Here is a 57,461-nt window from a genome sequence, read left to right as displayed (position 1 = left end):
AGTAGCTGACAGGAATCACCACGCCGAGCTCTTTAGCCAACGCACTCATCTCTTTAATAAGACGACAATTCTCCGTTTCTTCTGCAAGCTCGAAATACTTCGCTTCTTGTTTTTTGCAGAAGTAAGGTGCGGCGAACAGCTCTTGCGGAAGAATCACGTTCGCACCGTTTTGTGCTGCTTCACGAATCGCCTTTTTTGCTTTGGCTAGGTTATCTTCCAGATCCCAGCTTTTCGTCAGTTGAAGGGCTGCAAATTTCACCACTTTGCTCATTGGATATTCCTTATCTCTTAAATCGCCAGTTTGTCACGTAGGTTGTAGTAAGCCGCGCCCATTGCCGTAAACGGAATTTGGAAGTGGCGGCCACCCGGGAAGGAGTAATGTTTCAGTGCAGCAAACGCGTCGAAACGTTCAGCGTGTCCGGTCAGAGCTTCGGCCAGCAACTTACCTGCTAGGTGAGTACACGTTACACCGTGACCGCTGTAGCCTTGTAGGTAGTAAATGTTGTCTGCAAACGAGCCAAATTGCGGCATGCGTGAGTAAGTCAGCAAGAAGTTACCTGTCCAGGTGTAATCAATCTTGATGCCTTTCAATTGTGGGAAGACTTTCTCCATCTTCGGACGAATCAATGCTTCAATGTTTTCTGGGTCACGTGCGCCGTAAACCACGCCACCTCCGAACAACAAACGCTTGTCGGCGGTTAAGCGGAAGTAGTCAAGCAAGTAGTTACAGTCCTCAACGCAGTAGTCACTGGTCAGCACTTGTTTTAGCTGCTCATCACTCAAAGGCTGAGTCGCCACCACTTGTGTGCCACACGGAATCGCTTTGTTGCTGATGTTTGGTGCCAAACCACCAAGGTAGGCGTTACCTGCCAGTACCACGTACTTGCTCTTCACGCTGCCTTTCGCCGTTTTCACTACTGGGTTAATCCCTTTGTCAATCGACACGACCGCCGACTGCTCAAAGATTTGACCACCTAGAGACGTAAACGCAGCAGCTTCACCCAATGCCAGTTTAAGCGGGTGAATGTGACCACCGCGCATATCCAGTAAGCCGCCAGTGTATACTTTAGTGCCTACCGCTTGTTCTACCTCTCCTGCGTCAAGCAGAGTCAGTTGGTCGTTGCCGTAACGCTCCCAGTTCTTCTTATGTTCTTCTAGCCCTTTGAGTTGTTTACTGTTCAGTGCCGTGAACAAGCCGCCTTGCTTGTAATCACAGTTGATGTCGTATTTGTCGATCAGGCCACGGATGATATCGCCGCCTTCAAAAATCATATCGCACAGAGCTTTAGCTTGGTTTTGGTCGTAACGGCTTTCAATCACGTCAACATCTCGGCTGTAGCTGTTAACGATTTGGCCACCGTTACGACCAGTTGCTCCAAAGCCCACTTTTGCGCTTTCTAGCACAACGACTTTAAAACCTTTTTCTGCAAGGTGTAGTGCAGAAGAAAGACCAGAAAATCCCGCACCGACTACACACACATCGCACTCGATGTCGTTTTGCAACTGTGGGTATTCCGGCATGTTTGGCACAGAGTGCGCGTAGAACGAATCCGTATGCTTGTTCATAGAACTATTCCTTTATTTATCGTAATCGTCAGCAGGCTTAAGGATGGAGGCGAATCCAAGTGGTTTTGGTTTCGGTGAATTTTTCAATCGCGTGGAGAGACTTGTCTCGACCGTTTCCGCTCATTTTGAATCCACCAAATGGAACCGTCATGTCACCTTCGTTGTAGTTGTTAACCCAAACCGAGCCGGCTTGCAGTCGTTTTGCTACGCGATGAACGCGGTTGATATTGCTACTCCAGAGTGCCGCGCCTAAGCCGTACTTCGAATCGTTAGCGATCTCAATTGCTTGCGCTTCGTCTTTGAATGGAATGACACACAGCACCGGACCAAAAATTTCCTCCTGAGCGACACGCATCTTGTTGTCGACGTTGTCTAAAATGGTTGGGGAAACAAATGCACCTTGCCCATCGACATCGCCGCCACAACGTACGTTTGCACCTTCTGATTCACCTAACGAGATGTATTCCAACACTTTTGATTTATGATCTTGATCGATAAGCGCTCCCATGGATGAACTTGGGTCCATTGGGTCTTTTGGCGTGAACGCTTTCGACGCTTGAATAACTTTTTCTAAGAACTGATCTTTGATGCTTTCGTGAACAAGCAGGCGGGTTGCCGCGACGCACACCTCACCTTGGTTGTAGAAACACCCTGCAGCGGTTTCTGCTGCTGCGCGGTCTAAATCATCACAATCTTCAAACACGATGTTCGCGTTCTTGCCGCCCGCTTCTGCAAACACGCGCTTTAGGTTGCTCTCACCCGATCTGACCATCAGTTGGCCTGCAATGCGCGTCGAGCCTGTGAAGGCGATGCAGTCTACGTCTTGGTGTTTCGCCAGCGCGTCGCCAGCTTCATAACCAAAACCCGTAATGACTTGGAAAACGCCTGTTGGTAAGCCCGCTTGAGAAGCAAGTTGACCTAGAAATATCGCGGTGAGAGAAGATTTTTCTGACGGTTTTAGAATCACGCTGTTACCAGCGGCTAAAGCAGGACCAAGCTTCCAGCACGCAAGCCAAAGGGGGAAGTTCCACGGTACAACCGCAGCAACCACACCAATTGGTTGATGAGAAATAAAAGCGTGTACATCTTTTTCGGTTGGGGCAACTTCGCCGTATACTTTGTCGATTGCTTCTGCGTACCAGCGTAATGCACTCGCCGCACCAGGAATATCGGTAGAGAAGCTGTGAGAGATAGGCTTACCGGTATCAAGCGTTTCTAGCAGAGCCAATTCTTCTTGGTTTTGATCAATCAAGTCAGCAAACTGTTTAAGCACTGCTTTGCGATGAGCTGGGCTACTCTCGCTCCACTGACCGGATTGAAATGCTTGGCGAGCGTATGAAACCGCGAGATCAACATCTTCATTTTGGCAACGGGCGATTTCGGTGAATATCTCATCTGTTGCTGGGTTAACTACCGGGATGGTTTGCCCTGTTAAAGCGGCACTGTATTCACCGTTAATGTACGCCCTGTTTTCGATGTTTAGATTGTTTTTTAGTTCAATCCATTGCTCTTGGGTTTTCATACGCTCTCCTTGTGGTCACACAAGGCAAGCCCCCACTAAAATGTGGTTGGCGTATGCGCACTTATCATTCGACAAGCCTTGTCTGTGTGATTTGTAAATCGATGGGGCTTCGTCGTATCAATAATGTACGACTCGCCCGCTGTTATGACATGAGATTGCCCTTTATATTCCAGAGTGATTTCACCCTCTAATACGGTGCCAATCTCTTCGCCTTCGTGTTTGATTTCTGCCGCACCAGTGGTTCCATAAGGTGCGTATTCCTCGATCAAGAATCCGATGACTTGATCTTTGTCGCCATTCGTTACCAGTTTCATGGACACCGTCTCGCTCCCGATTTCCACAAGATCTGACGGTTTGATGACTACTTTCACTTCATCGTTCGAAGGTTGTTCAAAAGTGAAAAACTCTGATAACGATAAAGAAAATACATTAACGATTTTTTGTAGTGAGCTGACCGACGGGCTCACTTTGCCATTTTCAATGGATGAGATTGCACTGTGGGTAATACCAGCGCGCTCGGCTAGTTCCCTTTGTGACAATCCATGTTTTTTTCGTAACTGAACAATATTTTTACCAATCTCTTGATTGTCCATTCATACAGCTCCAAACGTTTAACGAGAGGTAGCCATCATAAATTCATTGAACAAAATTTGAGAGAAATGATTGGTTTTTGCTTCCCATTCTGGGTGCCACTGCACGCCAACGAAAAATTTTTGATTAGGAAGACTAAATGCTTCTACCAAGCCATCCGGGGCTTTAGCTTCTACTTGTAATAGAGGAGCAAGCTGATCGACGCCTTGGTTGTGTAGTGTGTTCACTTCAAAGAAGGTGGTGTTTTCCCAATGATTTTGCACCAGCCATTGTTCAAATAAGCTCTGCTTTTGAACTAGCACAGCGTGTGCTGGCGCGTATTTTTGTTCGAAATCTTCAACAGGCGCTTCACGATGGTCATTGAAGCCGGAGTCATGAACGGCTGGGTTTAACGAGCCACCGAGTGCGACATTCATCTCTTGAAAGCCGCGGCAAATACCAAGGCACGGAATGTTTTGGTCAACCGCATGACGAATTAACGTGAATGAGAGCTCATCACGAGCTTCATCTTTGTAGCTCTCTTCGTGCGTTGCATTGTATCGATGTGGCGCAACGTTAGAGTGGCTGCCAGGAAAAAGAAAACCATCACATATGTCTAGGATGGTGGTTACGTCATCGCCCGACATGTCGGGAGCCAACATAATCGGTAGTCCTCCAAAATCCTTTATGGCGCGAAGGTAAAAGTCGTTGACCGCTTGTATCTGATAGCCACCCAACTCTTTAGCGCAGCTAACCACACCAATGATGGGTTTGTGTGTATCTGCCATGATATGTCCGTGTTCAATTTATTTAACACAAACCCTACAAACCATGTACAAAATTATCAACACAGATGACCATTATTATCGTCACAACGTGATCTAAAGCACTTTTTAGGCTTCAAAACTGAATATTTATGCTCATTATATTGAACAAAACAAAATCAACTGTTACAAAATAGTTAACAGAAAGACATAAAAACCAGCCGTTAAACATCAAAAACACAGTGTAAGTACATGTTTAAATTAAAAATAACCTAAAAAACAAACAACTCGCTCAGAGTGCTGTAATTTATTTGTTAATTTGGTTATTTCTAATTTCTACTCGTCAGGCTATTTGGAGAAGAAAATGGAATCGTATCTACAGGAAGTACAAAATTTTAAACAAAAATGGCCCGATATTGAATTTATCGATCTCATCTTTACCGATATAAATGCCACCCCAAGAGGAAAACGCATCCCGATAGATGCTCTAGAAAAACTGAATAAAGGTGTTGCCCTCCCCCTTTCGACCATCACCCTAGATACCAAAGGTAACGTCGTTGAAACGGCCGGGTTGGGAGAAGATCTCGGAGAGCCAGATAATCTCTGCTATCCAATCAGCGGCACCTTAATGCCGACGGCAAAAGAACAAGTTGGTCAGCTACTGCTTAGTATGATGGATGAAACCGGGCAGCACCCTAACCCACTGTTCATCCGAAACATTCTCGCTTCTATATTGCAAACACTGCATGCTAAAGACCAATATCCTTGTGTCGCGCTCGAGCTGGAGTTCTATTTAATAGACAAAACCCGCGGCGAAAATGGCGAACCATTAACGGCAATTAACCCCACGAAAAAAACTCGAGAAAAAGATACCGAGGTTTACGACCTTGATGGACTAGATGACTACGCTGATTTCTTGGCCGACCTTAATCGAATTGCATTAGAACAAGGTTTAAACACTTCCGGAGCCCTATCTGAATCGGCACCAGGGCAGTTCGAAATCAACTTCAACCATTCTAAAGATGTACTTCGAGCATGTGATGAAATCATCATCGCAAAACGCTTGATTCGCCAAGTCGCTCATCAGCACGGATTTGACGCCACATTTATGGCGAAACCTTTTAGTGAGCAAGCGGGTAATGGCATGCACATTCACCTCAGCTTGGTTGATACAGATGGTAACAACCACTTTAGCCAGCCAGACGGTCAAGCGAGCGCTTTCTTCTATCAAACCATGGCAGCGATGCTGTCACAAACATCCGATGCCATGGCCCTAATCTGTCCTAACGTTAACTCTTACCGTCGCTTTGTTCCTGGCGCTTACGTCCCAACCAAAGCCGATTGGGGAGAAAACCACCGCGGTGTTGCGTTGCGTGTGCCTATCAGCGATAGCAAAAATCGCCGTATAGAGCATCGTATAGCAGGCGCTGACGTTAACCCATACATTCTCGCTGCAGTAGTACTTTCCGCAGTATTAGCGAGTGAAAGCTACACCAAAGATCAATGTCCACCGACTCTCAGTGATGATGCAATTGAGTTACCTCTGCGTATGTCAGAAGCTCTAGAGCGACTGGAGCACAGTGAGCTGGCTCAATACATCTCAAGAGACTTTATCGATTTGTATCTAGCTTGCAAACAGAGTGAACTCGCAGAATTTGAGCGAGCGATTACTCCATTGGAAATCGACTGGATGTTGCACTCGGCATAAACAAAGGAAATGAACTTTATGACTACGCAGACCAAGGCGCTGGATGCGCCTCTTAAAATCAACTCTCAACACATTATTGTTTCTTTAATCTCGGTTGCGACGTTTGTCTTTTTTACCACAATCGGTTTGAACCATGAGGAAGGCGAAGCCTACGGATGGATGAGCCTTTTACCAACGGCGTTGGTATTGGTCTTTGCGCTGACAACACACCGAACTGTGGAAGCCCTCTTTAGCGGCGCTATTGCCGGTGTTCTTCTGCTTAACCCAACTGAAGCGGTAGAACAGATTGTTGATATTTCCATGAGTGTAATGATGGATGAAACTATTGCCTGGATCATCCTCGTTTGTGGTTTGATGGGCGGCCTAATTGCTATTTTGGAGAAAGGCGGCAGTATCTTAAGCTTCTCCGACATGTTGGTCACGAAAGTAAAAAGCCGTAAGCAATCGATGCTGATGACCTTTGCGTTAGGTATTCTGATCTTTATCGACGATTATTTGAATGCGATTGCAATTTCTTCCTCAATGAAAAAAGTTACGGACGGCTACCAAATCTCGCGTGAAAAGCTCTCATATCTTGTGGATTCAACCGCCGCGCCTATCTGTATCCTCGTACCGATTTCCACTTGGGCAATTTTCTTCAGTTCGTTGCTAGAAGCAAACGGAGTAGCAGAAGCGGGAGATGGTATCAAAGCATACATTGAAGCTATTCCATACATGGCTTACGGCTGGGTAACGCTGGTGATTGTTTTGCTGGTTGCAATGGAAAAGATCCCAGATCTAGGTGCGATGAAAAAGGCAGAAAAGCGTGCGAAGAATGGTCAAGTTCGTCCAGACGGTGCAACAGATGTCGACTTTGGTCCCGATGTATCTGCACATACCAACCCAACCATGGGCCTTGTCAACTTCTTGTTGCCGATGATCGTACTCGTTGCCGCAAGTTGGTACTTTGGTATCGATCTACTTGCTGGTGTTTTCGTCGCGCTAATCTTTACTATTAGCTTTTACGGCGCACAAAAACTGATCTCGATGAACGACATGTTCGAAGCTGTTTATGATGGCATTAAGGTTATGCTACTGCCGCTTGCGACCGTTATTGGTGGTTTCATGTTGAAATCGGTCAACGACTCATTGGGCGTCACGCAGTATGTCATTGAGACCGTCAGCCCTTACCTGTCAGCGTCTTACTTCCCGGCGATTATCTTTATGATTACGGGCGCGTTGGTATTTGCAACGGCATCGTCTTGGGGAACGTTTGCAGTAGCGATGCCAATTGTTCTACCTTTGGGCGAACAGCTTGGTGTGCCTCTACACTTAACCGTTGCAGCGCTGCTTTCAGCATCAGCGGCAGGGAGCCACTCTTGTTTCTTTAGTGACTCAACCGTGTTATCTGCACAAGGTTCGGGCTGTACAGCAATGCAACACGCAACCACACAGTTTCCTTATGCGTTGATTGGTATTGTTGCAACCGCGATTTTCTTCTTCATCATCGGTTAGCCCCTTTATCTAATTGCAAAACCCTGCTCAAAAATAGCGGGGTTTTGTTCTATCAAGTCAAATGATCCTCTTAAAACTACTTTACGCCCGTTCAGTATAAAAATACTCAAAGATATACAGCTGCACTCAATAAGGGTTTGGTAAACCTAATATTTTTGGTTTACGCTTAGCGAAGCGTTTATTGTGCAACAAGGCAGCTTTTGAGTAACTTAAATGCCGCCTTAATACAGTGTTAACGGTTGGAGAGACATGAAAAAGTTAGCCCATGAGATATGGATATTTGACGGAGATCCCGTCCAATTCTTAGGACTCCCATACACCACTCGTATGACTATTGTTAGGCTTTCTGATGGTGGCCTTTGGATTCATAGTCCAATTAAGTTATCAAATTCGATTAGAGAGCAAATCAACAATCTAGGCCAAGTGAAATACTTAATCGCTCCTAATCATTTACACCACTTGTTCTTATCTGAATGGGTATCTGCCTATCCTAGCGCAGAAGTTTATGGCACAGATGAAGTCATTAAGAAGTGCCGTGATATACACTTTCACGCTTCACTTAACCAAGGCGGTAATGCTTGGAACTCTGAGATTGAACAAGAACTATTTTCTGGCTCTCCATTAATGGAAGAGTGTGTGTTTTATCATCGACTTTCAAAGACCTTAATTGTTACTGACCTCGTCGAGAATTTTTCTGGCCAGGACTTTAACTACTGGCAGCGGTTTGTGGCTAAAGGGGCCGGTATTCTTGCTCCGAATGGAAAAATGCCTTTGGATTGGCGCCTAAGTTTTATGTTTAGCAAACAAGAGGCTCGAAAACACTTAAATAAATTGCTGTCTTGGAAACCTAATATATTGGTTATGGCTCACGGCGAAATCGTCCTTGATAATGCAGACGAGTTCTTACAGCGCTCTTTTAAGTGGCTAGTATGAGACAGCATTGAAAACTCACACAACAGAATAGACAAGAAGCTATTTTAAAACATTAGGCCCTTTTAGCTTAGTCTTAGGGACGAATTTACAGCACTACACGTTATGTTTAACGATAAGATCCCCTGTTCCTCTTAATTGAGCATTATGCAGCAATTTAAAATTCCGTTAGAATTGCACTTCAAAAACTTCAATGCGAAGAATTCTGGACATTGATACGGACATAAGTTCAAGAGTTAACATAACGCTATAGCAATCTCTTACTAATAATTTGCTTCGAGACATTGGCATACTCCCGAAACAAACCCTTCTACTCTAAAGGTTTTGTTAATAACAGTTGCCATGCTTGTTAGTTATTCTCGTTGAACTCAGTATCTTGAAGTTGTTTGAATATATAAATTTAAAAAAAGAGACATAAGATGCACAAAAAACTCATCGTTCTAAGCTTGCCTATTCTATTAGCCGCATGTGCGGCACCAAAGTATACGGTAGAAACAATCTCGAAAGAAAATCAGAGCAAGGAAATCACCATCGTAAAAGACAACGCCACGCGAGATGTTTTCTTAGATTCGATGCAAGACTGGTGTTTGGATACCGCCCATAAATGCACAGTCGTAAGCGATGGCACTCCTCCTGTTAGCTCTGAGCTGACACTTACTTACGTATCACGCTGGAGCTGGGATTTTATAACATTTATCGCTGATGCTCAGATCAAAGCCTACAAAAATAACGAAAAAGTAGGACAAGTTGAATTTAAAGCACCAAACAGCGCGAATCCAGATAAATGGGGTAAAGACAACAAACGAATCATTTCGATGATGGATTTGTTATTCGGTAAACAAACCGTGAGTGAGGCTCAATCCAAGATTAAGCTGGGCGAAATGTAATGAGTCGAACAATTGCCCATTTAACAAGCATCATATATTTGTAGAGAAAGATAGGAATGTTTAAGTGACTGAAGTCAAAACCATTGGGCTTTTCTTTATAACCGCCATTGCAGAAATATTAGGCTGCTACTTACCTTATCTCTGGTTAAAGGAAGATAAGTCAGTTTGGCTTTTGGTACCAGCAGCGCTATGCCTTGCTATGTTTGCTTGGCTTCTATCTTTACATCCTACCGCAACTGGCAGAGTTTATGCCGCTTACGGTGGTGTCTATATTTTTGTCGCAATTCTATGGTTGTGGTGTATCGACGGCGTTCGACCAACGCTCTGGGACATAGTGGGGGTTTCTGTCGCTATGCTTGGCATGTCAATCATCATGTTTTCACCCAGAGCATCCTAAACGTAACCGAGGGAAACCCTTACGCTTAGTATTTTGGCTATGTGCTAGATTTATTGATTAATAACATTATGACGTAATTGCTACATAGCCAAAGTATGCTTGGGCTTCACCCCAAAACAGCGCTATTTATAGGAGATACCAATGAACCATGCAGTGAAGGCAAGATTTGATGAGTATCCAAAACATGTGCGTATTCGGATAGAAGAGCTACGAAATATAGTCTTAACTATCGCTTCTGAATTAAAACTGGGGGAAGTTGAAGAATCTCTAAAATGGGGAGAGCCAAGCTACAGTGTGAAAACAGGTAGCCCGGTAAGGATGGATTGGAAACAGAAAACGCCTAGTCGTTATTATCTGTTCTTTAATTGCCAAACTAAGCTCGTCGACACATTCCACGAACTGTATAGTGACTCACTTGAGTTTCAGGGTAATCGAGCAATAATTCTATCTTTATCCGATCCTTTGCCAGAAGCTTCAATCAAGACCTGTTTAGAATTAGCATTAACCTATCAAAAGCGAAAGAACTTACCTCTTTTAGGTATGTAAGATCGCTTAATAAAACTATTTACGGCCGATTAACCATATTCAACTACTCTACCTTTGTATCCTTTTTAATGCTTACGCAGTAAAGTTTTAGATTAAGTGGTCACGTTAATAGCGCCGTAACCAAACTAGTAATATCGAAATAAAGAAGAGTTTATGAAATCAAAAATCTTGTTCTTACTTATGCTTGGAGCTCATTTCAATACTTTTTCAGCGACGAACTATCAAGTAAATGTGGTAGTAACAGAGCCTCAATCAACATTCATTTTTCCGACTTTTGAAATATCCTCTAAAGGAAAAAGCAAAACCAGTTTTGTCGACGGCTGCACGTACTTAGGAACCCTTTCAGAACCGAGCAAAAATAGCATACAGCTTGAAGCTACCATGTCATGCAACCGAGACGGCGCTACGTCAAGGATGGAAATGCCGGTATTTGTACTCAACTCCGAGGGTCAAAGCGCGAGTTATGATCTTGTAGAAAATGGGATCGTGATGTGGAAATATTCTGTAGAAGTTAAGCCGTCACTTAAAAAGTGATATATCAGAAATACTAAAGTAACAATCAGCACTATTAACCGCCGTTTAAGTGTAATAGGTATATTCTTTACGACTTAATGACGTTACTTGTTGCCGCAAGTCTCCAACTCATGTACAAAACAGCCCTAATTTTAATAGGAGCTAAGTGGCATGAATTTAATTGTACGTCAGGTAACTTTAGGTGATGCTGAAGGCATTACAAACGTCCTCAATCCCATCATTATTGAAGGTTTATACACTGTATTAGATACGCCTTTCACACCTGAAGAAGAAAAAGAGTTCATTACTCATTTCCCAGAACGGGGCGTGTTTACAGTGGCTTTATCCGAAAATAGCTCACAAGTCATTGGTTTCCAAAATATCGAGCCCTTTGCACAATATACAAAAGCTTTTGACCATGTTGGCATAATTGGTACGTTTGTTAGTGACGGTGCTCGTGGCCAAGGTGTGTCTAAACAGCTTTTCAAATCGACATTCGAAGTAGCCAAACAAAAGGGTTACGAAAAACTATTTGCGTACGTTCGCAGCGATAATGAGCGAGCGTTATCAGCCTATCTCAAACAAGGCTTCGAAATCGTAGGGACCGCGAAGAAGCATGCAAAAGTTCGTGGGAAATACGTAGACGAAGTCCTCATTGAGAAGTTTTTGTAGGTGTTAAGTCGCTAAACACTAAGCACGCATATAAGAACATTTGAACCAAGACTCAATTTCCGTCGTAGAAATCTCTTTTCTAAAATAGGTTATTTGAAATGAAACTGACCTCGGAAACTGAGTCAAGAATAATAGAAATGGCATGGGAAGACCGCACCCCATTTGAGGCTATCGAATTCCAATTTGGTTTGAATGAATCCGACGTGATTCAGTTTATGCGTAGCCGGCTCAAATCAAGTAGCTTTAAATTGTGGCGTAAAAGGGTTTCGGGGCGCAATACGAAACACAACAAGCTACGAAACTCAGACATCATTAGAGGTTATTGCCCAACTCAATATAAGCCGCGATAGCGAACTGCACTTGGCATAAATTTTTATTACGAATCGCAACATTTATCGCCCTACCTTTGAATCAACTCCATGATTGGAGGGGAATAGTCACCACTTAATTCAACCTAGGTGTTTCAGGGCGATAATAAATTCAATGGGAGTCATCTTAACATCCTCAGACGCCATCAAACTAATGATTCCACAGAAAAGATTGACACAAAACGCCCACTAAAAATAACTCAGATTACGGCGTCATTTAACCCGTGTATCAATCTTCTTTGACCTTCTGTTTAGGCACTAGAATCACTAACCTTCTATTTTATCTTTGAAGGCACAGACAAAAAGCTGCATGATTAAAAAGGAAAAATAGCTGATAACGGTTTAACAAGCACTCGGAGCTTGGAGGCAATTTTGAACAAATTACTTATGATATTTGCGTTGGTTTCTTTACCTTGCTTGGCCTCTGATGATGTTGAAGATCCCTGCAAAGTAAAAGGCGGTGGCGTTATGGCTGGTTATCAGTGTGTAGAAAAGAAAATGGAATCTGCAGATAAAGAGCTTAACGAAAGTTACAAGGAAGCAATCGCTAGAATAGGTGAGGAAGAAAAAGCACTAAGGGAAACATGGTCTCAGACCGAACTGGTAGAGCCATTTCGAAAGGCCCAAAGAGCTTGGCTAAAATACAGAGACGCCGAATGTGAGTTTACGGGCCTGTCTTCTACGCCCTCACCCTGGCAAGGTGTCCAGATTGAAGAATGTAAGTTAAGAATGACGTTAGAACGCGTCGAGTACTTCAATGGTGTATACGTAGGCTAAACGGATTACATCTAACAAAGCACTTCAATAAGATTCGCAACTCTTGGCAATTTCAGTTTAAATGTACTCTGTGTTTAAGATGCAAGCGTTCAGGTTATGCGTAAAGCTTATATGGGTGTGAAATAAGTATGGAAAAAGACGATTTAGTTGGGCTAGTAGTTAAGTATTTCGAGAAAATAGATGCCGGTGATCCTAGCTATCTGGATCTATTCTCAGAGGATGTTGATTTTTTCTTTCCTAAATTTGGGCAAGCGAAAGGAAAGAGTGCCTTAGTGGAGTTTGGCAATAGGATTGGTAGCTCGTTGATTAGTATCTGGCACGACATAGACGGCTTTCAAATAACGACTGCTGGAAACAAGGTGATTGTTGAAGGACAGGAAGGCGGCGTAATGAGTGATGGTACCTCTTGGCCGGACAACAAAGTTTCCACAGGGCGTTTTTGTAGTGTATTTGAGTTTGAAGGAAAAATGATAAGTCGTATGTTTGTGTACGTAGATCCTGACTTCCCGAGTCGAGATTTTGAGAGAATTTCCGTGCTGTCAGGCGAGAGCAACGTGCGACAAACTGTTCAAGCCTGAATACTACCGCTACCGCATAGCATCTTTGTTATGCGGTAGTATTCGTAGTTAAGGTGTGTTGAGGGCTTTGATATCACTTTGCTCACACCTTATCAGTGCGTTAGCCACATTCCCTTACTGATAGAAATGCTACTTTCTTCAATCGTCCTGTATTATGATAATGAAAAAGATTGCATTAATTTTAAGATTAAAATGAACCAAAAATTTTTTCTAAAACTACTCCCTGTCCCTTTTCTTCTAACCGCTTGCCAGTCTACGCAAAGCCAGCTACAGCCTATACCTGAAAACGTATTATCAAACCTATCGAGAGGCCATTAACTATTCTTTTTCTACTTGGCTAGTCGATCAGTCCGATATCGATCAGTCTGTAAATGAAGCTCGTGTAGCGTTATCAGAATATCAGTCTCAGAATGATGGTTTAGGAACAACATGTAAGGATTGGCACCTACCCCTAGAATCTGGATTGCGAGAAGTTAACAATCATAAGAATCAAGTGGCGATAGACCAGCAGCGAGCACATGAAATACATAAAGCAAACGCTTCTAAACCTGTAACGTATTCAACACCAGCATCTACTTCGACTAGTAATGTTGTTCACTGTTACAAATTGGAAGACGTTAGCTTGGATAAGAACATTCAAACCTTTAATGGAATGATATGCCCTATAGGCTGGCTTAAATATTATGGCTATTAATGTATTTGATTAATACAGTACTTAAGAATGAACTCTAAGTTTAATTTTTAGTTCAAGATTGGGTTTCTTGTTTACAATGTTATGTTTCCAGTTGGATTACCGTATTCGAATAGATTGACGAAGTTAATCAATATATGTGTATTGATGCTTACTTTTTATCGAGTTATCTTTGTTTGATAGCCATTAAAACGAGTAAGGAAACAAAGTGACTGTGTTAACAAAAGGCATACACCACGTAGGTTTAACCGTATCTAACCTAGAAGCAAGCGCGAAGTTTTTCACTGAACAATTAGGTTGGAGTGAAGTAAAAAGAAATCCAGGCTACCCGGCAATATTTGTGAGTGATGGGCATATCATGCTTACACTATGGGCGGCTAAGGCTGATGCCGCCACTCCATTTGACAGAAAAACGAATATTGGTTTGCATCACTTAGCTTTACTCGTAGAGACTGAGAAGCAACTCTATGAGTTGCGTGATCAATTTATGGCGTCGGGAATCGAAATTGAGTTTGGTCCCGAGCTTGTTAAAACAGGACCCGCAAAACATTTAATGTGTTACGACCCAAGTGGTATTAGGGTTGAGTTTTTCTGGGCGGGCTCATAAAACAAACATAACAAAGTTTTATAATAGGGATTTGGTACACATGGCATTGTTAGTTTGCACCGCCTTTGGTGTTTAAGGTGCTCAGCAGAAGCTTGTGTATTGAATGCCCCTCCCCTCCTACTACACATTTTGCGACTTACGAGTAAGTCCAAAAGGATAAATGTTATGTATAAAATCGGCGTTGTTTTATTTGATGATTTCACGGATGTCGATTTCTTTCTTATGTATGACTTGCTAGGGCGCACAACCGACAGTTGGACAGTAAGTATACTTGGAACTAAATCTGAACATCATTCCCACCTCGGTATGAAAGTTAAAACAGACGGACACCTTTCTGAGGTGACGAATCAAGATGTCGTTCTTATTACAAGCGGCAAACGGGGTATTCCAGCCGCTTTAAAAGATGCTGAATTTATGTCAGCGTTGAATCTTGATCCAAATAGGCAGCTAATAGGTTCGATTTGTGCGGGATCATTCATCCTCCATGAACTCGGTTTACTAGAAGGCAAGCGATTAACAACAAACCCAGATGCAAAGGCTGTTCTACAAAGTATGGGAGGAGATGTTCAGGATCTGCCTCTCGTGATAGACGGTAATGTAGCGACGGCCGGTGGCTGCCTTTCACTGATGTATCTAATTGGTTGGTTAACAGAGCGGCTATTTGACTCAAACAAACGAAAAGCTATACAAAATCAATTGATACCTGCTGGGCAATTAGAGCTGTTTGAAGAGCTTATTGCCACAACTATTCAATCAGCAGAGTTAGCAAGCTCGGATAACAAGGCGTTAAATAATCATTCATAACATGTGGTGTTTTACATTACGTTAGTTTTAGTGTTTAGGGTAAGTCACACACCAGTCTTGTGTGACTTACCCTTGAACATAACGCCACTTGGGGAAATTAACTTACAGGGAGTAAATCAATTGGTAAAAATGTACGGTTCTGAAGAGACAAGAGCGTTTTGCTGTAATTGTAAAGAAGTAACGCTACATCGGTACGAAAGCTTCTCTAAAGCACAGGAAAAGACCGAGAAAAAAGCTAAAGGTTTCTTCTCTGGTCTATTTGCAGCAATAATTGGCTCATTAATGGAAGGCGAAGCGACTGGTGACTACAAATGTACAATATGCGGCACTAATCTTCACACGCCAGATAATTTAGATTAGTAGTCAGTGTCTCTAGTGCCACAGCAAGTGGCACGCAACACAATTTATAGACGGCTCTAGTGGGTTTGAAGCGTATGCACCTTATGCATTGGCATTTAGGGTTTTGAGGTTGTGTTGCGGATCAGGTAGTGCGCTTTTATCTTTAACAAGGGGCTAACGCAGAGCAAAAACAAGGACAAGAAAAGAAGTAGTTTTATTTGAGTATTAATGAATTACAGACACAAAAAAGCCCACCAAAAGGTGGGCTTTTCTAAAATTTGGTGGGTCCGGGCGAACTCGAATCGCCGACCCCTACCATGTCAAGGTAGTACTCTAACCAACTGAGCTACGGACCCAAATTTTTATGTTCCTAACCATTCAATTCAGAATGGTGCGTCCGAGTGGACTCGAACCACCGACCCCCGCCATGTCAAGGCGATACTCTAACCAGCTGAGCTACGGACGCATTTCTCTGGAACGACGAGGATATTAGCTATAAGCGAACGACGGTGCAAGCACAAATTTACCAACTTTGAACCGTTTGGCGAAAATGTAAACTCAACACGCGTTTTCAGATGATTTTATCGACAAGGACTGAGCCTGCAGGGTTTAAAAGTGTGATCTATATAACTTTTATTATCTCACTTAATTGTCGTAAGGCACTTCACTGAGCATCCAAATCTGTAAGGTTTGCGATACCTTAGGGCAAGTGCCGAACAAAATCTGATATTTAGGTTTAAATGGTTCGCCGATATAGGTTGTACGGATCAACTCTCCTGTTTTGACGTCTACTTGAGTGCTCACCCTGCCTTTGAAGTTTTGAAATATGACAAACTGCTCACTGTGGTAAACCATTTGCTCTCGGTAAAACAAGAAATGATCTTGGGGTGTCTCTGTCAATTCACACTCCAGTGGTTTCAAATTAGGTATCGCACTAACATTCGATGCGATGAACAACGCCGATAAAATCCATCCGTATCGCATATGGCTGCCCTATTCTGCCCTCTTTTTCAAAGTATAGGCCCTGCCTTGATGACTGATACAAAAAAGGCTTTGATCATCTCTAATCAAAGCCCCTTGTTTCTGCTGGTTAATTGTCGTGTTTAGTCGTCCGCCTCAAACACAACGTTATAATTTTCGGTGTATGTACAATTCGGCTGACGGCTACAAGTAAAGAAACGTCTCCCTTTGAACTCACCTTGGCTTGCGGTTTTAATGATCATCGGACTGCCGCATTTTTTACAAAAACGCACTTCTTTATCGGGCTCAATCAAATCAATGTGTGCCGCAAGCAAACGACGTAATCGCCCAACTTGATAACTGTGCTTTATCGAAGCGCCAATTAAAGGCAGGTTGGCCGTCTTACAAACATGAATCAATAACTTTTGTCTTTCTATCTTACCCTTGTTTAGCTCCTGCCCATTATCCAATTCAACGATAACGCGCGGCTCTAGTGTCCTTGGGTCACAAATAACGTAATCAAAATAGCTTCGAGATATACGGTTGTTCGCGACAAAAAACTGCTTCTTATTTTTGATTTCTTTTGGCGTAACCAAACTGGACATGTTTACTTTCGCGAATACTACGGCATGCTCCCCTACCGCCGCTCTTAACGCATTATAGAACGCACCCTCTTGACCTCTGAGCAGAGGGCCTTTCGAGCGATAAGGATAATCACGCGTGTCATCGTGCTTAATCACGTACTTTTGAATAACAAAGAAGAATAAAACCAGAAGAACAACAATGATAAAAATGTTGGTCATAAATAAAGTGCATCCAAAACAACTCGTTGCTCAAAGCGTAAATGGAAATGTTATGCAGAGCAACAAAACCTCGCAATTTTGAGGCGCCACGACGATAGCGAGAAACAGAAAATTTTGCTCACCAATAAAAACGAGCCAATCACACACTTGGATTGGCTCGTTTAAATTTTGTTAATACATTATGTATGCTAAGAATCAACTATTAGCGTCTGGCTGATTCTCTGGCATCGCATCAATAAAAGCTGGCAGTTGATTGCATGACTGCACAACAGCGTTAATGGTTGGATAAAGAGAGGTATCTACACCAAAGCGTTGTGCGTTATAAAATTGTGGTACCAGACAAATATCGACAATAGATGGCGAGCTTGTCAGGCTAAACTTGCAATCACCATTTAGTTTACGATGCTTCTGAAGTTTCTCTTCTAATGCTGTAAAACCTTTGTGGATCCAGTGATGAATCCAAGCGACTTTGCGCTCTGGTTCGCAAGCTAGCTCCCCCTCTAAATACTGTAGAACTCTTAAGTTATTCAGGGGATGAATCTCCATTGCAATATCCTGAGCCAAAGCTAGCGCTTGGTATCGAAGCGGCGTTTGCTCGGGGATCACAGTGACATCCGGGTAGTGTTCTTCTAAGTATTGAATGATCGCCAGTGACTGGGTTAACTGAACCTCCCCATCCACCAGCAAAGGAACCAGTTCAGAAGCGTTTAACTCATGGTACTCGTCACTGTGTTGTTCGCCACCATTGCGCACCAAGTGTACCGATTTTGAATCATACGATAACTCTTTAAGATTCAAGCAAATACGCACACGATACGCCGCCGATGATCGCCAGTATCCGTATAAAATCATGCTATCGCTCATATCGTCTCCCAACCAGCATTGTTAGTGCTTGAGATATTGGCTAACTTGTTGGTCAATCGAGCCGAATATGTTGTTGCCATCCGCATCGAACATTTCCAATCTGATTGAATCTCCAAACGACATGAAGTTAGTCGACGGCTTACCATCACGAATGGTTTCAATCATGCGAACTTCCGCGATACATGAATAGCCAACGCCACCTTCTTCAATAGAAGTGCCATGTTCCGTTCCCTGCTTGTTGGATACCGTACCTGAGCCTATAATCGCCCCAGCAGATAGCGGGCGCGTTTTAGTCGCGTGAATAATTAAGTCTGCGAAATCAAACGTCATATCGATACCTGCATTCGGGCGACCAAACGGCTTGTGGTTGTAGGTCGAGACCAATGGTAAATGCACTTTGTTTTCGTACCACGCATCGCCTAGTTCGTCTGGTGTTACTGCCACAGGAGAAAACGCAGAAGAAGGTTTAGATTGGAAAAAACCAAACCCTTTAGCTAATTCTGCGGGAATTAGCCCACGCAGTGAGACATCATTCACCAGCATGATCAAACGAATCGACTCCTGAGCCTCTGCAACACTCGCGCCCATTGGTACGTCACCAGTTACCACAGCCACTTCACCTTCGAAATCAATACCCCATTCATCACTCGCAAACTCGATGTTGTCACAAGGTCCAATAAAGGCATCAGAGCCTCCTTGGTACATCAACGGATCGGTCCAAAAACTCTCTGGCATTTCAGCGCCGCGAGCTTTTCGAACCAACTCAACGTGGTTTACGTAAGCACTGCCATCAGCCCACTGATAAGCGCGAGGAAGCGGCGACTCACAGTAGTGCGCTTCAAACTCTTCATACCCTGCAACCGTGCCATTGTTCAGTGCAACGTATAGCTCTTCCAGTTGTGGTGCTAGCGTATCCCAGTTATCAAGCGCCACCTGCATCGTCGGTGCTAAGTTCATAGGGTGGAAAATTTCTGTCGCAGGTACGCAGCGCGTTAAGTCTTTGCTCACGACCATCAACAAACCGTCACGAGTGCCATTTTTCTTGGTTGCTAATTTCATCCTTGCCTCTTACTTCTCTTGCCAGCTATAGACGTATTCTTTGTTTTCTACTTTTTCCAGCTCATCCGAAAACTGAAGTGCGTGACGCGTATCAATCATGACCGCGACTTCGTCGGCAAAAGTCTTCTTATGCTCTCGCCCTGCCTTGAAAGCTTTCGGGTGAGGGCCATGTGTAAAACCTGCTGGATGGAATGTCACCATACCCGCTTCAATGTTGTCACGACTAAAGAAGTCACCTGCATGGTAGAACAAGACTTCGTCATAATCGTCATTGTTGTGGTAGAACGGTACTTTGAGCGCTCCAGGATCACTTTCAATTGGACGAGGAACGAAGGTGCACACCACAAATCCTGATCCTACAAATGTAGTATGTGCAGAAGGCGGTAAATGGTAACGATGTGACATAAGTGGACGAATATCACGCCAGTTCACTTTTACTACCGCCAAATCACCATGCCACCCAATCGCATCCAGCGGGTTGAATGGGTAAGTGATAACACTGACTTTATCGTGGCGTTTCACCTGAACCTGTGTTTGATTCTCAGAATATTGAGCACGGAACTGATCGTTGATCGACGGCGTTTCTAAAACCGCTGGATCAAACACCGCGTGGTTTCCAACCATGCCTTTTTCGGGCAATGTATAGGCCGCATCGGTGTTTTCAATCATCAGAATGAACATCGGCTCGCTTGGTTCTAAACGCCAGCTCGTTGAGCGCGGGATCATGACATAATCCCCTTCACTCACTTTCAAATGACCATAATCACAGTAGAGATCTGCCGTACCTTGGTGGATGAATAGCAGTTCGTCGCCATCCGCGTTTCTCACCAAGAAGTCCATTTTTTCATCCATACGCCAAACACGAACTTTACAATTCGCGTTGTGTAATAGATGCGGGACTGCCCAAGGGGTAATATGGCTGGCTTTCTCGACTAGATTAAAATCAAATGCTCGTGGACGTAGCTCGCCTTCCCACTCAGACCACCCCGTTGGGGCATGTTGATGATGAAAATGTGTTGCGGGGCCGAAGAAGCCACTTCGACCTGCCTCACGTTCATAAATTGCCTCTTCCGGGAAGTCAGCATGCGCTTGTTTAGAGCACACTCCCTCCCGGTGAGGGAATGTGATCCATTTATGCATCGCTCAATACTCCTCGTCGAATTTGGTCTTCTTCTATCGATTCAAACAACGCTTTAAAGTTACCCTCGCCAAAGCCTTCATTGCCTTTACGTTGGATGATTTCGAAGAACACAGGGCCGATAACGGTTTGAGTAAAGATTTGTAGCAAGATGCCATCTTTCGTTGGCGCACCATCAATAAGAATCTGCAAATCACGAAGCTTGCTTACATCTTCACCATGGCCTTCAACACGCTGATCGACTTTCTCGTAGTAAGTATCTGGCGTTGGCATAAAGTCCATGCCGCGCTCACGCAATGTTTTGACCGTTTCGTAGATGTCGTCTGTGGTCAATGCGATGTGTTGAATACCTTCGCCATTGTATTCACGGATAAACTCTTCAATCTGCGATTTATCATCTGACGACTCATTGATAGGAATTCGGATTTTGCCGCAAGGTGCGGTCATCGCACGGCTGACAAGACCAGTCAGCTTACCTTCGATATCGAAATAACGAATTTCGCGGAAGTTACCAATGCGCTCATAGAAACCTGACCAGACATCCATGTTGCCCTGCTTAACGTTGTGCGTTAAGTGGTCGATTTCGTAAAGACCAACATTCGCTTTTGATAAACGCTCATCAGCATCATCATAAAAACGAAAATCGACATCATAAATACTCTGCTTTCCATAACGGTCGACAAAATAAAGCAAGCTTTCACCGATGCCATAAATAGCAGGAATGCTAAGCTCCATCGGCCCAATTTCCGTTTTATATTCTTTACCGCCATTCTCTAACGCATGCGCCAGAGCAACGGTGGCGTCTTTCACACGAAATGCCATGCCACAAACTGACGGACCGTGAACTTTGGCGAATCCCTCAGCTTGGCTATGCGGCTGCGCATTCACAATAAAGCTAATGTCACCTTGTCGATATAACCACGCTTCTTTTGAGCGATGCTTTGCAATTTCCGCAAAACCTAACGATATAAACAGATCTTTAAGCTGTTGAATGCCTTTGTTGTCAGCAGCGGTATATTCAACAAACTCAAATCCGTCTGTTCCTAGTGGGTTATATGCATCAACCATGACTTTCTCCTTGTCTCAGTAGCTTTTGTTTGGACTTATTTTTCTAACTTGGCGCAGGTCTTGAGAAATTGGAATACGTGGGGAGAAATCTTTATCTTGGCGATTTTTACGCATAATTGTAAAATATATGTTACACACAGGAGGCGCGTCGAACCCACTTTCGTAAACATCAAACAAACTGCTTATTTTCAATATATTAGATTGATATTTTCGGCTTTACGCCAACACACAAAATGTAAACAAGTTGTTACCTTGGCATTTTATCTTGGCATTTTATCTTGGCAACGTAACTCAAAAAGTAAAAGGGTATGGAAAATCTATTGCACCCTATCTCTATCCGATTTATTCATTTGCTCCTGCAAAACATCAAAAGTAATGTTTCGTGACGCTTCATACAGTTCGAAAGGCTCATCGGTCAGAATCGTGTCATGGATACCCCTTTATTGATTCACCTCAGTTTTATTTAAAAGTAACTGTGCCATAAGTGGTGCTCTGTTCCCTATCGAGCCGAGCCACAAGGCTTCACGCTCGATCAGAAAAAGAGACTTCTAATGACACACATCAATCAAGAACGCTTAGTTGAACATTTTTGCCAACTGGTACGTATCGATAGCGAATCAACAAACGAAAAACAAATTGCAGAAACACTGGCAGAGCAGCTAGGCGACCTAGGCTTTACCGTGCACAAGCTTCCAGTACCTAAGCACATTTCTAACGGCTTTAACGTGTACGCCCGTTTAGACGGCAAAAAAGACGGCTCTATCCTAATGAGCTGTCATATGGATACAGTCACACCGGGCATTGGCATTGAGCCAATCATCGAAGACGGCGTTATCCGTTCAAAAGGCAATACGATTCTTGGTGGCGATGATAAATCTGGTATTGCTGCCATCATGGAAGCCGTTCGTTGTATTCAAGCGGAAAACCTTGAGCACAAAACGTTAGAACTTGCTTTCACCGTGTATGAAGAAGGCGGTTTATTCGGTTCACAATACTTCGATATGTCACACGTCACTTCAACGGAAGCAATCGTGTTAGATACGGGTGGCCCTATTGGCACTATTGTGACCGCAGCCCCAGGCCAGCAAAAAATCGTGGCAACAATCAAAGGTCGACCAGCACATGCAGGGCTTGCGCCAGAAGAAGGCATCAGTGCGATCATGGTGGCGGCAGATGCCATCAACCAAATGAAGCTGCTTCGCATCGACGAAGAAACGACAGCCAACATCGGTATAGTGAATGGCGGTCAGGCCACAAACATTGTTATGCCTGAATTAAAAATCGTGGCAGAAGCACGCTCCCTGAATGGCGATAAACTAGATGCTCAGGTCAATCATATGATCTCAACATTAGAGTCTGTCTGTGAAAAACACGGTGCAGAAGTCGACATTGAATCTAGCCGAGCCTACGACGCTTTTGTTATTGAAGAAAACCACCCGCACGTAAACGCTATAAAAGCAGCGTTTTCAGAGTTGGGAATTGACGCCTTCACAAAAGGCACTGGCGGCGGTAGCGATGCCAACAACTTTAACAAGAAAGGTCTCACAACGGTCAATCTTTCAACTGGCATGGCAAAAGTACACACGACAGAAGAGTTTATCGCGGTAAGTGATATGGTCAAAATCACTGAGTTCGTGAAACATTTCCTAGTCAGTTAACGTCGTGCCTTTTGAAGAGCAGACTGACTATCTTCCCCTTCTAGCCTGTGCTTGAAGGGGATTTTAATTTGTATCGAAGCAAAATTACTTCCCGTCATGCCAACTTGATATCAGATCTTCAAAGAAATTCCCCTAGCTCACTTTTTGAGACCAGACAGCTCAATACCTGACACCCTGTTACAGTAATGTTAAAACTCGATTGTGTAGACAATTTATACAATATACATTTTTGGCATCTTTCAGGATGAAAAGAGTGAGACAAGGATGAAATTACCTAAGTTGCTTTTATTAGCGTCGATGATGAGTCCAATACTGGCAACATCAAGCTATGCCGCGCCGTATCCCGTAAGTGTGACCCTCGATGAGATACAAGAAATTACGCTAAACAATGGGGCTGAAGTTACTTCTATTGACCCAGCCAAGCAAGCCGCAGAGCCCGCTTTCAATCTCGGTCGAGACCTGTTTGAAGGTCTGGTCATTCAAGATAAGCAAGGTAAAACCATTCCTGGTGTTGCTGAGTCTTGGTCAGTCAATGACAACAATACGGTTTATACCTTCCACTTACGTGATGCAAAATGGTCAAATGGCGAAACGGTCACTGCACAAGATTTTGTCTACAGCTGGCAACGCTTACTGAATCCAAGCACTGCTTCACCCTACGCTTGGTTTGCGGCCATTCCAAATATCGAAAACTCGCAAGCCATTATGAAAGGCGACGCCGCACCCGAGTCCTTGGGCGTGAAGGCGCTGGATGAAAAAACGTTCCAGGTAACACTCGAAGAGCCTATTCCCTTCTTTACGAAACTATTAAGTCATCCAGTGCTTGCCCCCGTTCATAAAGCGACCATTGAAAAACATGGCAACCGTTGGACCCAGCCTGAGCATATCGTTACAAATGGTGCGTTTACTGTCTCTGAATGGAAAGTTAACGAAAAACTGGTGATGGTTAAAAATCCACATTATTGGGACGCAAGCAATGTAGTGCTGGAAAAAGTCACCTGGCTACCAATTGGTGATGCAAACGTAGTGCTAAACCGCTACCTAGCTGGTGAGATAGACCAAGCGGTTTCCATTCCTGCCGCTCAGAAGAAAAAGTTAATTCAACAACGCCCACAAGAAGTGGCAAGCACCAGTGCGTCTCTTGGCTCCACATTCTATTACCTCAACACTCAACAAGGGCCAACAAAAGACGTGCGGGTTCGTAAAGCCCTCTCATATGCCATTGACCGTCAACTGTTAACGAGTGCTATTTTGAGAAACGGTGGGGTTCCAATGTATACCCTTGTGCCACCTCAAACAGATGGTTTTAAATCTCACACTCCTGAGTTCGCAACTTGGAACCGCCATAAACGTATCGAAAAAGCGCAGCAATTACTGTCAGAAGCTGGATACGATAAAAGCAATCCGCTTAAGTTAACGTTTACCGTACCAACTTTCTCGATGGACGTAAAAATGGCAACCACCATGGCAGGCATGTGGAAAAGCCGATTGGGTGCGCAAGTCACGATAAAACAGCTAGAACCGAAAGTGTTCTACGCACTTAAAGAGCCGACCGACATTACTCGCGGCGGCTGGACGGCCGACTACAATGAAGCCTCTACATGGTTGGATATCTTCGTTTCTAGTGGCGAGTACAACGATTCTCGTTATAACAACCCGCAATACGACGAGTTAATGGCTCGCTCAAAGACCATGAGCAACCCATCAGAACTGTATTTACAAGCAGAAAGCATGCTGATTGAAGACATGGCCATTATTCCTATTTATCGTCCGGGTAACGATCAATACCTCATCAAGCCTTATGTGGGCGGCTACGAACTGACAAACCCTGAGTCGTCGTACTACCGCAAGAATGTCTATGTGAAAGCCCACTAAAAGCATGTTTTCGGTCTGAGTCGGCAAGTTCAATGTTTACTTGTCGTTCCTCATATCTCTCGGTGGAGAAGGCAACCTGAGCTCAGGCCATTTTTTTATTCATAACCGTTCGAAGTGATTTCGGACGACCAAAGGATGATGGATCATGATTTGGTACATTGTTAAGCGATTAGCTATCGCTATCCCCACGCTTCTATTCATCGCACTCGTATCATTTTGGCTGATGCACATTGCACCAGGGGGGCCATTTGATATGGAACGGCCTATGCCAGAGGTGGTACGTGCGAATATCGAAGCAAAATTCCATTTGGACCAGCCCTTCCTTACTCAGTTTTGGATTTACATTGGTAATTTCATACAAGGAGATCTCGGTCCGAGCTTCGTTTATCAAGACTTCAGTGTTACACAGCTCGTCGCACAATCATGGCCAGTTTCAGCAGTATTAGGCGTACTCTCCTTTTGCATTTCCGTTCCACTTGGCATGTTGCTTGGCACCATTGCGGCATTGAACCGAAATAGCCGCCTAGATTACGGCCTGATGACACTTTCGATGACTGGAGTTGTAGTTCCGGCTTTCGTGCTTGCTCCAGTTTTAGTCATGCTCTTCGCTATTCAGCTCGGCTGGTTCCCTGCTGGTGGTTGGGAAGGAGGAAAGCTGGCTTTTCTTGTTCTTCCCGTGCTCAGCCTGGCGATTGGCTCCATTGCGAGTATTGCACGCGTCATGCGTGGCGCAATGATTGAAACACTCAACCAACCATACATTCGAACGGCAAAGGCCAAAGGTTTGTCCACAACCTACATTTTATTCCATCACGCTTTGCGACCATCCCTGATTCCCGTCGTTGCGATGCTCGGCCCTGCGTTTGTGTCTGTCGTGACAGGCTCGGTAATTATCGACATTTTCTTTGGTACAGGTGGCATGGGACAACACTTTGTGTCTGGGGCTCTCAACCGCGACTACGGCCTAGTAATGGGCATTACTCTGATTGTCGCTTCACTCACTATCTTCTTTAACCTTGTGGTCGACTTGCTATATACGATTATCGACCCTCGTATACGCGTTTAGGAGTCCGGTATGTTAACGATCAAAAAACTGGATACACAAGCTCTTCAAGATCAAGTCGTCGACAATATTGAAGCCGTCGAAGGTCGCAGTCTTTGGCAGGATGCATGGACTCGATTTCGTAAAAACAGAGCCGCGATGACATCAGTGTATGTTTTGGCTTTCATTACCTTATGCATCACTTTCGGCCCCTCTCTTGCCGCTTTTGGCCATGATGAAATTGACTGGGAAGTGCTCATCGATCCATACGAGCTAGGGAAACCTTCACTGAGCAGTGGCCATTACTTTGGTACCGATGATCTCGGGCAAGATGTCTTCGCTCGCACGATGCAAGGTGGCAGGCTCTCTATTTTGGTAGGTTTTGTTGGCGCCTTAGTCGCCGTTGTTATTGGTACGATTTGGGGAAGTATTTCCGGCTATCTTGGCGGCGTTGTCGATAGCGTAATGATGCGCATTATTGAGGTGCTCGATTCGGTGCCATTTATGTTTATGGTTATCCTGTTTGTTACCCTTTTTGGCAACAACATCTACCTGATTTTTATCGTGATCGGAATGGTATCTTGGCTGGGCATTGCCCGTGTTGTACGTGGTGTCACCTTCGGTCTAAAAAAGCGAGAGTTCATCGAAGCCGCACACTCTATTGGGGTTTCTAAATTGACAATTGTCCGACGCCATGTTCTGCCTAATGTGCTTGGGATCGTGATGGTTTATTCCTCCTTAATGGTACCAGGATTCATTATGTTCGAATCGTTTTTGAGCTTCTTAGGGCTTGGTGTTCAACCACCAGACACGAGCTGGGGAATCCTAATTTCCGAAGGCGCAAAAACGATTGACGTTGCATTGTGGATGCTGCTTTTTCCCTCTCTGTTTTTAGTTGCCACCCTCTTTTGTTTTAACTTCATCGGCGATGGCTTGCGTGATGCTCTTGACCCGAAAGACCGATAAGGACAAACCCATGCTATCTATTGAAAACATGAACGTGCGCTTCGATACGCCAGATGGGCAAGTGCAAGCGGTCAGTAATCTCTCCTACTCGATTAAAGCGGGCGAAACTCTTGGGATTGTTGGGGAATCAGGTTCGGGAAAAAGCCAGTCTGTTTTCGCATTAATGGGGTTAACCGCGGATAACGGCGCCGTGTCTGGAAGCGCAATGTTCCACGGTGATGATTTACTCGCGATGTCTAAAAAGCAGCTCAACCGCATCCGTGCAGAGAAAATCGGAATGATCTTTCAAGATCCGATGACGTCACTCAACCCATTTATGAAAATTGGCAAACAGCTTTGTGAAGTTCTCATGATTCATAAAGGAATGACCCGAAAACAAGCAAAAATTGAATCGATTCACATGTTGGATGCGGTGCGTATTCCCTCTCCCGAAACTAGGATGAATCAATACCCTCACGAATTATCTGGCGGAATGCGTCAGCGAATCATGATAGCGATGGCCTTGTTGTGTAAGCCCGAGTTGTTAATTGCAGACGAACCAACCACCGCGTTAGATGTAACCGTTCAAGCTCAAATTTTGACGCTATTACGAGACTTACAACAAGAGTTCAATACGGCTATTTTACTGATCACTCACGATATGGGCGTCGTCGCCGAGATGTGTGATCGCGTATTGGTCATGTATGGTGGTCAAAAAATGGAGCAATCAGATACCGAGACATTGTTCGCTCAACCTGCGCACCCCTACACTCAAGGCCTGCTAAAGGCGATTCCTTCCATCACTGAAGATATGCCGCGTTTACCAACCATCCCAGGTAACCCACCAAGTGCGTTGATTAACCATCAAGGGTGTCCGTTTAAAGAGCGGTGCGAGCATCGAGAGACGCGTTGCCAATACGAAACCCCACGGTTTTCTCCATTAAACACGAGCCAGTCCATTGCCTGTCACGTTAAAGCACCCAGTGTTATCACTCCCATTCAAATAAAAGCTTAAGGAGGCGTTATGAATAAAAAAGAAGTCCTCATGTCTGCTCGTGATTTAAACGTCCACTTTCCTGTTTCACGTCATCTTATTCCAAGTCGACGTAAAATCGTGAAAGCGGTCAATGGTATCGACTTAGATGTTTACCGAGGTGAGACACTTGGCATTGTGGGGGAATCAGGCTGCGGAAAATCAACACTTGCTCGCGCCTTACTTCGCTTAATTGAACCTACACATGGCGAGTTGACTTGGAAAGGTCAAGACATGCTCGGGTTTAGTAAAAAAGAGCTTTCCTCTCGACGCAGAGAATTTCAGATGGTGTTTCAAGACCCATCCGCTTGTTTGAATCCGAGGTTAACCATCTCAGAATGCATCGCCGAACCACTGCTCACCCACGAGCCAAAGCTTAAACGGGCAGAGGTAGAAAAGCGTGTCATCGCTATGATGGATAAAGTGGGTCTCTTGGCGAGCCAGCGAAACCGCTATCCACATGAATTTTCCGGAGGTCAATGCCAGCGTGTGGGCATTGCTAGAGCGTTAATTCTCAATCCAGATTTGGTCGTGTGTGATGAACCCGTTAGTGCACTAGATGTCTCCATACAAGCTCAGGTCATCAATCTTCTAGATGATCTTAAACAAGAAATGGGGTTAACACTGGTGATGATTGCGCATGACTTAAGCGTGGTGCGCCATATCAGCGACCGCGTTATGGTGATGTATCTTGGTAAACCTATGGAAGTAGGACGTTACGATCAAGTATTTGATGATGCACAACACCCCTACACCAAAGCACTGTTATCTGCTGTCCCGATAGCTAATCCGCAATTAGCACGTGACCGTGAAATACAACTATTGCCCGGCGACCTTCCTTCTCCACTTAATCCACCGAGCGGTTGCGTTTTTCGTACTCGATGCCCAGAAGCAACAGAAGTATGTGGGCAACAGAACCCAATAAAAACAGGCTCGGAGCAGCATCATATCTATTGCTCAAATATGACTTTAGGAACCATTTAATGAACAATACTAACTCAGTAAACCAACGCCTTACGTTATTGCGTGAGGCAATGTCCTTTCACAACGTGTCTGCATATATCGTGACCAACAATGACCCACATAACAGTGAATACTCAGCGGATCATTGGTTAGCGCGAAGCTGGATTTCAGGTTTTACCGGCTCAGCAGGCGATGTCGTCATTACCCAACAAGGTGGTGGCCTGTGGACTGATGGTCGTTACTATATTCAAGCTGAAGAACAGTTACACGGCACAGGACTTGAACTGTTTAAAGCCAAACAACCAGAAACGCCGACAATTGCCAAATGGCTGGCTACCACGCTCCCAGAAAACAGTATTGTCGCGGTTGACGGGCGCGCCATCAGTTACGCTTTTTATCAAGGCCTCAAACAAGCCTTTGAAGCGAAAAACATTAAGATCATTGTCGACCTGGATTTACTCACACCGATTTGGCTTGAAAGACCACCTCGCCCAAGTGCACCCGTATTCGAGCACCCCACCGCTTTTGCTGGCGTTGACACTGAAAATAAGTTAGCGAGAATCCGTTCTTGGTTAACCGAGAACCAAGTAGATAGCTTATTAGTGTCAACGCTAGATGATGTCATGTGGACAATGAATATTCGAGGTGGTGATACGAATTACTGCCCAGTTTCTGAAGCCTATCTAGTCGTAGAGCAATCACTTGCGACACTGTTTATTGATAAAGCCAAACTGCCTCAAGACGTTGAAAGAGCGCTGACCGAGCAGAGTGTACACATTCGCCATTACAACTACGTAAGTCAGTATTTGAATCAGCAATGTGAGGGATTATCGCTCGCTTTTAACCCGACCCACACAGACAGCTTATTGGTGAGTTCGATTGAAGGGAATGTGAATCTAAAGCCAATGGCTTGCCCTGTAACGGCAATGAAGGCCATAAAAAATGCGACCGAGCTAACTAGCCTAGAACAGGCATTAACAGATGATGGTGTGGCAATCGTAAGGTTTATGAACTGGCTCGAAGAGCAAGTTCCAAGCGGACTCGTTACAGAATTGTCTGCTGAGGCACAACTGAATCACTATCGCCGTCAAACCCGACATTATGTGAGTGACAGTTTCCGCACTATCGCAGGCTTCGCAGCTCACGGGGCAAAAATGCATTATGCCGCCGATGAAGAAAGCAATGCGGCAGTCAATGAAAGCAACTTCTTTCTCGTCGATTCTGGTGGCCAATACCTTGGCGGGACAACAGACATCACCCGTACTTTCCACTTCGGGTCACCGACCATTAAGCAGCGCAAAGATTATACCTTGGTGCTCAAAGCGGTCATCCGACTGACTCAGACTCGATTCATGAAAGGCTCTACGGGTGCCAATCTTGATATCATGGCGCGTGGCGTCTTATGGCAACATGGTATTGATTACAAGTGCGGCACTGGACACGGCGTGGGCATTTGCTTGAATGTTCACGAAGGCCCACAAAATTTCTCGCAAAGCCACCATGAGGTTGAGCTAAAACCGGGTATGGTCATTACTAATGAACCAGGCGTTTATCGCGAAGGTGAGTACGGGGTAAGAATAGAGAACATTCTTAAAGTTGTAGAAGTAGAACAAAATGAGTTCGGCACGTTTTACGGTTTTGAGACCATCACTCTTGCTCCAATTGCGACCAACGCCCTTGATTTATCAATGCTAGATCAAGCAGAGCTAGACTGGCTCAATCATTACCATTCACGAGTCTATCAAGCACTTAGCCCTTTTCTTGATACGCAAGATAAAAACTGGCTTCAACGCACAACCCAACTTATTGAGAAATAGGATATCAGCAAGCTTTATAACGTTTTCATTTTCATCTCAAACTCCTTGTTTGCCAGCCTTCGGGCTGGTTTTTTTTATAGAGATAACGGCGTGAAAAACAAAAACGCCCCGCAATGTTAGCGAGGCGATCAATTAAATTAAAATGATGCAGTTAAAATGCCCTACTGACGACACTTCTGAGCATCAAAATCAACGACGATGGCGGCATTCTCAAAGTCACCAGAGACTTTAACGTAGCCCCAGTAGTTACTCTGATTTGACAACGTAATACACTCTCCATTACCAATATTATCTGACCACCCGTGAAGATTAGCACCATCCGGCCAACCAGAGTTACTGTATTCAAGCTTTAGGTTGCCCATACCGTTCCCCGTCGTTATCGCCAGATTTGAGCTCTCATTCACCGCTGGCACGCTCAGCCAAATGGTTTGTTGATTTGCCAAGCAAACAGGCTCTCCTGCTGTTAGGCGCCCACCGCTTACTTTACTTTGCACCGCGCAGTCTTGTGGCAATGTGTCATTACCGCCCAACGTTGAGATAACAACACTATGAGTGGCGGTTGCCGTCAAGCCTTCACTGTCTGTCACACTTAGACTGACCGAATACTCCCCTTCACTCCCATATTGGTGCGTCGGCTTGGTTTGTGTACTTGTCGAGCCATCACCGAAGTCCCATAAGACGCTGACGATCTTCCCGTTTGGGTCTGTACTGTTTTCACTGCTAAATGTAATGCTTTCACCGACTTTCCCCTTGTTGTTTGCGGTTATGACTGCATTAGGTGCACCATTTGAGACAAGGGCTTGCTGCCACTGCTCAAACTCACTTTGATATAAATTCGCCCATTGGGTGATCGTTGCTTTGTAATTGCTCCAATTCCCTTGGCGTGTTTCCACCAGCATTTGGTTTACGTCATCTTTATGATTTTCAAACATAAAACGTACAGCTAAGTACCCCCAACGATAAATTCGATCGACATCAAACCCATCATAAGTAGTCTCGAAAATCTCACTTAAGGTATATGTCGAGCCGTCTAAAATCGTCTCAAGTGCTGCTTGGTTGTCATTTTCTTGAGCGACATACTCTGCAATGCCTTCACTCCACCACACTATTTTTTCAGTTGGATGACTAAACCCTCCATAGAGATCAAATCGACCATCTAAGTAATGCACGTATTCGTGCTCTAAGTTCCAGACAAAGTGATCCGCGTTCGCATAAGAGGCTTCATAAGCAATAAAGTTGGGAATATTCCCCGGCTGGGAAGGATCGCCTTCCAAGTACATACCGCCATTGTCAGTACTAATATCGAAAATTGGCCCTGCGTACTTACCATAATCGGTGCTTGAATCGAAGATATTGACTTGGAGCTGAGTATTGTGGTCATCTTTTACTGGCTGTTCACCAGTTTCTAATGACTGATGAAAGTAACCCTCTTCGTAACCCATTTTAGAACATGCGGCCGCGTGTTGCTCTTGCGTCATATTCTGGGACAATATTCGAATTGTTGGACTACAAGTATAAGTTTGCGATAGCACTAAGCCTTTTAGCTCAGTTTCGAAATTACAAATTCCGAACTCACTACAATCTGCGTAATATGAGGCAGTGTCCGCCGCCGCAAGCCAAACCGCGTCACCCCGACCATACATTTCATACTGTTCAAAGATTCGACTCAGCTGACTCTTCACAACAGAACTCGCGTTACCCGTATACTTGGTCAAACGCCCGAGCTCTCGCCCCGCATTCGCGGCCATGAACTCATCTTCAGCACCGATTGATGATGCCCTCAGAGCAAAATCGCCTAAAGCTTTGGCAAGGTCCGTTTGGTTGCCAATTATTTGCACAAATTGCTCGTTCCACTGCCCACCAAACAAAATAGTGAAAACACCGTTAACTGCATTGCGCATATACCAGTGCTGGGCGTATTGATCATTCCAACGTGTAAGCCACTGGGTCACTTGCGGTAAGTACGCGTGCTGCAAGCCCGCACTATCCATAGTGATGATGACTTCACTAAGCACTTTGCCGTGACGGTCGCTGTTCTCATAGAAGTTTGCGTTATTAACAAACGCATCCACGGATTCTTTCACCGCTGGGGTAACCCATTCAATAAATGAGATGTTGTCATTGTAAAACTCGGCGTAATAACCCGCGCGCAAGTATAAGAAAAACGTTTCGAGTTCATCGCTCCCGCCACCTGTATACCCCTTCGCCAATGTCGTAGTGCGCTTCGCAATGTTGTACATATGATCGGAGCTAAATACCGACTCCTGAATCCGACTTTCAGCAGAGAATAACTGGTTCACGCACGTCGCGCCCTGACTTAAAATTTCGCTGATCAATTGGTTACTGCTTTCGGTAACCAATGCTTCCAAATCACAAGCAGTGCTCGACTCATCAAGGCTTTCAAGTGACTGTACTCGAGTTGCCTTGGAGGGCTGAATAGGGAGAGTTGCGGTTGGTTGGTATTCAACTCGATTGGATTCAACACCGTGTGTATGAGCCGAATGTGCATGTTGCTCTGTAACTTGAGAAACTGGCTCGCTTAACGCAAATACGCCAGTGCTGGTTAATGTTGTCGCAATCGCGACACTCAAAGTCTTCAGTTCCATCTAATTTCTTCTATATTGAGTTTTCCTTAAATGCATTACGTCTTTTGCATCGCCACTGCCCTTATTACTGCAAGAGCATCTCCATATAATCTACTCGCAAGACAAGATGAAACATTTTGTTAACAACTGAACGTGACGGTGTCAGTTTTTGGTACTCGAGTTGCCGTTGCACGAGCTTGCCAGAAATCGATTTGCTTTAGTAATATTGATCAACTAGTTGTTTATCTTTCCATTCAAATATCTTTTATTGCTCCTCACAAAAGCGATAAAATGGTTTCTTTTCTTTTTGCTAAACAACTCCTATGACCGACGCTGATATTGAGCTACAACATCTTTGGTTAGAAGTCCAAGCCGAACGCTGGCAAAACCTGCCACGCTTTTTATTCAGTTACTACTGCTACAAGCACAACCTTGTCAGTAAAACCAACAAAGTTTGTTGGGAGACGGCACGTGCAAGACTGCCCGCTTCAACATCAATAAAAGAGCGAAAAAAGGCGGTGGTTGAACCGTTAGTCCCTGAGGAAGCCGTGGTTGGGTTATTGAAAGCCATCAGCAAAGATGGGGAAATGACATTTGACGTGATGGGAACCACACTTGATACGTTTTTGCATTATGTTGTGATTAGCAAGGAAGAAAAAGCGCGACTTAAATCAAACATGCCAGCTAGTTGGTATCAGCAATCAAACAAGTCGCCTTTGGCACGTTTCGAGCAAGCTGGCATTAAGCTACCAGAGTGATATGTCAGTCATCGCTGAAGATACACAAAAAAGACAAGCGCCTACAATGAGGCGCATTTGGTCAAAAATTGAGGTGCCCCTAAACAAAAGTGCAAAGTGACCAACAAAGAAAAAGTTTGGTTACTCTTGAATGCCTCGAATGCGTACATTACGTCTACGCAAAACTTCTAATGTCACGAGCAAACACACCGACATAAAAATCAACAACGTAGCGACCGCCAATATGGTCGGACTAATTTGCTCTCGAATTCCTGACCACATCTGCCTCGGAACGGTTTTTTGTTCTGCCCCAGTCAGGAATAACGCCACCACAACCTCGTCGAACGAGGTGCCAAAAGCAAACAAGCCGCCAGATATCATCCCCGGACGAATCAGCGGAAAGGTAATGTGTCTGAAAGTATAAACAGGGTTTGCGCCTAAGCTAGCCGCCGCTTTTACCAAGCTATGGTCAAAGCCGCTTAACGTCGCAGTAACGGTAATGACGACAAAAGGCGTACCTAACGCAGCGTGTGCCAAAATGATGCCTAAATAAGTTTGTGATAAGCCAAAGCGTGTGTAGAAAAAGTACATCGCAGCAGCAGAGATAATGACTGGTACGATCATGGGTGAGATCAACAGCGCCATAATCGTATTGCGAAAAGGCAAGTTACTACTTGCTAAACCCAACGCCGCCAGAGTTCCTAGCCCTGTTGCAACGAGTGTCGCCATAAAAGCAATAAACGTGCTGTTTTTCAGCGCCAACAGCCACTGATCACTAGTAAACATTTCTTGATACCAGCGAGTAGAATACGCTGCCGAGTCAAGGTTTAACATCCCCTCGGTAAAAGTAAAGTAAGGCGTTGCATTAAACGATAACGGGATGATGGTCAGAATTGGAGCGATTAAAAAGAACAGCACCACCCCACAAAAAGCTAAGTAACCTGCGTAAGCAACTCGCTCTACTTTTGATGCATAGTTTGGTAATGCCATGGTTATCCCCCTACCTTAAGGTTGTTAATGCCAACCACACGGTTGAACATATAAAACAGAACCAGTACAACGAACAAAAGCAGTCCACCCAATGCGCCAGCCATCCCCCAGTTCAGTGATGTCTGCATATGATAGGCAATCATATTGGAGATCATCTGTCCGCTTCTTCCACCAACCAAAGCGGGCGTAATGTAGAAACCAATAGAAAGAATGAAAGTAAGCAAGGCCCCCGCACCTATCCCCGGTAACGTAAGCGGCATATAAACTTTGATGAACGCAATGAAAGGCGTCGCGCCTAGAGAACGAGCGGCACGGAAATAAGTTGGGCTAATTCCTTTCATTACGCTATACAGAGGCAGGATCATAAAAGGCAACAGAATGTGCACCATAGACACCACCGTTCCGAAGGTATTGTGAATCATCTGAATTCGCTCAGAAGTAAAACCCGACCAAATAAGGAGATCATTAATGACCCCTTGGTTTTGCAGCAGAACAATCCAAGACGTGGTTCTGACTAACAATGATGTCCAAAATGGCAGCAGCACAATAATTAAAAGTAAGTTCGCGCGCTTATCAGGTAAATTGGCAAGCAGGTAAGCAACGGGGTACGCCATCACCAAACAAATTAAGGTGATTGAAATAGACATCCAAAAAGTTTTAAAGAAAAGGTCGACGTATATTTGGCGTTTTTCTGGTTGGGGCTCAATGTCTCCAAACTCATTCACTTGCAAGTCTAGCGCTGCAAGATAATGACTGAATGTTAATGCGCCACTAAGATTCTTAAACGCCGCCCAATATTTAGGATTAGCCCAACGCTTATCCAGCTTAGCTAGCTGTGTCACCGAGATCGGCAGCGACGTCAACCGAGACAACTTTCTGCCGGTTTTCATGAGTAAGCTGCGCATACCAGACTCTTCAATATTCATCCGGTTGGCTATTTTCGGTAGCTCTTTGCTTTGATAAAGCGCAAGTACCTCAACAGAGAATGCCTCAATGACTTCTTGATGAGGCTGACCTTGATAATCCCAACTTTCTAAAGCTTGAATAGTTTGTGGGAGTGACAGGGATATTTCTCGGTTATCCACGCTTCGATAAAGCATGTCGAGGATAGGAAAAGCAAACGTAAGCAGAATAAAACACACTAATGGCGTCGTGAGCATAATGGAGCGAAGCTTTTTTCGGCGCTCGGCCTTTTGCAACTGCGCTTTCAGATTGGTTTCTTGCTGATGAACTTGGCGTTCGATTTCCAATACAGAATCTAATGCGGTTAGCTCTCGACTCATGCTGCTACCTCGCTACTTTGAGTTTGTGTCCCATCAAGAGCATGGCAATCGTCACTTTGCCAACCAATACGACAAATTGAGCCAGGCGTTAACTGCAAGTGTTTACGATTATCGTTAGGTACTTTAACGATGAAGTGACCAACGCTCTCTACTTCGACGACCAAACGATAATGATCACCGTGATAAATCAATTCTCGTAGGACGCCCGAGACTTGGTTCTCACAAGACGCTTTCTCTGGTTGAATAACAATCTTTTCTGGTCGAATGGAAAGTGTTGTTCTCTGCCCTTGCTCAGAGACTCTGACAGGTTTCGCAGTAAATAACTCTTTCCCAACGAGCACTTGGCAATACTTTCCGTTCCACTCTTTGACTAAACCTGAGAGTTGGTTGTTTTCTCCGATAAACTGCGCAACAAACGTATTACTCGGAGATTCATAAAGCTCGGTTGGTGTCGCGAGTTGTTGCACTTCGCCGTGATTAAAAACCGCAATACGGTCGGACATAGTGAGAGCTTCGTCTTGATCGTGCGTCACATACAAAATGGTAATGCCAAGCTTTTCATGCAAATGTTTAATTTCCATCTGCATTTGCTCGCGCAGCTGCTTATCTAATGCGCCTAGTGGTTCATCCATCAACACGAGTTTAGGCTCAAACACTAATGCTCGCGCTAACGCGACACGCTGTTGTTGACCACCTGATAACTGCTTTGGGTATCGAGTCGCAACATGCTCAAGCTCGACCATTTCTAATACACTCTGAACTTTGCTTTGAATCGTGTCACTGTCGAGTTTTCGCACCTTTAAAGGAAACGCAAGATTCTCAGCAATGGTCATATGTGGAAACAACGCATAGTTTTGAAACACCATACCAATATCGCGCCTGTGCGGCGCGAGATGATTGACAGGAACGCCATCGATATAAATGTCTCCACCGGTCGCAGTTTCAAAGCCTGCTAGCATCATCAAGCAAGTGGTCTTGCCCGATCCTGACGGCCCCAACATAGTAACAAACTCTCCAGGAGCAATATCTAAGTTGAAGTCTTTCACCACCAAATTCGTGCCATCGTAGGTTTTCTTAACGTGTTGAAAGCTGACATAGTCCTTATTTTCCGTGCTCATGACTTCCCTCTTCTCATTTTTTGAATATTACGAATGAGTAGAGCGTCAGTTAACGCTCTACTAAACAGCACAATTACAGATTGTATTTGGATAGGTCTAAGCGGGTTTCTAACGCATGTTCAACCATTTGAATGACTTGTTGACGCTCTTCACCTTGTAAGAGTTGGCGTGGCGCACGAACTTGTTCAGAGCCACGTCCGCAGACTTGCTCGGCCAATTTTATGCACTGAACCAGCGTAGGAATGGTGTCTAAACGCAGTAGCGGTAAGAACCAACGGTAGATCTCTAACGCTTCAGCATAACGACCTTGGCTTGCCAGTTTATAAATCGCAACGGACTCTTCTGGGAATGCGTTGGTTAAACCAGAAATCCAGCCGGTCGCACCTAGCATCAATGATTCAAGAGCGATGTCATCAACACCGCTGAACACGGTAAAGCGGTCATCAAATTTATTGTAAAGCTCAGTGATACGACGAGTATCAGTGGTCGACTCTTTGATAGCTACAATGCTTTCAAACTCAGCCAGTTTCGCCATGATATCGAGGTTAACATCGACACCATAAGCAACCGGGTTGTTGTAAATCATGATTGGCATTTCTGGCGTTGCTTCTGCTAGCGTGCGGTAATATTCGAACGTTTCGCTCTCAGACGTGCGGTAAACCATGGCAGGCATCACCATACAACCATCGATACCAATTTTGTACGCATCCTGCATGTAATCAACAGCTGCTGAGGTAATAGACTCTGCTGTACCAGCAATCAAAGGCACACGGCCATTTACGACTTCTTTTGCCGCTTGCAAGACCTGGCGTTTCTCCTCCGGGTACAACGCGCAGTTCTCACCGACGGTACCCAAGCAGATAATGCCATTCACACCATCTTTAATCTGGTTGTCTATAACGGTTTGCGTTGCGTCTAAGTCGATTGACTGATCTTGACGAAATTGCGTACTGACCGCCGGATAAACACCTTTCCAATCAATTTTCATGAACTACTTTCCTTATATGTATATTGTATGCAATTTAAATGAACGAGCGAAAATGCTCAGACATGGCTATCTATGCCATTTTCTAACAACACCGCCTTTACAGCGGCCAAATCAGCCAAAGCACTGCCAACTGATTTGTATAAAGTAATGACCTCATCGTTTTGACGTACTGAGATTTGTTGGGCGCAAAGCTGCGGTAATTCCCCTTTGATATCGTCTGACGTGAATACACCCTCTTGAATTGGAATGAGAAGATCGCCCGCTTCGGCTAATACATTAATACGGCTATCAACATACACCTGTGCTCGTTGCACTGCTTTAGAGTCGCATTCACGCTTGTCCAAGTCATGATTACCGACCAAATCAATATGGGTGCCCGGCTGCACGTCTGCGCCATTAAACAAAGGCTCTGCTGATGCAGTAATACAGCTGATGATGTCAACGTGTTTGATAACGTGGTCCACTTTTTCTACGACTGAAACGCGAAACCGACGCTCATCAGGAAGCGACTGATACTCTGAAGATGACACAATGGCATCTACCGTCGCCTCGGCTTTATCTGAGTTACGCCCCCAAATATAAACCTGCTTAAGTGGGCGAACCGCAGCGTATGCCCACGCAAAATAAGGCGCAAGATTGCCCGTTCCGCAGATCAACAGACGATCAGCATCGGGACGCGCCAAATAGTCCGCTGCCAACGCAGAAGCTGCGGCGGTGCGCCAAAACGTTAAAACTTTACCGTCCACGAGTGCGAGCGGCTCACCATCGTTTCGTCTAAAAACAAGCAGCTTAGATGCAAGCGTATCTTTGCCTTGCTCAGGGTTATGCGGGAAATACGTAAAAGCTTTCACCGCAATTAACTCCTGGTTCCAAGCTGGAAGTAGCGCAAACGCCTCGTATTCTCCCTCTTCTAAGGGCATGACTCGGCGTTGAGGTATTGTTGCTGGCCGCGAGTACATTTCACGCATCGTTTCAATAAGAGACTTCATTGTTAAACATTGCGCGACTTGCTGTGCTTCGATGACTTTCATCATTTCTCCGAAAACATAAATACAGTTGAGGAAAAGTACGGAACCTCGCTTATGGATGAAAACTCGGCCCCATACAAAAATTAACGCCTAGTTAAGCAGCCAGGTGTTGAACTCTTCATTGAGTTCATCAGCGTAGTCTGACCACCATTCATCGTTAATCAGGAAGGCGGTTTGGAAGTTTTGAGGTGCGGTAGGAAGGTTCGCTAAAATGTCTGGGTTCACCTCCGCCGAAGACGACTTACGCGTAGGCCCATAGGCAACGTACTTAGCTTGATCAGCTAATGGTTTTGTTCCTGAAGAAAAAGCAATGAAGTCCAATGCAAGCTTTGTGTTCTCACTCCCTTTAGGTATCGCCCATCCATTCATGTAACCCATTTGACGGTCCCATATAATCCGAAATGGTTGACCTTCATCTTTACGGGCATTGTGGATTCGGCCGTTAAACGCCGAGGCGATCACCACTTCTTTATCTGCAAGCATTTGAGGTGGCTGGGCACCTGTTGTCCACCACAGCACTTCTGATTTGATCGTATCCAACTTAGCAAAAGCACGCTCACGCCCCGCTTCGGTTTCGAGCAGGCTGTAGACCTCTTCTGGCTTTACACCATCAGCCAATAGTGCCCACTCAAGATTACCCTGAGGCTGTTTTTGCAATGCACGTCGACCTGGAAAAGTTTTTAGGTCAAAGAGATCGGTCAACTTGCTAGGCAAAGCCTTACCTTTAAATGCGTCTTCGTTCACCGCTAATACAGTGGACACTACGATGGTATTGATTGCGCATTCGTGAATCGCACCATCAATAAAATCCTCTTGTGCTGGTGTTCCATCTGCGCCCGGAGGCAAAATACTTGGGTTCACTGGTTCTAATAACCCTTCGGCACAACCACGAACAATGTCCGGCTTGTCGAGAGAAACCAAATCCCAGCGCACATTGTTCGCTTCCACCTGTGCTTTAATTTCGGCTAATCCGCCGCTGAAATCCTCGGATACGATCTCGACACCTGTTTTTTTAATGAAAGGCTTGTGATATGCCTCCACTTGGCTCTTGGTGAATGCACCACCCCAAGACACGACCGTCAATTTGTCTTCAGCATAAGCAGAGGTCCCCAACAGCATTCCTGAAATCAACAGCGCCAATGGTGCTTTGGTCATTCGTGACATGTTTTACTCCTTTTGGTTGTTTTTCTGGAGGCATCCGAGTACGGCTGTTGGACACCATTTTTGTTAAAATTAAGTTAACATTAGCATTTAATATATTTTATACAATATTTAATATTAAATTTTTTCAGGCGAATCGTTGTAATGAAAAAGGTGAAAGATCAATCGATGTCGGCTTTCCTTCGATAAGCTCTAAAAGGAGATCTGCCGTAATCGCCGCTTGAGTTAATCCAAGGTGTTGGTGGCCAAATGCCAGTAATACATTTCCATCCCAAATGCTATCAATAACCGGTAACGAGTCGACTGTTGAAGGCCGATTCCCCATCCACTTTTCTCCTTGCTTGAGTGGATTTAACCCCGATTCAAACATCTCATCACCTAACTGAAAAAGCATTTCTGAACGTTTCATATTGGGTGGTGATTCTACATCGGCATACTCAACAGTGCCTGCCAAGCGTAGCCCACCAGACATCGGAGTCATGATGAATTTTCTATCGGCAGAGCTAATAGGAAATGGCAATACATCACGCTTGTCATCCACCATTAGGTGATAACCACGCTCGGCTTGAATAGGCACTTTGACTCCGGTTAGCTGCCGTATCAAAGGCTTAGAATGTACACCAGCGGCAACAATGATTCGGTCAAATGAATACGTTTGAGACTCAACCAGCACCTCGCCATTTTTCGCCAACGCAGATACACCTTTTTGTAAAACCATACCGCCAAGAACTTCAAAAGCTTCACTTAGCTCAACACAGAGCTGATAAGGGTCTAGCGTATGACCTGTATCGGGAAAAAAGACGCCGACAAAAACCTTATGGCTGAGATCAGGTATCCTCTCTCGAATCGCCTCTTGTGTCCAAACTTGATACGCCACACCGTTTTTAGCCAGTGAGTTAAGCGTACTTTGGTAGTCTTTAAACAGTTTCTCGTTTTCAAAAGTGAGCAATGAACCATTCATTTTTATTAGATGCGCTTTTCCGATTGAATCAAGCATGCCACGCCAACTTGCCACTGACCGCTCGTTAAGAGTTTTAATCGCGTTTTTTGCCTGCTCCGCGGCTGATGGCTTTGTTTGTAATAGAAAACGAATCATCCACCCGATAGTGCTTGGAATATCTTGCCAACGGATCGAAACCGGACTTTTGGGATCTAGCAGCATTTTAGGTAATTGTGAAAGCAGCGCTGGCGTTGCAAGAGGGAAGATTTGCTCAGTCGCGATATGGCCTGCATTTCCCTTAGAGCATCCATTCCCCACGCCATTGGGATCAAAAATCGTGACTTGATAACCTTGCTGCTGCAACTTCAATCCAATTGATAAGCCAATAATCCCCGCACCTATCACGGCGATCCTTTCCTTTTTTGTTTCATCCTTGACCAACATAAATATGCTCCGAGTCATACTTGAAAACGTAGATTGTATACAATATATTTTACATTACGTTAACATCACTATTGTTTAATTCAACCATTTTTTCAGCAAGGAGCGAAAAATGAGACAAGGAACTTTTTTCTGTATTGATGCCCACACCTGTGGCAACCCAGTTAGGCTGGTAGCAGGCGGTGTGCCTCCACTCGAAGGCAATACCATGAGCGAAAAGCGCCAATACTTTCTTGAGCATTATGATTGGATTCGTCAGGCACTCATGTTTGAGCCTCGCGGACACTCGATGATGTCGGGGTCCGTTGTCTTGCCTCCTTGCAGCGATAACGCAGACGCTTCAATTCTGTTTATTGAAACCAGTGGCTGCTTACCAATGTGTGGCCACGGCACCATTGGAACCGTCACCACCGCTATCGAAAATCGCCTTATCACTCCCCAAAAAGAAGGTCGTTTGATACTTGATGTCCCAGCAGGACAAATCGAAGTGCACTACCAAACAAAAGGTGACAAGGTCACGTCGGTGAAGATATTTAACGTACCAGCTTACCTTGCCCACCAAGACGTAACCGTGAACATAGAGGGCTTAGGTGAGCTCACTGTCGATGTTGCTTATGGCGGAAACTATTACGTAATCGTCGATCCTCAAGAAAACTACGCCGGACTTGAACACTACTCTCCAGATGAAATTTTGATGCTTTCTCCAAAAGTTCGCGAAGCGGTATCTCGAGCGGTTGAGTGCGTACATCCAGAAGATCCGACAGTGTGCGGTGTTTCTCACGTGCTATGGACCGGAGAGCCCACTCAAGAAAACGCTACCGCTCGAAATGCTGTGTTTTACGGCGACAAAGCGTTGGATCGCTCGCCATGTGGTACGGGAACAAGTGCGCGCATGGCGCAATGGCATGCAAGAGGCAAACTCAATCAAGGAGAAGACTTTGTTCACGAAAGTATCATCGGCAGCCTATTTCAAGGACGTATAGAAGGCATTACCGAAGTGAATGGCAAAGCCGCTATTTTGCCAAGCATTGAAGGATGGGCACAAGTATACGGTCACAACACGATATGGGTAAACGATGAAGACCCATATGCGTACGGATTTGAAGTGAAGTAATAAGGATAGTAAGGAAGAATGATGACCCCACAAGAACCAACCACTTTTTACGCAGTCAACGCCTTTACTGGTGAGCCTCTACCCACAGAGTTTCCGGTGCATGGGGAGCAAGAAGTTAATCAAGCCGCCTCAGCCGCCCAAAGCGTTGCGCGTGAGTTTCGCCAACTAAGCAATGCAAAGCGAGCGAGCTTACTTTGCTCTATCGCCTCTGAATTGGAAAAGAAGAGTGAAGAAATCGTTGCTCGTGCTCATTTAGAAACTGCCCTTCCCGAAGCACGTTTAAGCGGTGAAATAGGACGTACCGCCAACCAATTACGACTATTTGCCGAGGTTGTGAGCTCGGGTAATCACTATCAAGCAATCTTCGATACGCCAAACCCAGACCGCCAACCACTGCCAAAACCAGATATTCGTCGTCAGCAAATCGCAATTGGCCCTGTCGCCGTGTTTGGTGCGTCTAATTTTCCGCTCGCATTTTCTACGGCAGGTGGTGATACGGCTTCGGCACTGGCAGCTGGCTGTCCTGTGATTGTAAAAGGCCATACCGCCCACCCTGGCACCAGTCAACTTGTTGCAGAGTGTATTGAGGCTGCACTTGAGAAAGAGTGCTTACCGCAAGCCATCTTCACGCTATTGCAAGGCAACAAACGCGCACTTGGCCAAGCACTCGTTACCCATCCAAAAATTAAAGGGGTTGGGTTTACAGGTTCCGTCGGTGGTGGCCGTGCGCTGTTCAATCTAGCTCAGCAAAGACCAGAGCCAATCCCCTTCTATGGTGAACTAGGGGCGATTAATCCAACATTTATTCTCCCTTCAGCCATACGAGCAAACGCCTCATTGGCTGAAGAGTTTGTGGCTTCTATGACTTTGGGCTGTGGACAATTTTGTACAAAACCAGGCGTTGTATTTGTCTTGAATAGCCCAGAAACGCAAGCCTTTATCGAAATCGCTCAAGGGTTAATTCGACAACAATCAACGGCCACTTTGCTAACGCAAGGAATCCGAGAAACGTATGAATCCGAAGTGGATAAGCGAGCTTCCGAAACAGGCATTAACGTAACTCGTTCTGAACAAGCAGAAGTGACCAATGTCGCACCAGCACTGTTCGTGACGGACAGTAAAAACTGGCGTAAAAACCCGCAATGGGAAGAAGAAATATTCGGTCCTCAATCGTTGATCGTAATCTGTGAAGATTTCGATGACATGTTGAAACTGAGTGATTCACTGACTGGCTCGCTCACCGCAACCCTTCACGCTACCGCTGAAGACGAAGAACAAGCCAAGCAACTGCTTCCAAGTTTGGAAGAAATCGCCGGACGCCTTGTATTCAACGGTTGGCCAACTGGCGTCGAGGTTGGTTACGCTATGGTTCATGGTGGACCCTATCCGGCTTCAACCAATTCTGCCTCAACATCTGTCGGGGCAGAGGCTATTCATCGTTGGTTGCGTCCCGTCGCTTATCAAGCTTTACCAGAATCTTTATTGCCGGATTCATTAAAAGCGTCGAACCCACTGGGTATTCAACGCGCCATAGATGGCAGTGTGTCCCAATAAAATCACCAAATGGCTCAAAAAGGCATCAACTGATGCCTTTTATTTCACTCTACTTCTCAAAACCTTCTTTCCTAGTTGGTTTGTGCCAGAAAAACAATAAACTACTAAAGTAAAATGGATTGGATACAATATTAATTTCACGGGAGACTTCAATGTCACAGAAACCTGTTTTTAAAACGCGTACTCAGCTCGTTGAGGAAGCAATTCGAACTCAGATCTTGAAGGGCGAGTTAAAAACTGGTCAACCTTTACGTCAAGATGCGTTAGCAAAAGAGTTTAATGTTAGCCGAATTCCTGTGCGTGAAGCGTTAGTTCAATTGGAAGCACAAGGACTCGTTAGCTTTGAACCTCACAAAGGTGCGACGGTCACTGAGCTATCTCCAGAGAAAATCAATGAGCTATTTGAACTGCGCGCTGTCGTGGAATGCCACATTTTAGAGCGCGCGATTCAAAATATGACAGACGCTGACCTTGAACGCGCGCGCGAAGTTCGCGAACGTTTCGAGTCAGTAGTGAACAGTGGCGACGAAGTAGAAGAATGGAGCAACTACAACTACGAGTTCCACAAAGCCCTATATGCGCCAGCCAACATGCCTGAAACTATGGACGTCATTTACAACCTGAACACAAAGTGTGACCGATACATACGCATGCAGCTATTGTTTACTACAGGCATTAAAAAGGCAGAAGAAGAGCACTTAAGCTTGTTTGAAATGTGCCAAAATCGCGATATCGAAGGCGCCAAGTACCTACTGAAAAAGCACATTCTAGAAGCAGGCACAGCGATTCGAAACCTGCTGCTTGAAAGGCAAAATATCAGCCAGTAAACGGAATAACGAATAAGGTGATATTCAAGGATGAATGTTGGACCAAAGTTTTTACTTGCAGCGCTACGACAAAAGATTAAAGAAGAAGGGCTTTGCTACAATTCCTTGTCAGAGAAAAGTGGCATCCCTTTATCTAGTATTAAACGCCACCTACATAATCCAGCTTTAGGTTTGGATAAAGTACTTATTTATCTGAACTACCTGAATACCGATCTCATCGAACTCGCAACCTTAGCCAACGAGCTTCAGCACCAAAACGAGCAAATGCTAACAGATGAAGAGAGCGCCCTTTTCGTTGAGCATCCTTATTTACTTGATTTTATTTATATGCTGACTTCTCGTGATATTAAACCGCAAGAGATAGCCCAAACTTACGGACTTTCTGATACAAGCTTACGATTCTATTTGCGTATCGCGGAAATTCTAGGATATGTCGAAAACTTCGGAGACGGCTTGTTTTACCGTTCTGGTCGTCGATTTATTATGGAAGAAGGTACGGCATTAGACACCTTATTCAAAGAGCGATTTCAACAAGATTCGCTTTCTCATGATATCAACCCAGGCGTATGTATAGGTCGCATTAGGCTCACCGAAGAGCAGAAAGTGCAAATAGAGGACGAGCTTTGTAATAAATTAGCGAAACTTAACGCAGTTAACACTTCCAACAATGAAGGTGAACTAACAAATATATTAATGCGCTGCACTCCCGGTGCTCAGATATTTTTCGCTGATGATTTACCTAACATTGACGGAAGCTTATTAAAGCACGTCGCTCAACTCACTAAATTAAGTTAAAGCATCAGATAAATAAATCAAACACCCCCGAGATAACATCATATATCCCTACCAAACTATTGATTCAAAGCGTTTCCTGAATCTAATTCTGATTTTTTATTTAGCAAGCGTCGCTTAGTCAACTAAGAACTTGTCTTAATTTCACACTTATTAATTGTCTTGTTAGCTCTTTTGAAATAGACAGAAAACTTAAGTAATGACTAATTTAGCTTAAGTATAAAAGACAACTTTTTTACGTTATTTACCTCACACTATTTAACTATAAATTTGCAGACGAACAAATTAAATTAATACATTCACCTAGCTAATAAAAACAAAAGCAAAACACATAATTATAATTCTATTATTTATAAGGACATAGAAAAGTGAAATTTAAGTATTCTTTAGCAACGGCAGTCACTCTCGCATTATTACAAGGCTGTGGCGGTGGTGGCGGTGATAGCTCATCACCTACTCCGTCCACTAGCAGTGCAAACGGTCCAACGTGGAAAGTTCATGATTTTAGCCAACCGTCGAAAACGTTTATCAACCAATGTGAAACGCCCCGCGTCGGACTGGACCCATATGACAACTATGCCGCCTATCCAGATAAATTGGGCTCTGCATTACACGAAAAACTCTTTTTAAGAGCTTTTACTAACGAAACGTATCTATGGTATGACGAGGTTCCTGATAATAATCCAGCAAACTACAAAACTGTTACTGATTACTTCAATACGCTGGTCACCTCTGCTACTACCGCGACGGGTAAACCAAAAGATCGCTTCCATTTTACCGTCCCTTATGAGGATGATATGAAATCATCGCAATCCGGTTTAGTTGCTGGATTTGGTTTTAACTGGGCATTCCTACGTGGCGTACAACCTCGAGACGTTCGTATTTCCTACACTGAAGAAGCCTCGCCAGCTGATAGAAGCGGCATTGCTCGTGGTGATAAGCTTCTGAAAATCAATAATATTGATGTGGTTAACACCGGTAGTCAGTCCGACATTGATTTTATTAATAAAACGCTCTTTAACCCTGACATCAATCAAGATTACACCTTCACATTTGAGAGTGTTGACGGTCTAGAGAAAACCGTGACGCTTACCGCCTCTGATGTCATGACCTCTCCAGTTAAAAATGCCAAAGTGATTACACACAATGGTATGCGGATCGGCTATCTGCAATACAACTCCTTTGAACCAAGCGCTCAAGCCCCGCTTATTGAGGCGTTCAGTACGCTCTCAGCAGAGAATGTTGACGAGATCGTCGTTGATTTACGTTACAACGGCGGTGGTTTAGTCCTTCAGTCCTCGCAAGTAGGCTACATGCTAAGCGGTGCTGGTCAGAACCGAGTCTTCAGTGAGTTGATTCATAATGACAAAGTGATGCGTACCATTAAAGATGGGGATAACATCTATCGCTTTACGAATCTAGCAATAGACTGGGCAGCACAGAAATATTCGGATCAAGTGCTTCCGACACTGAACAAAAAGCGCGTATATGTGCTGACTTCAGGAGGCACGGCTTCCTCAAGTGAACTGCTAATCAACGCTTTGCGCGGCATTGATGTGGAGGTTATCCAAATAGGCTCAACAACCACAGGTAAACCGTATGGGTTCTCACCAGAACAAAACTGCGGCACTATGTACTACACTATTCAGTTCAAGTCGGCGAACGAGAAAAAATTTGGCGACTTCGCTGATGGTTTTATTCCTACTCCAAAGAGCCAAATCAATACCGAGCTAGGCTTAAACAATAGAGTGGAAGGTTGCTGGGTCAATGATGACCTAACAAAACCATTAGGCGATCCATCTGAAGGTATGCTTTCTGCGGCACTAAACTACATGGAAACAGGAACCTGTCCGCCAGTATCCCCTTCAAGTTTCAACGCCATGCCGCGTAACATTTCATCTCCGGAGTTAAGCGATCTTCGCTCTCCGCTACGAACAGAGGCAATTCATGTTGAGATCAACTAACTTTTTACGAATGCTGATTCGGGTTGCGCTTTTCTTAGGCACTTCGATTTCTTTGATTGGATGCCAAGCTATGTCACAAGAACCCGTTGAAGCATTGAGTAAAAAGAACTCTCCGGAAACAGTCATAGAGATTCAAAACGCGATCGCAGAAATCCAAGGGACACCAGCACCTAGAATCGCAAATAACGTATTTGAATCCTCACCGCATTTGTTGATTGAAAAAGGACGAGTAAAAGGGAACAACAATCAACTGTTGGATGGCAGCTATACGGATCTTCCAGACCAATATACGTTGCAGATAAGAGGTGAAACCTGTGGCTTGTACTATGCCAAAACAGATACTTTTGTCTCTCTCAGTTCACTAGATTGTGAGCCCAACATTAAGTTTTAGATCTCCCAAAATAGAAGCCCGCTGATATCAGCGGGCTTCCTACTTTATTGTTCAGTGTGAAACGGTCAATGTTACTTTAATTCAATCCATGCTTTACGCTGTTGTTTATCCATGTATGACCAAGCTACAAAGCGGCTCACTTTCTGTCCTTGACTCATTTCAACCACACGAATGGCTTTCACACCCAATTTTTCAAGCTGCTTGCGCATCGGGCGAACGTTGTCTTTTTTGGATATAAGTGTTGTAAACCACAAGACCTGCGCAGCAAAAGCTTGGCTTTCATTCGCCATTTTTCGGATAAACGCCGCTTCTCCGCCTTCACACCACAATTCAGCGTTTTGACCGCCAAAATTCAACGCCGGCTTACTTGTCTTTACTTGTGCGGTTTGAGATTTTAGCCCTTTCTTACGCTGGTTTGCTTTTAGATTATCGATTTTACGCTGGCTGCCCATAGCGGCATCTTCCGCCGAACGGTGGAATGGCGGATTACATGTCGTCACATCATAACGATCATTCGGTTGAATGATACCTCGATAAATATTGGCATCATTGTGTTGCTGTATTAATGCAATTTTTCCCGTCAAAACACGATTGTGCTCTACGATCGTTTGAGCCGATTGGATGGATTTTGGATCGACATCGCTGCCCGTATAGTGCCAACCGTATTTTGTTACACCAACAATCGGATAAATACAGTTTGCTCCCACGCCAATGTCCAACGCTTTCACTTTTTGGTGCGCGTACTGACCTTTTACTTCACCATCAAGTAGTTCTGCCACTCGGTGAATGTAATCAGCGCGGCCCGGAATCGGTGGGCAAAGGTAGGTGTCGGGAATGTCCCAGAACTCGATACCATAATACGCAGCAAGCAATGCTTTATTGAGCATTTTAACAGCATTAGGATCAGAGAAGTTTATGGAGTCTTCCCCTTTCGGATTTTTGATAACGAATGGCTTTAACTGTGGTTCACTTTCCACGAGTTTTTTAAAATCGTAACGACCTCGATGAACATTACGCTCATGCAAACCATTCTTCGCTATTTTTATGAACTCGACTTCGCTCTTTCCTGCAGGCTGCGAGGATTTGCGCGCAACTTTGTCTTTAACACGCTTCGGCTTGGCTTTATTCGCGTCTGTATTCTGAGCCGCCTTTGAAGCCTTTGGCTTTGCTTGCTTCGCGTTGTGATTATTGTTCTTCATTCAAATTCGCTTTTAAATCGAGGTAAATCATAAACAAACGAGCATCAAATTCGAGTTGGTGATACTCAGGCTCCATGCAGCAACATAACTGATAGAACGCCTTGTCGTGGTTTTTCTCACGAGTATGTGCCAACTCATGTACCACCAGCATTCTTAATAGTGGCTCGGGCGCATCTTTAAATACATTGGCAATGCGAATCTCGTTTTTCGACTTAAGCTTACCACCATGGTTTCTACTGATTACACTGTGCAAACCAAGCGCATTGTTTACCGCGTGAATTTTCTTATCGTAGACAACTTTACTGATTGGCGCGGCTTTCTTCATGTAGCGATTTTTGATTGCCATGGCGTACTCATAGAGCGCCCTTTCGCTTTTGATTTGGTGCCTATCGGGATAACGCTTTTCGAACCAAGGAACAAACTTGCCACTCGCTATCAATGAGCTCACCTGCTCTACGATGTTTTGTGGGTAGCCTTGAATGTATCGAAGTGACGGATGCATAGAGTTAACGTCTGTTATGACAAAATAAAGGCGCTCAATATACCTGAGATAAAGGACAGTTTCACCTTAGCTTTCGCCTTTCATTTATGGTGAAAGGCCGTTAAACTTCGCCTCCCAATGATAATGGAGAGAAACTCAATGAAACGTGTCGTCCTTTACGTCAAAGACAAATGCCCTCACTGCAAAGATGCTCAACGTTATCTGGATTCGAAAAATATTAACTATCGTTTGTGCAATGCTAAGATGCAACGCGGTCGCAAAGAACTTGATGCGCTTGGTGCTCGTTCAGTGCCAGTTTTAAAAATTGGTGATCGGGTAATGATTGGCTGGAACCCAAAGAACTTCGAGAAGATGTACAAAGGCGACTAGTGCTCGGACGATGAATCTGCGCTGCGTTTAAACGTAGCGCTTGATAAAGTCGATAAACGTTCGATCTGCTATTGATAAATACCCCTGCTTGCGCCAAGCAAGTGCCAGATCCAGCGTAACTGGTGGTTCAAACGGTAAGCCAACAACGCCCGACTCATGTTGAGTCACCAATTCCAGTAACGCGGTAATCGCAAACTCTTGTTTCACAATACTCAAAATCAAAGGCAGTAAGTTGGTCTCGAATGATGACTTCATGGTAAACCCATGCTCCTCACTCACCAGATCCAAAAATTCGCGGTGAAAATAGCCATGCTGAAACATAACCAAATCGTGTTCAAAGAACTCATCAAAAGTAAGAGCGTGTCGCTGGGCTAACTCATGCTCAGGTGAAACAACTGCGACCATTTGGCTAGTAAACAAATGGTCAGTTTCTAGGTCATCAGGCACGTTATCACAACTGATCACACCGATATCGAGTTGACCATTGAGCAGCATACGACGAATCGATTGAGTCCCAGCTTCGACCAAGGTCAATTTTAACTCCGGGAACTGGCTTTTAAACGCCATCACAATTCGTGGAAAGAAATAACTGCCCATCATTGATGGCGTCCCGAGCCTTACTTCGCCTTTCGCTAAGCCTTTCAACTCATCAATCGCGAGCTGCGCGTCGTGCAACTGTTGAATCACCCGCTTGGCATGTATAAGTAGCGTTTCGCCCTCTTTCGTTAAGCTGATTTTTTTATCATCACGGCGAAATAGTGTAACGCCCAAAGACTGCTCAAACTTTTTGATAGAAATGCTTAATGCGGGCTGGGCAATATGCAGGGCTTTCGCCGCATGGGTAATATTTCCATGTTCAGCGACCGCCAGAAAATGTTTAAGTTGTTTCGATTCCATTAGATCATAAATATATGGTGTCCATATTTTTAATATATTTTTTTAATTTATAACGAACTGATAGATTGATCACAGTCTCTCCATTTGCTCACATTAGGCAGGATTCATGGTCAGTTTTGGCACACCGGAATACAAACGCATTACGCTCTCGCTAGCGCTTGGTTCCTTCTTGGTTTTTTCAAATTTATACCTACTACAGCCAATGCTGCCCACTTTTGCTCAAATTTTCACGATCTCAGAAACGCAAGTGAACTGGTTATTTGCGGCCTCAACACTCGCTCTCTCTTTTAGCCTCGTTCCAATGGCTGTGTTGTCAGAATCAGTGGGAAGAAAGCCAGTCATGATGGCTGGTCTGTTTTCGATTCCTACCCTTTCCGCTTTGATGCTATTTGGTGACTCATTTCTGTTTTTGGTGGTATGTCGAGCACTGATCGGTGTCGCGCTCGCCGCTTTTGCTGCGGTCGCCGTGGCTTACATGGCAGAAGAACTCGACAAGCACGCCTTCTCGATGGCAATTGGAACGTACATTGCGGCTAACTCATTAGGCGGCATTGCAGGGCGTATTAGCGGCGGCTTATTGGCGGACAATTTCAGTGTTGATGTCGCCATTGAAGTTATGATGGTGTTCACTCTTCTTGGTGTCATTGGCGTTCACTATTTATTGCCAACACAGCGCAACTTCACCCCGTCATCAAGCAGCTTGCGCCATCAAAATCGTGCGCTTATTGGTCATTTTAAAAACCAACGCGTGTGGTTCGCGATGCTGATAGGAGGACTCAACTTTGCTTTGTTCGTCAACCTTTATTCCGTCATGGGTTTCCGTCTGGTGAATGAACCTCACAATGTGCCTGTCGGGTTGGCCTCACTGATCTTTATTTGTTACTTGGGAGGGACTTTCTCCTCTCGTTGCGCAGGCCACTGGAGTAAACGTTATTCATCAATCCTCGGTATGTTCTTAGGCGCGATAGTGAGCATGACGGGGATGTGGATTGCTGCGGTTGAAAGCTTGACTGCAATGCTAGTTGGGTTGTTGCTGATAAGTTTTGGTGCCTTCTTTACTCATACCCTCGCCTACGGTTGGGTCGGTCAGAATACCACTCACGCCAAAGCCACCGCGACAGCGCTCTACTTAGTACACTACTATGTAGGCGGTAGCTTAGGAGGATTCTTACTTCTTTATTGTTGGCAGCATGGAGGTTGGTCGAGTGTTCTTATGGGGGGAAGCACCGTCTACCTAGCAATGTTTGCTGCAATTGCGTATTTGAAACACATTGCCGAAAGAAAGCATACTGACCAAACACCTGACACTGCGAGTTTAAAGAGTAGCTAAGGTACGCTCACTTGCGTAATACCTCTCTGGTTACTTGGATAACCAACTCTGCTATGCTTGCGCTACTTTAATAAAAACCAGAAAGTCGTATGTCAACGCGTTCAACACAAAACACAGATATCGAAGCGATCACTCAACAGGTCGATCAATGGCTCAACGATGTAGTAATCGGTCTCAACCTTTGTCCGTTTGCTGCCAAGCCGCAACGTAATAAACAAATCAAAATCTTTGTTAGTGAAGCGACTCTAGAAGAAGCGCTTCTTGAAGATATTTTATTGCAGCTGATTGAGCTGAGTAACACAGAATCCGAACAACTTGAGACCACGTTGGTTGTGGTTCCCAACATGCTACAAGATTTCTGGGACTACAACTTTTGCATAGATTGGGTTGAAGGATTAATTAAGCAGCAAAACTGGGAAGGTATTTTCCAAGTAGCGACTTTCCATCCTGATTACTGTTTTGGCGGCGCAAGGCCTGAAGACGACGAAAACCTAACCAATCGTTCTCCTTACCCGATCTTCCATTTGATTCGCGAAGAGAGTATGGAAAAGGTACTAAAACACTATCCTGATCCTGAATCCATTCCCGATACGAACATCGCTCGTGTTTCCGCCCTTTCAGAGGAAGAACGTAAAAAGCTGTTCCCTTACCTATTTCGTTAAGCACCACCATTCCCAAAGGCAGATTTATCACCAGTTAGATGCAATGCCCTTGGGGTTCAAAGTGCGGTTTGGTATCATTGCCGCTTCAATCGATTCAATGGAAATTAGAATGCAACTGTCAAAGCTAACCCAAGAGATTTTTGATCACTTATACCGTGATATCACCGAGTTCCGTAGTACGTTCGACTTACCAGTCGCAGACGCTGCAAGCCTTGATACGCAAGCAGACACACTACACACCTCTTTGGCGATCGAAGAGCTAACAGAGCTAGCAGAAGCAGATTGTAAAACTGAGCAAGCAGATGCCATCGTAGACAGCGTGTATGTATTAATGGGCCGTCTCGTTCATCTTGGCCACAGCAAAATAGAAGACAACCTGGCGATCAGCTACTTAATTGATCTTCTATTAAACGTTGCGGTAAACCGTGGTATCGAATTTATTCCTTGCTGGGATGAAGTACATTCAAGCAACATGAGCAAAGTATGCCGTAACGAGCAAGAGTACTCAGAAACAGAAGCATTCTACGCGGAACAAGGTATCAAGTTGATGGCGGTGCAGAAAGGTGAGTACATCATCGCGAAATGCGCCGAAGATTTCGTATCGGAAGGTAAAACCATTCGTAAAGGCAAAGTACTCAAATCTGTTTACTACCGCCCTGCAGATCTAAAACCGTTAACTCAATAAGCGTTGAGTTTGGCTATCTCGATTAAAAAAAAACGACCTCAAGTAGGTCGTTTTTTATTGTCCCTAAACATTAATCAAAGATTAAATAAGGTTGCTCATCTACGATGACCTTTTTGACTTGAGTATTGAACACTTCCCCGAGAGCTTCTTCCGTTAGCACAGTATCGGCACTTCCTGATGAGTGCAGCACACCGTTGTTAAGCAGCAATACTTTATCTGCGTGCTTTAATGTTCGATTGAGATCGTGATTAGCAACCAATACTCCAATTCCCTGCGCCGCCATAGCGTTAATCAATTGATAGAGCAGACCCTCTTGCGCAATATCTAACGGTGCTGCTGGCTCATCCAAAATTAAAAACTGCGAAAAAGGATTAATGGTACGCCACACCTGCAAACATACACCTGCTAATCGGACACGCTGCCACTCACCACCGGATAATGTTTGAATACTGCGATGAAGCTTATCTTGCAGTTGTACCAGCTCCACCACCATATTGACAGCATCACGCACTTTGATATCCGCAATCTCAGCACCACTTGGCAGAGATAAAGCGAGATACTGAAACACATCAACATTAAACGCTGGGCGCGATTGCTGACACAAATAACCTCGAACATGAGCTTGCTCTGACAACGGTAAAGTAAGCAAGTTTTTGTTGCCAACGTACACTTCACCACTCATACCGTCTCGGTGACTTAACGTACCAGAAATCGCAGCCAATAAAGTACTCTTACCGGAACCATTAGGCCCAACGATATGTACGATTTCGCCAGCTTTGCATTCAAAAGAAAGAGGCAATAATCGACTACCAACCGACATATGTTTAACGTGCATCATGACTCTTCACCAGCATCCAGATGAAAATAGGTGCGCCAATCGATGTTGTCATGACACCTAAAGGTAACTCTGCGGAGTCCAATAACAGTCTTGCGCCGATGTCAGCAAATACAAGCAACGCAGCACCAGATATTGCAGAAAGTGGCAATAAATAACGGTTTTCAGTACCAAAAGCCAAACGCAACAAGTGCGGCACCACCAAACCAACAAAACTGATGATGCCACCCAAAGCGACTGAGCTACCCACCAAAACAGAAATGGCGAGGATCAATTTCCAACGCATTTGATGCACATCGACACCCAATTGGGTCGCATGAATCTCACCCAGCATCAATTTATCAAGCGACTTGCCTTTACAACATAACCAGATAAGCACCGGTAACATCACCAAAGTAACGGTATGTTGATACCAACTTGCACCGCCAATACTGCCCATTAACCAATACATCAGTTGGCGTAAACTGAGATCATCACTAAAGTAAAATGCCCACGTCACAATCGCGCTCGATAAAATACCCAATGCGACCCCAACCAAAAGCAATCGAGCCGTCGTCAGGTGCATTGCCCTTGCTATCGCCACCAAAACAAACGTGAATACCATCGAGCCAGCAATCGCTGCCAACATAAAAACAATCGGGGTAGGAAGAACAGGTGACGCGAACATGATTAAGACCATTGCTAAGCTTGCGCCACCAGAGATACCAAGCACGCCAGGTTCAGCCAACACGTTCCCAAGCAACACTTGTAACGTCGCGCCAGATACCGCTAACGCAGCACCAATAATTGCCGCAGACACTAACCTCGGTAAACGCAAGTCCACCAATAACTTCTGTTCAAATGCAGATAAGGATTGAAAAGGAGAAAGGAAAATTTCTCCGACCATCAAGTGAATGGCAGAGAGTACAGCGAGCACGATCGACATAACCATCAGGTTACGTTGCCAGCGTCGTTCCTTGTTCAGGATAAGTTGTTGAAAATCCATAGCGGCCGATAAAAACAAACGAGGCTTAACCTTACAGTTAAGCCTCGGTAAATTGCAATTAACTTCTCAAAGCAATGTTGGATTAATCGTAAACCAACTCACCCTCTTCAAAACGGGTTTTCACTTCACAAACCATCAGAGCTGCACGTTGACCTATTGCGACGTGGCGGTTCGGGAAGACAATCGCTTCGTTTTCATTCTTCGCCATTAATGGTTTGTCGCCATCATGACCAAACACTTCGCCGTGAACAAATGAGGTGAAGTTTTCAACATTGTCGTCGAACATAAAGTCAAAGTCTTCGTTCAAACGAACGATTGTGCGACTTACGCGATACTTAATGCATGGTTTTGGTAAGTGTTCTGGCTTCGTTTCCGCAATCAAATTACGTAAAGACAAATCAAACGCGGTCAGTTTATCGAGGTCATTTTCACCGATACGAGCCACACGGCCAAGCTCCATTGTGAGAGCCTGCGCACCAAAATTCTCGGCACTGTACCAGCTAAACGTGCTCGATGGTGAGTTTGACAGGAGCACTGCTTCAATGTGTGCACTGTCCAAGAAATCGATCAATGCCTTGCTGCGCACAGGATGACGAGTCTTAGGACTTACTGCAAACGTATAGTGCTTCGAGCCTCTAATCGCGCAGTGTAAATCAAGGTGCCAGCGTGTTGTCGGGTCGGTATCCTGATAAAAATCTCGAACAAGCAGCTTAAGCGTATCGGCGATAACAAGCTCTTTTGTCTGTTTGTGTTCTTTTTCGTCAAACAGACGGTTGAGATTTTCTTCGAGGAATCGCGTGTGCGCCAGAGTGGATTCTGGGTGAGCGATAATGAACAGACAACGGGTATCGACCGTCTGGAACCCAGATTCTATGTCTTGAATAATGGAATCCACCAGCTCCATCGGTGCGGTTTCATCTCCGTGAACCCCACAAGAGATGATGATGTTCTTCGTATCCTGAGTATAATTCGCAGGGATTACTTCTAATACACCACGCTGATAGAGTTTAAGTTTTACACCGTTAGAAAGCACCTGCTCCGCTGGTGCAACATCAATATGAACATCTAACGTGTCAGTTAAAAACGATTGGCGAAAGAGAGACTTCGTCATGCGTTACTCCTTAAT

The 57,461-nt window shown here is 44.7% G+C and carries 57 protein-coding genes and 2 tRNA genes (1 of these 59 running past the window's edge); 32 read left to right on the top strand and 27 right to left on the bottom strand.

Annotation, left to right across the window (positions count from 1 at the left end):
• The 5 genes in view from aguB to R7M72_RS11390 are tightly spaced (at most 37 nt apart) and all read right to left on the bottom strand, a layout consistent with a single transcriptional unit that may run on beyond the window.
• Positions 1-271: the 5' end (the start) of an N-carbamoylputrescine amidase gene (aguB, locus tag R7M72_RS11410; RefSeq protein WP_132936616.1), read on the bottom strand. The gene continues 596 nt to the left of window position 1, outside the view; the window shows 271 of its 867 coding nt (coding positions 1-271); it begins with the start codon at positions 269-271; its stop codon lies beyond the left edge, outside the window.
• 17 nt (positions 272-288) lie between these two features.
• On the bottom strand, positions 289-1,566 hold the full coding sequence (locus tag R7M72_RS11405; RefSeq protein WP_005377810.1) for an NAD(P)/FAD-dependent oxidoreductase: 1,278 nt from the start codon (positions 1,564-1,566) through the stop codon (positions 289-291).
• Between the two features lie 37 nt (positions 1,567-1,603).
• Positions 1,604-3,088: an aldehyde dehydrogenase gene (locus R7M72_RS11400; protein WP_258479262.1), complete on the bottom strand. Its 1,485-nt coding sequence runs from the start codon at positions 3,086-3,088 to the stop codon at positions 1,604-1,606.
• 35 nt (positions 3,089-3,123) lie between these two features.
• Positions 3,124-3,681 carry an HTH-type transcriptional regulator PuuR gene (gene puuR / locus R7M72_RS11395; protein WP_005377813.1) on the bottom strand — a complete coding sequence of 186 codons (558 nt, stop codon included), beginning with the start codon at positions 3,679-3,681 and terminating at the stop codon, positions 3,124-3,126.
• A gap of 18 nt (positions 3,682-3,699) precedes the next feature.
• Positions 3,700-4,446 carry a gamma-glutamyl-gamma-aminobutyrate hydrolase family protein gene (locus R7M72_RS11390; protein ID WP_005377814.1) on the bottom strand — a complete coding sequence of 249 codons (747 nt, stop codon included), beginning with the start codon at positions 4,444-4,446 and terminating at the stop codon, positions 3,700-3,702.
• A gap of 340 nt (positions 4,447-4,786) precedes the next feature.
• Here R7M72_RS11390 and R7M72_RS11385 point away from each other — a divergent pair, with 340 nt between their 5' ends.
• The 14 genes from R7M72_RS11385 (at position 4,787) to R7M72_RS11320 (ending at position 15,754) form a co-directional block, all read left to right on the top strand.
• Positions 4,787-6,130, top strand: coding sequence for a glutamine synthetase family protein (locus R7M72_RS11385; RefSeq protein ID WP_017820915.1), 1,344 nt, complete (start codon positions 4,787-4,789; stop codon positions 6,128-6,130).
• An 18-nt stretch (positions 6,131-6,148) separates the two neighbouring features.
• Positions 6,149-7,624, top strand: coding sequence for a Na+/H+ antiporter NhaC family protein (locus R7M72_RS11380; RefSeq protein WP_005377816.1), 1,476 nt, complete (start codon positions 6,149-6,151; stop codon positions 7,622-7,624).
• Positions 7,625-7,873: 249 nt separating this feature from the next.
• Positions 7,874-8,557: a DUF4336 domain-containing protein gene (locus R7M72_RS11375; RefSeq protein ID WP_318056186.1), complete on the top strand. Its 684-nt coding sequence runs from the start codon at positions 7,874-7,876 to the stop codon at positions 8,555-8,557.
• Positions 8,558-8,973: 416 nt separating this feature from the next.
• Positions 8,974-9,441: an Sbal_3080 family lipoprotein gene (locus R7M72_RS11370; protein ID WP_318056185.1), complete on the top strand. Its 468-nt coding sequence runs from the start codon at positions 8,974-8,976 to the stop codon at positions 9,439-9,441.
• 64 nt (positions 9,442-9,505) lie between these two features.
• Positions 9,506-9,838: a YnfA family protein gene (locus tag R7M72_RS11365; protein WP_005377819.1), complete on the top strand. Its 333-nt coding sequence runs from the start codon at positions 9,506-9,508 to the stop codon at positions 9,836-9,838.
• 141 nt (positions 9,839-9,979) lie between these two features.
• Complete coding sequence (locus tag R7M72_RS11360) at positions 9,980-10,384, top strand: DUF1801 domain-containing protein (protein ID WP_213968905.1); 405 nt, start codon at positions 9,980-9,982, stop codon at positions 10,382-10,384.
• A 153-nt stretch (positions 10,385-10,537) separates the two neighbouring features.
• Positions 10,538-10,918: a hypothetical protein gene (locus tag R7M72_RS11355; protein WP_285356849.1), complete on the top strand. Its 381-nt coding sequence runs from the start codon at positions 10,538-10,540 to the stop codon at positions 10,916-10,918.
• Between the two features lie 150 nt (positions 10,919-11,068).
• On the top strand, positions 11,069-11,569 hold the full coding sequence (locus R7M72_RS11350; protein WP_017633971.1) for a GNAT family N-acetyltransferase: 501 nt from the start codon (positions 11,069-11,071) through the stop codon (positions 11,567-11,569).
• Between the two features lie 98 nt (positions 11,570-11,667).
• On the top strand, positions 11,668-11,919 hold the full coding sequence (locus R7M72_RS11345; protein ID WP_005377824.1) for a TIGR03643 family protein: 252 nt from the start codon (positions 11,668-11,670) through the stop codon (positions 11,917-11,919).
• Positions 11,920-12,324: 405 nt separating this feature from the next.
• On the top strand, positions 12,325-12,714 hold the full coding sequence (locus R7M72_RS11340) for a lysozyme inhibitor LprI family protein (RefSeq protein ID WP_017820912.1): 390 nt from the start codon (positions 12,325-12,327) through the stop codon (positions 12,712-12,714).
• A 128-nt stretch (positions 12,715-12,842) separates the two neighbouring features.
• On the top strand, positions 12,843-13,292 hold the full coding sequence (locus tag R7M72_RS11335) for a nuclear transport factor 2 family protein (RefSeq protein WP_005377826.1): 450 nt from the start codon (positions 12,843-12,845) through the stop codon (positions 13,290-13,292).
• Between the two features lie 899 nt (positions 13,293-14,191).
• Entirely contained in the window at positions 14,192-14,590 is a 399-nt protein-coding gene (locus tag R7M72_RS11330; protein ID WP_005377827.1) for a VOC family protein, read from the top strand.
• A gap of 165 nt (positions 14,591-14,755) precedes the next feature.
• Positions 14,756-15,394 carry a DJ-1/PfpI family protein gene (locus R7M72_RS11325; protein ID WP_005377828.1) on the top strand — a complete coding sequence of 213 codons (639 nt, stop codon included), beginning with the start codon at positions 14,756-14,758 and terminating at the stop codon, positions 15,392-15,394.
• Positions 15,395-15,523: 129 nt separating this feature from the next.
• The gene (locus tag R7M72_RS11320) at positions 15,524-15,754 is read left to right on the top strand and encodes a hypothetical protein (protein ID WP_005377829.1); all 231 of its coding nucleotides are present in this window, start codon (positions 15,524-15,526) and stop codon (positions 15,752-15,754) included.
• 258 nt (positions 15,755-16,012) lie between these two features.
• On the opposite strand, the gene R7M72_RS11315 is transcribed toward R7M72_RS11320, so the two are convergent.
• The 8 genes from R7M72_RS11315 to hppD form a co-directional block, all read right to left on the bottom strand.
• A tRNA-Val gene (locus R7M72_RS11315) sits at positions 16,013-16,089 on the bottom strand.
• A 33-nt stretch (positions 16,090-16,122) separates the two neighbouring features.
• Positions 16,123-16,199, bottom strand: a tRNA-Val gene (locus R7M72_RS11310).
• A gap of 179 nt (positions 16,200-16,378) precedes the next feature.
• Entirely contained in the window at positions 16,379-16,717 is a 339-nt protein-coding gene (locus R7M72_RS11305; protein WP_005377830.1) for a hypothetical protein, read from the bottom strand.
• Between the two features lie 119 nt (positions 16,718-16,836).
• Complete coding sequence (locus tag R7M72_RS11300; protein WP_005377831.1) at positions 16,837-17,496, bottom strand: DUF2726 domain-containing protein; 660 nt, start codon at positions 17,494-17,496, stop codon at positions 16,837-16,839.
• A 195-nt stretch (positions 17,497-17,691) separates the two neighbouring features.
• The gene (maiA, locus tag R7M72_RS11295; RefSeq protein ID WP_005377832.1) at positions 17,692-18,360 is read right to left on the bottom strand and encodes a maleylacetoacetate isomerase; all 669 of its coding nucleotides are present in this window, start codon (positions 18,358-18,360) and stop codon (positions 17,692-17,694) included.
• A gap of 21 nt (positions 18,361-18,381) precedes the next feature.
• Positions 18,382-19,419 carry a fumarylacetoacetate hydrolase family protein gene (locus tag R7M72_RS11290; RefSeq protein ID WP_005377833.1) on the bottom strand — a complete coding sequence of 346 codons (1,038 nt, stop codon included), beginning with the start codon at positions 19,417-19,419 and terminating at the stop codon, positions 18,382-18,384.
• 9 nt (positions 19,420-19,428) lie between these two features.
• The gene (locus tag R7M72_RS11285; protein ID WP_017633969.1) at positions 19,429-20,559 is read right to left on the bottom strand and encodes a homogentisate 1,2-dioxygenase; all 1,131 of its coding nucleotides are present in this window, start codon (positions 20,557-20,559) and stop codon (positions 19,429-19,431) included.
• A complete protein-coding gene (gene hppD, locus R7M72_RS11280; RefSeq protein ID WP_005377835.1) occupies positions 20,552-21,625 on the bottom strand; it encodes a 4-hydroxyphenylpyruvate dioxygenase in 1,074 nt (357 codons plus the stop codon). Before hppD ends, R7M72_RS11285 begins: the two co-directional genes overlap by 8 nt.
• A gap of 551 nt (positions 21,626-22,176) precedes the next feature.
• Here hppD and R7M72_RS11275 point away from each other — a divergent pair.
• The 7 genes from R7M72_RS11275 to R7M72_RS11245 all read left to right on the top strand — a co-directional run bounded on the left by R7M72_RS11275 (position 22,177) and on the right by R7M72_RS11245 (position 30,958).
• On the top strand, positions 22,177-23,283 hold the full coding sequence (locus R7M72_RS11275; protein WP_017820903.1) for a M20/M25/M40 family metallo-hydrolase: 1,107 nt from the start codon (positions 22,177-22,179) through the stop codon (positions 23,281-23,283).
• A gap of 264 nt (positions 23,284-23,547) precedes the next feature.
• Positions 23,548-25,158: a peptide ABC transporter substrate-binding protein gene (locus tag R7M72_RS11270; RefSeq protein WP_318056184.1), complete on the top strand. Its 1,611-nt coding sequence runs from the start codon at positions 23,548-23,550 to the stop codon at positions 25,156-25,158.
• A 145-nt stretch (positions 25,159-25,303) separates the two neighbouring features.
• Entirely contained in the window at positions 25,304-26,224 is a 921-nt protein-coding gene (oppB, locus tag R7M72_RS11265; protein ID WP_193837423.1) for an oligopeptide ABC transporter permease OppB, read from the top strand.
• 9 nt (positions 26,225-26,233) lie between these two features.
• Positions 26,234-27,166 (top strand): ABC transporter permease subunit, encoded by a 933-nt coding sequence (locus R7M72_RS11260; protein ID WP_005377839.1) that lies wholly within the window; start codon positions 26,234-26,236, stop codon positions 27,164-27,166.
• A 10-nt stretch (positions 27,167-27,176) separates the two neighbouring features.
• Positions 27,177-28,160, top strand: coding sequence for an ABC transporter ATP-binding protein (locus R7M72_RS11255; RefSeq protein WP_017820901.1), 984 nt, complete (start codon positions 27,177-27,179; stop codon positions 28,158-28,160).
• A gap of 9 nt (positions 28,161-28,169) precedes the next feature.
• Positions 28,170-29,162, top strand: a complete 993-nt coding sequence (locus R7M72_RS11250) for an ABC transporter ATP-binding protein (RefSeq protein ID WP_017633963.1) — start codon at positions 28,170-28,172, stop codon at positions 29,160-29,162.
• Positions 29,162-30,958 (top strand): aminopeptidase P family protein, encoded by a 1,797-nt coding sequence (locus R7M72_RS11245; protein ID WP_318056183.1) that lies wholly within the window; start codon positions 29,162-29,164, stop codon positions 30,956-30,958. Before R7M72_RS11250 ends, R7M72_RS11245 begins: the two co-directional genes overlap by 1 nt.
• 161 nt (positions 30,959-31,119) lie before the next feature.
• On the opposite strand, the gene R7M72_RS11240 is transcribed toward R7M72_RS11245, so the two are convergent.
• Positions 31,120-33,564: a collagenase gene (locus R7M72_RS11240; protein WP_017820899.1), complete on the bottom strand. Its 2,445-nt coding sequence runs from the start codon at positions 33,562-33,564 to the stop codon at positions 31,120-31,122.
• A 302-nt stretch (positions 33,565-33,866) separates the two neighbouring features.
• Here R7M72_RS11240 and R7M72_RS11235 point away from each other — a divergent pair, with 302 nt between their 5' ends.
• Positions 33,867-34,301, top strand: a complete 435-nt coding sequence (locus tag R7M72_RS11235; protein ID WP_017820898.1) for a hypothetical protein — start codon at positions 33,867-33,869, stop codon at positions 34,299-34,301.
• 120 nt (positions 34,302-34,421) lie between these two features.
• Here the strand turns inward: R7M72_RS11235 and R7M72_RS11230 are convergent, their stop codons facing one another.
• The 7 genes from R7M72_RS11230 to R7M72_RS11200 form a co-directional block, all read right to left on the bottom strand.
• A complete protein-coding gene (locus R7M72_RS11230) occupies positions 34,422-35,270 on the bottom strand; it encodes an ABC transporter permease (protein WP_171344739.1) in 849 nt (282 codons plus the stop codon).
• Positions 35,271-35,272: 2 nt separating this feature from the next.
• Positions 35,273-36,553, bottom strand: coding sequence for an ABC transporter permease (locus R7M72_RS11225; RefSeq protein WP_258669505.1), 1,281 nt, complete (start codon positions 36,551-36,553; stop codon positions 35,273-35,275).
• Complete coding sequence (locus R7M72_RS11220) at positions 36,550-37,671, bottom strand: ABC transporter ATP-binding protein (RefSeq protein WP_318056182.1); 1,122 nt, start codon at positions 37,669-37,671, stop codon at positions 36,550-36,552. Before R7M72_RS11220 ends, R7M72_RS11225 begins: the two co-directional genes overlap by 4 nt.
• Before the next feature lie 73 nt (positions 37,672-37,744).
• A complete protein-coding gene (locus R7M72_RS11215) occupies positions 37,745-38,659 on the bottom strand; it encodes a dihydrodipicolinate synthase family protein (protein ID WP_318056181.1) in 915 nt (304 codons plus the stop codon).
• A 56-nt stretch (positions 38,660-38,715) separates the two neighbouring features.
• Positions 38,716-39,690: an ornithine cyclodeaminase family protein gene (locus R7M72_RS11210; RefSeq protein WP_054577903.1), complete on the bottom strand. Its 975-nt coding sequence runs from the start codon at positions 39,688-39,690 to the stop codon at positions 38,716-38,718.
• An 87-nt stretch (positions 39,691-39,777) separates the two neighbouring features.
• The gene (locus R7M72_RS11205) at positions 39,778-40,851 is read right to left on the bottom strand and encodes a polyamine ABC transporter substrate-binding protein (protein WP_054576452.1); all 1,074 of its coding nucleotides are present in this window, start codon (positions 40,849-40,851) and stop codon (positions 39,778-39,780) included.
• Between the two features lie 124 nt (positions 40,852-40,975).
• Positions 40,976-42,232 carry an NAD(P)/FAD-dependent oxidoreductase gene (locus R7M72_RS11200; RefSeq protein ID WP_258650613.1) on the bottom strand — a complete coding sequence of 419 codons (1,257 nt, stop codon included), beginning with the start codon at positions 42,230-42,232 and terminating at the stop codon, positions 40,976-40,978.
• Between the two features lie 109 nt (positions 42,233-42,341).
• Between R7M72_RS11200 and R7M72_RS11195 the strand changes: the two genes are divergently transcribed.
• The 6 genes from R7M72_RS11195 (at position 42,342) to R7M72_RS11170 (ending at position 48,871) form a co-directional block, all read left to right on the top strand.
• Positions 42,342-43,343 (top strand): 4-hydroxyproline epimerase, encoded by a 1,002-nt coding sequence (locus tag R7M72_RS11195; RefSeq protein WP_318056180.1) that lies wholly within the window; start codon positions 42,342-42,344, stop codon positions 43,341-43,343.
• A gap of 21 nt (positions 43,344-43,364) precedes the next feature.
• Positions 43,365-44,897: an aldehyde dehydrogenase (NADP(+)) gene (locus R7M72_RS11190; protein WP_318056179.1), complete on the top strand. Its 1,533-nt coding sequence runs from the start codon at positions 43,365-43,367 to the stop codon at positions 44,895-44,897.
• Positions 44,898-45,049: 152 nt separating this feature from the next.
• Positions 45,050-45,724: a GntR family transcriptional regulator gene (locus tag R7M72_RS11185; RefSeq protein WP_005377862.1), complete on the top strand. Its 675-nt coding sequence runs from the start codon at positions 45,050-45,052 to the stop codon at positions 45,722-45,724.
• A gap of 30 nt (positions 45,725-45,754) precedes the next feature.
• Positions 45,755-46,519 (top strand): hypothetical protein, encoded by a 765-nt coding sequence (locus tag R7M72_RS11180; RefSeq protein WP_005377865.1) that lies wholly within the window; start codon positions 45,755-45,757, stop codon positions 46,517-46,519.
• A 365-nt stretch (positions 46,520-46,884) separates the two neighbouring features.
• Positions 46,885-48,480, top strand: coding sequence for a S41 family peptidase (locus tag R7M72_RS11175; protein ID WP_172563303.1), 1,596 nt, complete (start codon positions 46,885-46,887; stop codon positions 48,478-48,480).
• A complete protein-coding gene (locus R7M72_RS11170; RefSeq protein WP_411913718.1) occupies positions 48,464-48,871 on the top strand; it encodes a hypothetical protein in 408 nt (135 codons plus the stop codon). Before R7M72_RS11175 ends, R7M72_RS11170 begins: the two co-directional genes overlap by 17 nt.
• 71 nt (positions 48,872-48,942) lie before the next feature.
• Here the strand turns inward: R7M72_RS11170 and rlmF are convergent, their stop codons facing one another.
• Both rlmF and R7M72_RS11160 read right to left on the bottom strand, forming a co-directional pair.
• A complete protein-coding gene (gene rlmF, locus R7M72_RS11165) occupies positions 48,943-50,070 on the bottom strand; it encodes a 23S rRNA (adenine(1618)-N(6))-methyltransferase RlmF (protein ID WP_213899307.1) in 1,128 nt (375 codons plus the stop codon).
• Positions 50,057-50,572, bottom strand: coding sequence for a M48 family metallopeptidase (locus R7M72_RS11160; protein ID WP_047100699.1), 516 nt, complete (start codon positions 50,570-50,572; stop codon positions 50,057-50,059). The genes rlmF and R7M72_RS11160 overlap by 14 nt, the downstream gene beginning before the upstream one ends.
• 138 nt (positions 50,573-50,710) lie before the next feature.
• Here R7M72_RS11160 and R7M72_RS11155 point away from each other — a divergent pair, with 138 nt between their 5' ends.
• Positions 50,711-50,941: a glutaredoxin family protein gene (locus R7M72_RS11155; protein WP_005377871.1), complete on the top strand. Its 231-nt coding sequence runs from the start codon at positions 50,711-50,713 to the stop codon at positions 50,939-50,941.
• Between the two features lie 27 nt (positions 50,942-50,968).
• Here the strand turns inward: R7M72_RS11155 and R7M72_RS11150 are convergent, their stop codons facing one another.
• Positions 50,969-51,838, bottom strand: coding sequence for a LysR family transcriptional regulator (locus R7M72_RS11150; protein ID WP_318056178.1), 870 nt, complete (start codon positions 51,836-51,838; stop codon positions 50,969-50,971).
• 106 nt (positions 51,839-51,944) lie between these two features.
• Here R7M72_RS11150 and R7M72_RS11145 point away from each other — a divergent pair, with 106 nt between their 5' ends.
• From R7M72_RS11145 to R7M72_RS11135, 3 genes are all read left to right on the top strand, one after another.
• Complete coding sequence (locus R7M72_RS11145; protein ID WP_318056177.1) at positions 51,945-53,168, top strand: MFS transporter; 1,224 nt, start codon at positions 51,945-51,947, stop codon at positions 53,166-53,168.
• An 89-nt stretch (positions 53,169-53,257) separates the two neighbouring features.
• Positions 53,258-53,830 carry a DUF1415 domain-containing protein gene (locus R7M72_RS11140; protein ID WP_318056176.1) on the top strand — a complete coding sequence of 191 codons (573 nt, stop codon included), beginning with the start codon at positions 53,258-53,260 and terminating at the stop codon, positions 53,828-53,830.
• Between the two features lie 109 nt (positions 53,831-53,939).
• Complete coding sequence (locus R7M72_RS11135; RefSeq protein ID WP_025766767.1) at positions 53,940-54,515, top strand: nucleoside triphosphate pyrophosphohydrolase family protein; 576 nt, start codon at positions 53,940-53,942, stop codon at positions 54,513-54,515.
• A 70-nt stretch (positions 54,516-54,585) separates the two neighbouring features.
• Here R7M72_RS11135 and btuD read toward each other — a convergent pair whose 3' ends face one another.
• The 3 genes from btuD to R7M72_RS11120 all read right to left on the bottom strand — a co-directional run bounded on the left by btuD (position 54,586) and on the right by R7M72_RS11120 (position 57,446).
• A complete protein-coding gene (gene btuD / locus R7M72_RS11130) occupies positions 54,586-55,353 on the bottom strand; it encodes a vitamin B12 ABC transporter ATP-binding protein BtuD (protein ID WP_017820884.1) in 768 nt (255 codons plus the stop codon).
• The gene (btuC, locus tag R7M72_RS11125; RefSeq protein WP_042521936.1) at positions 55,340-56,335 is read right to left on the bottom strand and encodes a vitamin B12 ABC transporter permease BtuC; all 996 of its coding nucleotides are present in this window, start codon (positions 56,333-56,335) and stop codon (positions 55,340-55,342) included. The genes btuD and btuC overlap by 14 nt, the downstream gene beginning before the upstream one ends.
• A gap of 82 nt (positions 56,336-56,417) precedes the next feature.
• Positions 56,418-57,446, bottom strand: coding sequence for a succinylglutamate desuccinylase (locus R7M72_RS11120; RefSeq protein WP_005377878.1), 1,029 nt, complete (start codon positions 57,444-57,446; stop codon positions 56,418-56,420).
• Between the last annotated feature and the right edge of the window lie 15 nt (positions 57,447-57,461).

The organism is Vibrio sp. YT-18 (assembly GCF_033337345.1).
GTDB classification, from domain to species: Bacteria; Pseudomonadota; Gammaproteobacteria; order Enterobacterales; family Vibrionaceae; genus Vibrio; species Vibrio alginolyticus.
This window is presented reverse-complemented; position numbering and strand designations above follow the sequence as displayed.

What these genes read in the sequence shown, in the direction of transcription:
- R7M72_RS11405 (WP_005377810.1), bottom strand. Translation starts at nt 1,566, where the DNA reads ATGAACAAGCATACGGATTCGTTCTACGCGCACTCTGTGCCAAACATG.
- R7M72_RS11400 (WP_258479262.1), bottom strand. Translation starts at nt 3,088, where the DNA reads ATGAAAACCCAAGAGCAATGGATTGAACTAAAAAACAATCTAAACATC.
- puuR (WP_005377813.1), bottom strand. Translation starts at nt 3,681, where the DNA reads ATGGACAATCAAGAGATTGGTAAAAATATTGTTCAGTTACGAAAAAAA.
- R7M72_RS11390 (WP_005377814.1), bottom strand. Translation starts at nt 4,446, where the DNA reads ATGGCAGATACACACAAACCCATCATTGGTGTGGTTAGCTGCGCTAAA.
- R7M72_RS11385 (WP_017820915.1), top strand. Translation starts at nt 4,787, where the DNA reads ATGGAATCGTATCTACAGGAAGTACAAAATTTTAAACAAAAATGGCCC.
- R7M72_RS11380 (WP_005377816.1), top strand. Translation starts at nt 6,149, where the DNA reads ATGACTACGCAGACCAAGGCGCTGGATGCGCCTCTTAAAATCAACTCT.
- R7M72_RS11375 (WP_318056186.1), top strand. Translation starts at nt 7,874, where the DNA reads ATGAAAAAGTTAGCCCATGAGATATGGATATTTGACGGAGATCCCGTC.
- R7M72_RS11370 (WP_318056185.1), top strand. Translation starts at nt 8,974, where the DNA reads ATGCACAAAAAACTCATCGTTCTAAGCTTGCCTATTCTATTAGCCGCA.
- R7M72_RS11360 (WP_213968905.1), top strand. Translation starts at nt 9,980, where the DNA reads ATGAACCATGCAGTGAAGGCAAGATTTGATGAGTATCCAAAACATGTG.
- R7M72_RS11355 (WP_285356849.1), top strand. Translation starts at nt 10,538, where the DNA reads ATGAAATCAAAAATCTTGTTCTTACTTATGCTTGGAGCTCATTTCAAT.
- R7M72_RS11350 (WP_017633971.1), top strand. Translation starts at nt 11,069, where the DNA reads ATGAATTTAATTGTACGTCAGGTAACTTTAGGTGATGCTGAAGGCATT.
- R7M72_RS11345 (WP_005377824.1), top strand. Translation starts at nt 11,668, where the DNA reads ATGAAACTGACCTCGGAAACTGAGTCAAGAATAATAGAAATGGCATGG.
- R7M72_RS11340 (WP_017820912.1), top strand. Translation starts at nt 12,325, where the DNA reads ATGATATTTGCGTTGGTTTCTTTACCTTGCTTGGCCTCTGATGATGTT.
- R7M72_RS11335 (WP_005377826.1), top strand. Translation starts at nt 12,843, where the DNA reads ATGGAAAAAGACGATTTAGTTGGGCTAGTAGTTAAGTATTTCGAGAAA.
- R7M72_RS11325 (WP_005377828.1), top strand. Translation starts at nt 14,756, where the DNA reads ATGTATAAAATCGGCGTTGTTTTATTTGATGATTTCACGGATGTCGAT.
- R7M72_RS11320 (WP_005377829.1), top strand. Translation starts at nt 15,524, where the DNA reads ATGTACGGTTCTGAAGAGACAAGAGCGTTTTGCTGTAATTGTAAAGAA.
- R7M72_RS11305 (WP_005377830.1), bottom strand. Translation starts at nt 16,717, where the DNA reads ATGCGATACGGATGGATTTTATCGGCGTTGTTCATCGCATCGAATGTT.
- R7M72_RS11300 (WP_005377831.1), bottom strand. Translation starts at nt 17,496, where the DNA reads ATGACCAACATTTTTATCATTGTTGTTCTTCTGGTTTTATTCTTCTTT.
- maiA (WP_005377832.1), bottom strand. Translation starts at nt 18,360, where the DNA reads ATGAGCGATAGCATGATTTTATACGGATACTGGCGATCATCGGCGGCG.
- R7M72_RS11290 (WP_005377833.1), bottom strand. Translation starts at nt 19,419, where the DNA reads ATGAAATTAGCAACCAAGAAAAATGGCACTCGTGACGGTTTGTTGATG.
- R7M72_RS11285 (WP_017633969.1), bottom strand. Translation starts at nt 20,559, where the DNA reads ATGCATAAATGGATCACATTCCCTCACCGGGAGGGAGTGTGCTCTAAA.
- hppD (WP_005377835.1), bottom strand. Translation starts at nt 21,625, where the DNA reads ATGGTTGATGCATATAACCCACTAGGAACAGACGGATTTGAGTTTGTT.
- R7M72_RS11275 (WP_017820903.1), top strand. Translation starts at nt 22,177, where the DNA reads ATGACACACATCAATCAAGAACGCTTAGTTGAACATTTTTGCCAACTG.
- R7M72_RS11270 (WP_318056184.1), top strand. Translation starts at nt 23,548, where the DNA reads ATGAAATTACCTAAGTTGCTTTTATTAGCGTCGATGATGAGTCCAATA.
- oppB (WP_193837423.1), top strand. Translation starts at nt 25,304, where the DNA reads ATGATTTGGTACATTGTTAAGCGATTAGCTATCGCTATCCCCACGCTT.
- R7M72_RS11260 (WP_005377839.1), top strand. Translation starts at nt 26,234, where the DNA reads ATGTTAACGATCAAAAAACTGGATACACAAGCTCTTCAAGATCAAGTC.
- R7M72_RS11255 (WP_017820901.1), top strand. Translation starts at nt 27,177, where the DNA reads ATGCTATCTATTGAAAACATGAACGTGCGCTTCGATACGCCAGATGGG.
- R7M72_RS11250 (WP_017633963.1), top strand. Translation starts at nt 28,170, where the DNA reads ATGAATAAAAAAGAAGTCCTCATGTCTGCTCGTGATTTAAACGTCCAC.
- R7M72_RS11245 (WP_318056183.1), top strand. Translation starts at nt 29,162, where the DNA reads ATGAACAATACTAACTCAGTAAACCAACGCCTTACGTTATTGCGTGAG.
- R7M72_RS11240 (WP_017820899.1), bottom strand. Translation starts at nt 33,564, where the DNA reads ATGGAACTGAAGACTTTGAGTGTCGCGATTGCGACAACATTAACCAGC.
- R7M72_RS11235 (WP_017820898.1), top strand. Translation starts at nt 33,867, where the DNA reads ATGACCGACGCTGATATTGAGCTACAACATCTTTGGTTAGAAGTCCAA.
- R7M72_RS11230 (WP_171344739.1), bottom strand. Translation starts at nt 35,270, where the DNA reads ATGGCATTACCAAACTATGCATCAAAAGTAGAGCGAGTTGCTTACGCA.
- R7M72_RS11225 (WP_258669505.1), bottom strand. Translation starts at nt 36,553, where the DNA reads ATGAGTCGAGAGCTAACCGCATTAGATTCTGTATTGGAAATCGAACGC.
- R7M72_RS11220 (WP_318056182.1), bottom strand. Translation starts at nt 37,671, where the DNA reads ATGAGCACGGAAAATAAGGACTATGTCAGCTTTCAACACGTTAAGAAA.
- R7M72_RS11215 (WP_318056181.1), bottom strand. Translation starts at nt 38,659, where the DNA reads ATGAAAATTGATTGGAAAGGTGTTTATCCGGCGGTCAGTACGCAATTT.
- R7M72_RS11210 (WP_054577903.1), bottom strand. Translation starts at nt 39,690, where the DNA reads ATGAAAGTCATCGAAGCACAGCAAGTCGCGCAATGTTTAACAATGAAG.
- R7M72_RS11205 (WP_054576452.1), bottom strand. Translation starts at nt 40,851, where the DNA reads ATGTCACGAATGACCAAAGCACCATTGGCGCTGTTGATTTCAGGAATG.
- R7M72_RS11200 (WP_258650613.1), bottom strand. Translation starts at nt 42,232, where the DNA reads ATGTTGGTCAAGGATGAAACAAAAAAGGAAAGGATCGCCGTGATAGGT.
- R7M72_RS11195 (WP_318056180.1), top strand. Translation starts at nt 42,342, where the DNA reads ATGAGACAAGGAACTTTTTTCTGTATTGATGCCCACACCTGTGGCAAC.
- R7M72_RS11190 (WP_318056179.1), top strand. Translation starts at nt 43,365, where the DNA reads ATGACCCCACAAGAACCAACCACTTTTTACGCAGTCAACGCCTTTACT.
- R7M72_RS11185 (WP_005377862.1), top strand. Translation starts at nt 45,050, where the DNA reads ATGTCACAGAAACCTGTTTTTAAAACGCGTACTCAGCTCGTTGAGGAA.
- R7M72_RS11180 (WP_005377865.1), top strand. Translation starts at nt 45,755, where the DNA reads ATGAATGTTGGACCAAAGTTTTTACTTGCAGCGCTACGACAAAAGATT.
- R7M72_RS11170 (WP_411913718.1), top strand. Translation starts at nt 48,464, where the DNA reads ATGTTGAGATCAACTAACTTTTTACGAATGCTGATTCGGGTTGCGCTT.
- rlmF (WP_213899307.1), bottom strand. Translation starts at nt 50,070, where the DNA reads ATGAAGAACAATAATCACAACGCGAAGCAAGCAAAGCCAAAGGCTTCA.
- R7M72_RS11160 (WP_047100699.1), bottom strand. Translation starts at nt 50,572, where the DNA reads ATGCATCCGTCACTTCGATACATTCAAGGCTACCCACAAAACATCGTA.
- R7M72_RS11155 (WP_005377871.1), top strand. Translation starts at nt 50,711, where the DNA reads ATGAAACGTGTCGTCCTTTACGTCAAAGACAAATGCCCTCACTGCAAA.
- R7M72_RS11150 (WP_318056178.1), bottom strand. Translation starts at nt 51,838, where the DNA reads ATGGAATCGAAACAACTTAAACATTTTCTGGCGGTCGCTGAACATGGA.
- R7M72_RS11145 (WP_318056177.1), top strand. Translation starts at nt 51,945, where the DNA reads ATGGTCAGTTTTGGCACACCGGAATACAAACGCATTACGCTCTCGCTA.
- R7M72_RS11140 (WP_318056176.1), top strand. Translation starts at nt 53,258, where the DNA reads ATGTCAACGCGTTCAACACAAAACACAGATATCGAAGCGATCACTCAA.
- R7M72_RS11135 (WP_025766767.1), top strand. Translation starts at nt 53,940, where the DNA reads ATGCAACTGTCAAAGCTAACCCAAGAGATTTTTGATCACTTATACCGT.
- btuD (WP_017820884.1), bottom strand. Translation starts at nt 55,353, where the DNA reads ATGATGCACGTTAAACATATGTCGGTTGGTAGTCGATTATTGCCTCTT.
- btuC (WP_042521936.1), bottom strand. Translation starts at nt 56,335, where the DNA reads ATGGATTTTCAACAACTTATCCTGAACAAGGAACGACGCTGGCAACGT.
- R7M72_RS11120 (WP_005377878.1), bottom strand. Translation starts at nt 57,446, where the DNA reads ATGACGAAGTCTCTCTTTCGCCAATCGTTTTTAACTGACACGTTAGAT.